Origin of the sequence: Massilia timonae CCUG 45783 (assembly GCF_000315425.1) — a bacterium.
Taxonomy (GTDB): Bacteria; Pseudomonadota; Gammaproteobacteria; order Burkholderiales; family Burkholderiaceae_D; genus Telluria; species Telluria timonae.
In genome coordinates this window covers 703,540-761,210 of the sequence record NZ_JH992923.1, presented here as the reverse complement: position 1 = coordinate 761,210, position 57,671 = coordinate 703,540, and the positions used below count along the sequence as shown (strand labels likewise).

General features: G+C 67.7%; 36 protein-coding genes (1 of these 36 running past the window's edge). 12 read left to right on the top strand and 24 right to left on the bottom strand.

Features of this window, described 5'->3' with window-relative positions; all coding sequences use genetic code 11:
• Together HMPREF9710_RS13355 and HMPREF9710_RS13350 are read right to left on the bottom strand one after the other, a co-directional pair.
• Positions 1 to 790 carry the 5' portion of a glycerate kinase gene (locus tag HMPREF9710_RS13355; RefSeq protein ID WP_005667128.1) on the bottom strand. Its footprint begins 356 nt before the window's first position, so the window shows 790 of its 1,146 coding nt (coding positions 1–790); it begins with the start codon at positions 788 to 790; its stop codon lies off the left edge, out of view.
• An 11-nt stretch (positions 791 to 801) separates the two neighbouring features.
• On the bottom strand, positions 802 to 2,136 hold the full coding sequence (locus HMPREF9710_RS13350; protein ID WP_005667127.1) for an MFS transporter: 1,335 nt from the start codon (positions 2,134 to 2,136) through the stop codon (positions 802 to 804).
• Between the two features lie 214 nt (positions 2,137 to 2,350).
• On the opposite strand from HMPREF9710_RS13350, the gene HMPREF9710_RS13345 reads away from it, so the two are divergent.
• Positions 2,351 to 3,505, top strand: a complete 1,155-nt coding sequence (locus HMPREF9710_RS13345) for a sugar diacid recognition domain-containing protein (RefSeq protein ID WP_005667125.1) — start codon at positions 2,351 to 2,353, stop codon at positions 3,503 to 3,505.
• Positions 3,506 to 3,516: 11 nt separating this feature from the next.
• On the opposite strand, the gene HMPREF9710_RS13340 is transcribed toward HMPREF9710_RS13345, so the two are convergent.
• The 5 genes from HMPREF9710_RS13340 to HMPREF9710_RS13320 all read right to left on the bottom strand — a co-directional run bounded on the left by HMPREF9710_RS13340 (position 3,517) and on the right by HMPREF9710_RS13320 (position 8,439).
• Positions 3,517 to 4,851, bottom strand: coding sequence for an MFS transporter (locus HMPREF9710_RS13340; RefSeq protein WP_005667124.1), 1,335 nt, complete (start codon positions 4,849 to 4,851; stop codon positions 3,517 to 3,519).
• Positions 4,852 to 5,099: 248 nt separating this feature from the next.
• Positions 5,100 to 5,999 (bottom strand): LysR family transcriptional regulator, encoded by a 900-nt coding sequence (locus HMPREF9710_RS13335; RefSeq protein WP_005667123.1) that lies wholly within the window; start codon positions 5,997 to 5,999, stop codon positions 5,100 to 5,102.
• A gap of 46 nt (positions 6,000 to 6,045) precedes the next feature.
• Complete coding sequence (locus HMPREF9710_RS13330; RefSeq protein WP_005667122.1) at positions 6,046 to 6,525, bottom strand: nuclear transport factor 2 family protein; 480 nt, start codon at positions 6,523 to 6,525, stop codon at positions 6,046 to 6,048.
• A 36-nt stretch (positions 6,526 to 6,561) separates the two neighbouring features.
• On the bottom strand, positions 6,562 to 7,509 hold the full coding sequence (locus HMPREF9710_RS13325; RefSeq protein ID WP_005667120.1) for a PDR/VanB family oxidoreductase: 948 nt from the start codon (positions 7,507 to 7,509) through the stop codon (positions 6,562 to 6,564).
• A 3-nt stretch (positions 7,510 to 7,512) separates the two neighbouring features.
• The gene (locus HMPREF9710_RS13320) at positions 7,513 to 8,439 is read right to left on the bottom strand and encodes a pyridoxamine 5'-phosphate oxidase family protein (protein WP_005667118.1); all 927 of its coding nucleotides are present in this window, start codon (positions 8,437 to 8,439) and stop codon (positions 7,513 to 7,515) included.
• A 249-nt stretch (positions 8,440 to 8,688) separates the two neighbouring features.
• Between HMPREF9710_RS13320 and HMPREF9710_RS13315 the strand changes: the two genes are divergently transcribed.
• Both HMPREF9710_RS13315 and HMPREF9710_RS13310 read left to right on the top strand, forming a co-directional pair.
• Positions 8,689 to 11,457 (top strand): TonB-dependent receptor, encoded by a 2,769-nt coding sequence (locus tag HMPREF9710_RS13315; RefSeq protein ID WP_005667117.1) that lies wholly within the window; start codon positions 8,689 to 8,691, stop codon positions 11,455 to 11,457.
• A gap of 19 nt (positions 11,458 to 11,476) precedes the next feature.
• A complete protein-coding gene (locus HMPREF9710_RS13310) occupies positions 11,477 to 11,839 on the top strand; it encodes a hypothetical protein (RefSeq protein WP_005667116.1) in 363 nt (120 codons plus the stop codon).
• Between the two features lie 27 nt (positions 11,840 to 11,866).
• On the opposite strand, the gene HMPREF9710_RS13305 is transcribed toward HMPREF9710_RS13310, so the two are convergent.
• From HMPREF9710_RS13305 to HMPREF9710_RS13270, 8 genes are all read right to left on the bottom strand, one after another.
• The gene (locus HMPREF9710_RS13305; protein ID WP_218918206.1) at positions 11,867 to 13,132 is read right to left on the bottom strand and encodes a sugar MFS transporter; all 1,266 of its coding nucleotides are present in this window, start codon (positions 13,130 to 13,132) and stop codon (positions 11,867 to 11,869) included.
• Positions 13,133 to 13,174: 42 nt separating this feature from the next.
• On the bottom strand, positions 13,175 to 15,646 hold the full coding sequence (locus HMPREF9710_RS13300; protein WP_005667112.1) for a GH92 family glycosyl hydrolase: 2,472 nt from the start codon (positions 15,644 to 15,646) through the stop codon (positions 13,175 to 13,177).
• Positions 15,643 to 16,551: a carbohydrate kinase family protein gene (locus tag HMPREF9710_RS13295; protein ID WP_005667110.1), complete on the bottom strand. Its 909-nt coding sequence runs from the start codon at positions 16,549 to 16,551 to the stop codon at positions 15,643 to 15,645. The genes HMPREF9710_RS13300 and HMPREF9710_RS13295 overlap by 4 nt, the downstream gene beginning before the upstream one ends.
• A gap of 10 nt (positions 16,552 to 16,561) precedes the next feature.
• A complete protein-coding gene (locus HMPREF9710_RS13290) occupies positions 16,562 to 17,779 on the bottom strand; it encodes an AGE family epimerase/isomerase (RefSeq protein ID WP_005667108.1) in 1,218 nt (405 codons plus the stop codon).
• A 21-nt stretch (positions 17,780 to 17,800) separates the two neighbouring features.
• A complete protein-coding gene (locus tag HMPREF9710_RS13285) occupies positions 17,801 to 18,787 on the bottom strand; it encodes a LacI family DNA-binding transcriptional regulator (protein ID WP_040776233.1) in 987 nt (328 codons plus the stop codon).
• Positions 18,788 to 19,017: 230 nt separating this feature from the next.
• Complete coding sequence (locus HMPREF9710_RS13280) at positions 19,018 to 22,377, bottom strand: GH92 family glycosyl hydrolase (RefSeq protein WP_005667104.1); 3,360 nt, start codon at positions 22,375 to 22,377, stop codon at positions 19,018 to 19,020.
• Between the two features lie 14 nt (positions 22,378 to 22,391).
• Complete coding sequence (locus tag HMPREF9710_RS13275) at positions 22,392 to 25,025, bottom strand: beta-mannosidase (protein WP_040776230.1); 2,634 nt, start codon at positions 25,023 to 25,025, stop codon at positions 22,392 to 22,394.
• 125 nt (positions 25,026 to 25,150) lie between these two features.
• Positions 25,151 to 28,336, bottom strand: coding sequence for a TonB-dependent receptor (locus HMPREF9710_RS13270; protein WP_005667100.1), 3,186 nt, complete (start codon positions 28,334 to 28,336; stop codon positions 25,151 to 25,153).
• Between the two features lie 343 nt (positions 28,337 to 28,679).
• Between HMPREF9710_RS13270 and HMPREF9710_RS13265 the strand changes: the two genes are divergently transcribed.
• Entirely contained in the window at positions 28,680 to 29,807 is a 1,128-nt protein-coding gene (locus tag HMPREF9710_RS13265; protein WP_005667098.1) for a metallophosphoesterase, read from the top strand.
• Between the two features lie 3 nt (positions 29,808 to 29,810).
• Here HMPREF9710_RS13265 and HMPREF9710_RS13260 read toward each other — a convergent pair whose 3' ends face one another.
• Both HMPREF9710_RS13260 and HMPREF9710_RS27920 read right to left on the bottom strand, forming a co-directional pair.
• Positions 29,811 to 31,169 carry an FG-GAP repeat domain-containing protein gene (locus tag HMPREF9710_RS13260; protein ID WP_005667097.1) on the bottom strand — a complete coding sequence of 453 codons (1,359 nt, stop codon included), beginning with the start codon at positions 31,167 to 31,169 and terminating at the stop codon, positions 29,811 to 29,813.
• A gap of 151 nt (positions 31,170 to 31,320) precedes the next feature.
• A complete protein-coding gene (locus HMPREF9710_RS27920; RefSeq protein ID WP_229409791.1) occupies positions 31,321 to 31,560 on the bottom strand; it encodes a hypothetical protein in 240 nt (79 codons plus the stop codon).
• A gap of 228 nt (positions 31,561 to 31,788) precedes the next feature.
• Here HMPREF9710_RS27920 and HMPREF9710_RS13250 point away from each other — a divergent pair, with 228 nt between their 5' ends.
• Both HMPREF9710_RS13250 and HMPREF9710_RS13245 read left to right on the top strand, forming a co-directional pair.
• Entirely contained in the window at positions 31,789 to 33,276 is a 1,488-nt protein-coding gene (locus tag HMPREF9710_RS13250; protein ID WP_051205081.1) for an ATPase domain-containing protein, read from the top strand.
• A gap of 16 nt (positions 33,277 to 33,292) precedes the next feature.
• Positions 33,293 to 34,960, top strand: a complete 1,668-nt coding sequence (locus HMPREF9710_RS13245) for a response regulator (protein WP_051205080.1) — start codon at positions 33,293 to 33,295, stop codon at positions 34,958 to 34,960.
• 13 nt (positions 34,961 to 34,973) lie between these two features.
• Here the strand turns inward: HMPREF9710_RS13245 and HMPREF9710_RS13240 are convergent, their stop codons facing one another.
• Both HMPREF9710_RS13240 and HMPREF9710_RS13235 read right to left on the bottom strand, forming a co-directional pair.
• On the bottom strand, positions 34,974 to 37,166 hold the full coding sequence (locus HMPREF9710_RS13240) for a TonB-dependent receptor (RefSeq protein WP_005667090.1): 2,193 nt from the start codon (positions 37,164 to 37,166) through the stop codon (positions 34,974 to 34,976).
• Between the two features lie 114 nt (positions 37,167 to 37,280).
• A complete protein-coding gene (locus HMPREF9710_RS13235) occupies positions 37,281 to 38,585 on the bottom strand; it encodes a hypothetical protein (RefSeq protein ID WP_005667089.1) in 1,305 nt (434 codons plus the stop codon).
• Between the two features lie 674 nt (positions 38,586 to 39,259).
• Here HMPREF9710_RS13235 and HMPREF9710_RS13230 point away from each other — a divergent pair.
• From HMPREF9710_RS13230 to HMPREF9710_RS13220, 3 genes are all read left to right on the top strand, one after another.
• A complete protein-coding gene (locus HMPREF9710_RS13230) occupies positions 39,260 to 41,737 on the top strand; it encodes a sensor domain-containing protein (RefSeq protein ID WP_005667088.1) in 2,478 nt (825 codons plus the stop codon).
• Positions 41,738 to 42,108: 371 nt separating this feature from the next.
• Positions 42,109 to 44,955: a TonB-dependent receptor gene (locus HMPREF9710_RS13225; protein WP_005667087.1), complete on the top strand. Its 2,847-nt coding sequence runs from the start codon at positions 42,109 to 42,111 to the stop codon at positions 44,953 to 44,955.
• An 89-nt stretch (positions 44,956 to 45,044) separates the two neighbouring features.
• Positions 45,045 to 46,997, top strand: a complete 1,953-nt coding sequence (locus tag HMPREF9710_RS13220; protein ID WP_051205078.1) for an NPCBM/NEW2 domain-containing protein — start codon at positions 45,045 to 45,047, stop codon at positions 46,995 to 46,997.
• On the opposite strand, the gene HMPREF9710_RS13215 is transcribed toward HMPREF9710_RS13220, so the two are convergent.
• On the bottom strand, positions 46,978 to 47,223 hold the full coding sequence (locus HMPREF9710_RS13215) for a hypothetical protein (protein ID WP_005667085.1): 246 nt from the start codon (positions 47,221 to 47,223) through the stop codon (positions 46,978 to 46,980). The two genes, HMPREF9710_RS13220 and HMPREF9710_RS13215, sit on opposite strands and share 20 nt — an antisense overlap.
• A gap of 292 nt (positions 47,224 to 47,515) precedes the next feature.
• Between HMPREF9710_RS13215 and HMPREF9710_RS13210 the strand changes: the two genes are divergently transcribed.
• From HMPREF9710_RS13210 to HMPREF9710_RS13200, 3 genes are all read left to right on the top strand, one after another.
• Positions 47,516 to 49,654, top strand: coding sequence for a TonB-dependent receptor (locus HMPREF9710_RS13210; RefSeq protein WP_005667084.1), 2,139 nt, complete (start codon positions 47,516 to 47,518; stop codon positions 49,652 to 49,654).
• A gap of 95 nt (positions 49,655 to 49,749) precedes the next feature.
• Entirely contained in the window at positions 49,750 to 53,121 is a 3,372-nt protein-coding gene (locus HMPREF9710_RS13205; RefSeq protein ID WP_005667083.1) for an ATP-binding protein, read from the top strand.
• Entirely contained in the window at positions 53,105 to 54,064 is a 960-nt protein-coding gene (locus HMPREF9710_RS13200) for a response regulator transcription factor (RefSeq protein ID WP_005667082.1), read from the top strand. The genes HMPREF9710_RS13205 and HMPREF9710_RS13200 overlap by 17 nt, the downstream gene beginning before the upstream one ends.
• On the opposite strand, the gene urtE is transcribed toward HMPREF9710_RS13200, so the two are convergent.
• From urtE to urtB, 4 genes are all read right to left on the bottom strand, one after another.
• Complete coding sequence (urtE, locus tag HMPREF9710_RS13195) at positions 54,042 to 54,740, bottom strand: urea ABC transporter ATP-binding subunit UrtE (RefSeq protein WP_040776624.1); 699 nt, start codon at positions 54,738 to 54,740, stop codon at positions 54,042 to 54,044. The two genes, HMPREF9710_RS13200 and urtE, sit on opposite strands and share 23 nt — an antisense overlap.
• 5 nt (positions 54,741 to 54,745) lie before the next feature.
• Positions 54,746 to 55,525 (bottom strand): urea ABC transporter ATP-binding protein UrtD, encoded by a 780-nt coding sequence (gene urtD / locus HMPREF9710_RS13190; RefSeq protein ID WP_005667080.1) that lies wholly within the window; start codon positions 55,523 to 55,525, stop codon positions 54,746 to 54,748.
• Entirely contained in the window at positions 55,522 to 56,631 is a 1,110-nt protein-coding gene (gene urtC, locus HMPREF9710_RS13185; protein ID WP_005667079.1) for an urea ABC transporter permease subunit UrtC, read from the bottom strand. Before urtC ends, urtD begins: the two co-directional genes overlap by 4 nt.
• On the bottom strand, positions 56,628 to 57,671 hold a 1,044-nt coding region (urtB, locus tag HMPREF9710_RS13180; RefSeq protein WP_005667078.1), incomplete at its 5' end, for an urea ABC transporter permease subunit UrtB. The genes urtC and urtB, both read right to left, overlap by 4 nt.

Here is a 57,671-nt window from a genome sequence, read left to right as displayed (position 1 = left end):
GCCCCTTCAGGAACACCAGCATCGCCGCGGCGATGCCGCCGCCGGCGCCGGCGCCGGGAATATCGGCCACGTCCTGGCCCAGGTCGCGCGCGATCACGCCCGCGTAGTGGCGCAGGCTGGCGTCGAGCCGCTCGACCATCTCGGGCGTGGCGCCCTTCTGCGGTCCGAAGATCGCCGACGCGCCCCTGGGCCCCACCAGCGGATTGCTGACGTCGCAGGCCACCTCGAACACGCATTCTTCGATGCGCGGGTCGAGCCTTGACACGTCGATGCGCGAAAGGAGGGCCAGCGCGGCGCCGCCCGGCGCCAGCTGGGCGCCCTGCGCGTCGAGCAGTTCGACGCCGAGCGCCTGCAGCATGCCGGCGCCGCCATCGTTGGTGGCGCTGCCGCCTACGCCGAGGATGAAGCGGCGTGCGCCGCGATCGAGCGCGGCGCGGATCAGTTCACCGGTGCCGCGGCTGGTCGCCACCAGCGGATCGCGCTCGGCGGGCGCGACCAGCTCGAGGCCGCTGGCGGCGGCCATCTCGATCACGGCGGTCGACTCGTCGCCGCTCAAGCCATAGAAAGCCTCGACCGGCCGGCCCAGCGGGCCGGTGGCCTGCAACACGACCTGGCGGCCGCCGGTGGCGGCGACCATGGCCTCGACCGTGCCTTCGCCGCCGTCGGCCACCGGCACCTTCACGTAGGCGGCGTCGGGAAAGATCTCCCGGAAGCCGGCCTCGATGGCGCTGGCGGCTTCTAGGGCCGACAGGCTTTCCTTGAACGAATCTGGAGCGATGACGATTTTCATGGACCTCTCCTTTAGCGATTGACCAGACGGGCAGGCACGACCAGCACCAGCATGGCGCCGATGAACAGGACGGTGGACAGGATGTACAGCGCGACGTCGGTGCTGCCGGTGGCGTCCTTGATCCAGCCGACCAGGAAGGGGCTGACGAAGCCGGCCACCTGCCCCATCGAATTGATCAGGGCCAGGCCGCCGGCCGCCGCCGCGCTGCCGAGGAAGGCCGCCGGCAGGGGCCAGAACATCGGCAGGCCGGTCAGCGCGCCCATCGTGGCCAGCGAGAGGCCGACCAGCACGATCACCGCGTTGTCCGAGAAGTTGGCGGCCATGAGCAGGCCCACCAGCGCCATCAGCAATGGCGCCGACAGGTGCCAGCGGCGCTCGCGCCGGCGGTCGGCCGAGCGGCCCACCAGCACCATGAACACGCCGGCGAACAGGTAGGGGATGGCGCTCAGCCAGCCGACCGTGGTCGCGTTCTCGAAGCCCAGCGACTTGATGATCGAAGGCAGCCAGAAGTTGATCGCGTAGACGCCCATCTGGATGCTGAAGTAGATGAAGCCCAGCATCCACACATGCCAGTCGCGCAGCACGGCGCCGAAGGAATGCACCGCGTGCACGCCCTTCGCGCGCTGCTGCTCGTCCTGGTCCAGCGCCTCCTGCATCGCGGCCTTTTCGGCGTCGCTCAGCCAGCCGGCCTGCCTGATGCCGTCGTTCAGGTAGAAGAACACGGCTACGCCCAGGAACACGGTCGGAAGGCCTTGCAGCAGGAACAGCCACTGCCAGCCGTCCATGCCGCCCTGGCCGTGCGCGAAGTGGCTCAGCATCCAGCCCGACAGCGGGCCGCCGATCAGGCCCGAGACGGGGATCGCCGACATGAACAGCGCCATCACCTGGCCACGCTTGTGCGACGGGAACCACTTGGTGAAGTACAGCACCATGCCGGGGAAGAAGCCGGCTTCGGCCACGCCGGTGAAGAAGCGCAGCACATAGAATTCCATCGGCGTGGTCACGAACAGCATGCAGGCCGACAGCGAGCCCCAGGCCATCATCATGATGGCGATCCAGCGCCGCGCGCCCAGCCGGTGCAGGATCAAATTGCTCGGCACGCCGAACGTCACGTAGCCGATGAAGAAGATGCCGGCGCCCAGGCCATACACGGTTTCGCTGAGCTGGAGCGCGTCGAGCATCTCGAGCTTGGCGAAGCCGACGTTGACGCGGTCCAGGTAGTTGAACAGGTAGCAGACGAAGATGAAGGGAATCAGGCGCCAGGTGGCCTTGCGGTAGGCGCCGTCCAACAGGGCCGCGCCGGCGGCGCCGCCCTGGACGCCGGATGTGCTTGCGGTGGTGCTCATGCTGTCTCCGAATTTCTAATAGGGTGATCTGCAAGATTATCGGCCAAACAAGGGATATCCAGCGTCGGCGACACGCACAAACCAGAGCGGTAAATAGCCGGCATTTTTCGTGCAACCTCACAATATTTACCATCATCGGCCGGATTCGGCCTCCTCGGCGCGGGAAGTTTTGTGCATAATCACAAGGTTCGCTCCACCTTCCAGGCCCTACCCCATGCATATCCTCGACACCCGGCTCGCCCAGGAAATCGTCACCCGCACCATGCGGATCATCCCGTTCAACGTGAATGTGATGGACGCCAACGGCGTGATCCTCGCCAGCGGCAACCTCGAGCGGGTCGGCGAGCTGCATGCGGGCGCCCTGCTGGCGCTGGCCAAGAAGCTGACCGTGGAGATCGACGCGGCGGCCGCGCGCAAGCTGCATGGCGCCCAGCCGGGCACCAATCTGCCTCTCTCCGTAGGCGGCCAGCTGTGCGGCGCGGTGGGCCTCTCCGGCGCGCCGGACGAGGTGCGCCAGTTCGGCGAACTGGTGCGCCTGACGGCCGAGATGATCCTGGAACAGGCGGCGCTGGCGAACGAATTGCAGAACAACTCGCGCTACCGCGAAGCCTTCGTGCTGAACCTGATCCGCTTCGAGGCCGCGCAGCGGCCCGAGCTCGAAGGCTGGGCGCGGCGCCTGGGCCTGGACCTCGAGCGCATGCAACTGGCGTTCCTGCTCGAGCTGCAGCCGGACGGCGCCGACGCCGGGGCCGCCCTGCACGATATCCAGCGCCTGCAGATGCGCCTGCTGGCGCGGCGCGAGGATGCGCTGACCGCCACCGTCGGCCCGTCCGAGATGGTGCTGCTCGATTCCTGGGACCCGGCGCGCAAGGGCTACGAGACGCCGCCGCAGCGGCGCCTGGACTTGCTGGCCCAGCTGGTGCGCGAGGAATGCGAGCTGCCTTTCACGCTGGCGATGGGCATCGCCCTGCCCGGCCTGGAAGGCGCCGCCGTCTCGTACCAGAGCGCGCGCAGCGCCAGCCGGCTGGGGCGCCTGCGCATGCCGCAGCAGCAGGTGTTCAGCTATTACGACCTGGCGCTGCCGGTGCTGCTGTCAGGACTCGACAGCGGCTGGCAGGCGCACCAGCTGCGCATGCCGATCGCGCGCCTGGCGGGCGACAAGAGCCGCGCCATGCTGCGCGCCACGCTCGACACCTGGTTCGCCCAGGACGAGAACTCGGCCGCCACCGCGGCCAGTCTCGGCATCCACCGCAACACGCTCGACTACCGCCTGCGCCGCATCGGCGAACTGACGGGACTGGACCTGGCGCGCAGCGAGGACAAGCTGCTGCTGTACGTGTCGGCGCTGCTCAGCCCCGCAAGCACCTGATCTCGTGGCGGTCAGCGATTGACCAGCCGCGCCGGCACGGTCAGCACCAGCAAGGCGCCGACCAGCATCACGCTCGACAGGATGTACAGCGCGACGTCGGTGCTGCCGGTGAGGTCCTTGATCCAGCCGACCAGGAAGGGGCTGGCGAAGCCGGCCACCTGCCCCATCGAATTGATCAGGGCCAGGCCGCCGGCGGCGGCGGCGCTGCTGAGGAAGGCCGCCGGCAGTGGCCAGAACATCGGCAGGCCGGCGAGCGCGCCCATCGTCGCCAGGCACAGGCCGATCATGGCGACGACGGCGTTGTCCGAGAAGTGCGCAGCCATCGCCAGGCCCGCCAGCGCCATCAGGAGCGGCGCCGACAGGTGCCAGCGGCGCTCGCGCCGGCGGTCGGCCGAACGGCCCACGATGACCATGAACACGCAGGCGAACAGGTAGGGAATCGCGCTCAGCCAGCCGACCGTGCCGAGGTCCTCGAAGCCGAGCTCCCGGATGATCGACGGCAGCCAGAAGTTGATCGCGTACGCCCCCATCTTGATGCTGAAATAGATAAAGCCGAGCATCCACACATGGCGGTCGAGCAGCAGCGCGCGCAGCGAGTGCACGGCGCTCGCGCCGGGCGGGCGTTCGCGCTCGTCGCGCGCGAGCTCCTCCTGCAAGGCGGCCTTCTCGTGGGCGCCGAGCCAGCTGGCCTGGGCCACGCCGTCGTTCAGGTAGAACAGCGCCGCCAGGCCCAGGAACACGGTGGGCAGGCCCTGCAGCAGGAACAGCCACTGCCAGGCGGCCATGCCGCCCTGGCCGTCGGCGAAGTGGCTCAGCATCCAGCCCGAGAGCGGGCCGCCGACCAGGCCAGAGACGGGGATCGCCGCCATGAACAAGGCCATCACCTGGCCGCGCTTGTGCGACGGGAACCACTTGGTGAAATACAGGACCATGCCGGGGAAGAAGCCGGCTTCGGCCACGCCGGTGAAGAAGCGCAGCAGGTAGAACTCCAGCGGCGTGGTCACGAACAGCATGCAGGCCGACAGCGAGCCCCAGGCCATCATCATGACAGCGATCCAGCGCCGCGCGCCCAGCCGGTGCAGGATCAGGTTGCTCGGCACGCCGAAGCTGACGTAGCCGATGAAGAAGATGCCGGCGCCCAGGCCATAGATGGTTTCGCTGAACTGCAGGGCGTCGAGCATCTCGAGCTTGGCGAAGCCGACGTTGACCCGGTCCAGGTAGTTGAACAGGTAGCAGACGAAGATGAACGGGATCAGGCGCCAGATGGCCTTGCGGTATGCCCCTTCCAAAATGGCCGGGCCGGTCCCTGCCGCGAACGCGCCGGGCCGGCTTGCGGTGTCGAACATGCTGTCTCCGAATTTTTCTTGAATAACCCTGACATTATCGTCTGAACCGGAGACAACAGGGGGGCGACGTGCACGGCGCGCCCCGTCGCCCGTTCAGAAGGTGAACACGGTATGGCCGTCGGCCGCGATCTGCGCGGTGGTGTTCGCCGCGCCGGGCAGCGAATGACCCCATTCCAGGAAGCTCGACCGCCAAGAAACATCATGCCGAAGACAATTCATTATTGCGTCAAACGAAACGCAGGGTTTTCTCAGTGGAGATGAGGATTCGCGCGCAGCTGGTCAGCCAGCAGGTCGATGAAGTTGCGCACCTTGGACGAGCCGAACTTGTTCTCGCGGTGCACCAGGTGCACCGGCCATGGCGCTTCCTCATGCTCGGACAGGACGATCTTGAGGCGGCCGTCGGTCAGCTGGTCGGCGATCTGGTAGGACAGCAGCCGGCAGATGCCCAGCCCGGCGCAGGCGGCCTCGATGGCGGCGTCGTTGCTGGTCACCGTCAGGCGCGGCCGCAGGCGCACCATGGCCGGATCGTCGACCGCGCCGAACTTCCACTCGACCCGCGGCGAGACGCCGGTGGCGGCGATGATCGTATGGCGCAGCAGGTCGGCCGGATGCTGCGGCAAGGGGTGCCTGGCCAGATAGTCGGGCGCGGCGCACAGCACGCGCCGCACCTGGCCAACGCGCAGCGCCCTGAGGCTTGAATCGGGCAGGTGGCCGATGCGCACGGCGACGTCGACGCCTTCGTCGACCAGGTTCACGATGCGGTCGAGGAACAGCGCCGACACCTCGACTTCGGGATACTCGTTCAGGAACTGCACGATGCAGGGCATGACGAAGGTCTTGCCGAACAGGACCGGGGCCGTCACCGACAGGTTGCCCTTCGGCGCCGCGTTGACGCCGGCCGCCGCCTCGTTGGCTTCATCGATGCTGGCCAGGATGGCACGCGTGTCGTCCAGGTAGCGCCGCCCCGCTTCCGTCAGGCGCACGTTGCGCGTGGTGCGCAGCAGCAGCTTGACGCCCAGCCGCTCCTCGAGACCGGCAATGGCGCGCGTGACGGCGACCGGCGACAGGTCCAGGCGCCGCGCCGCCGCGGCGAAGCCCTCTTCTTCGCCGACCGCCACGAAGACGTGCATCAAATGGATCTGGTCCACCCGGTACTCCCTGCGAAATGATGACTTGCGTTGCGCGCCGTCGCGCTCACAGCCCCAGGTCGGACAGCCCCGGATGGTCGTCGGGGCGGCGTCCCAGCGGCCAGCGGAACTTGCGCTCTTCTTCCTTGATCGGCATGTCGTTGATGCTGGCGTAGCGGTTGACCATCAGGCCGTCCGGGCCGAATTCCCAGTTCTCGTTGCCATAGGAGCGGTACCAGTTGCCCGAGTCGTCGCGGCTCTCGTAGGCATAGCGCACCGCGATGCGGTTGTCGGTGAAGGCCCACAGCTCCTTGATCAGGCGGTACTCGAGCTCCTTCTTCCATTTGCGCTCGAGGAAGGCGCGCGCCTCGTCACGGCCGTTGACGAATTCGGCGCGGTTGCGCCAGCGCGTGTCCAGGCTGTAGGCCAGCGCCACCTTGGCGGCGTCGCGCGTGTTCCAGCCGTCTTCGGCCAGGCGCACTTTTTCGATCGCGGATTCGCGGGTGAATGGCGGCAGCGGCGGACGCACTGCGGTGGGCGTTGTCATCGTGAGACCTTTCGATTGGTGGTGGTGGAAGACAGCTTACAGATCGAGTTCCAGCAGCGGGCCCCTGGCCCAGGAGACGCAGGGCGTCATGCCGATGGTCCGCTGCCGGGCGTTCAGGCACACGTCGCGATGCAGCGGCTCGCCCGACACCACGCCAGCATAGCAGTTGCCGCATTCACCACGCTTGCACTCGTAGGAAACGAACACGTCGGCCTCGATCATCGCCTCGAGGATCGACTTGCCCGGCGCGACGTCGAGCGTCATGCCGCTTTGCCGCAAGACCACCCGCAGCGGCCGGTCCTCGTCGTGGGCGCGCGCGCCGAAGCTTTCGACGCGCACGTGCCGCTGCGGCCAGCCCTGCGCCGTCGCGGCGGCGCGGATTGCCTCGAGCAGGACCGAAGGGCCGCAGGCATGCAGCTCGCAGCCCGGCTGCCACGGGCCGATCATCCGGCCCAGGTCGGGGCGCCCTTCGCTTGCGGTGGCATAGGTGCGCACGCGGTCCTCGCCGAGGGCCTGCCAATCGGCGGCCAGCACCAGCCGCGCGCTATCGCGCGCCAGGTAGTGCAATTGGTAGCTGGCGCCGGCCGTCTCGAGCGCGCGCGCCATCGGCAGCATCGGCGTGATGCCGATGCCGCCCGCGATCAGCACGGTGCGGGTGCTCCCCGGGTGCAGCGTGAATCCGTTCAGCGGCAGGCTGACCTCGAGCGCCATGCCCGGCTCGAATTCGTCATGCAGCACGCGCGAGCCGCCACGCCCGCCTTCCTCGCGCTGGACCGCGATGCGCAGCATTCCGCCCTCCTCGCCCACCACCGAATAGGCGTTGCGGTGGCGGGCGCCGGCGCGCGAAGTGAATGCGAGTTCGACGTGGGCTCCGGGCTGCCACGGCGGCAGCGGCGCGCCGCCTTCCGGCGCCAGGCGGAATTCCCTGACCACGGGGCCGTGGCGGATGATGGCGTCGATCAGATACATCATGAAGTCAGCCATGACTCAGGCCTCTACCGCCGGATTGAACGGGGAGGCGTCCAGGTATTCCCAGTCCAGGTGCTGCGGCGCGCGGCGCAGCAGCCAGCGCTCGATCGCGATTTCGCAGAAGCGTCCGGTGCCGCCGCTCAGGCCGTGCGGATCGTCCTGGCCATGCAGGATGCATGCGCGGCCGCTCAGCTGCAACAGGCGCTGGCCGTCGAAGTCGGGAATGCACAGGCCCACGCGCGGGTCGACCGTCAGGTTGCCGAAGGTGTTGAACAGGCTGTTGCCGGCGTAGTCGGGAATGCGCAGCAGCGTGTCGTCCACCACCTGGACGAAGCCGGGGCTGCCGCCGCGGTGCGAGGCGTCGGCGCCGCGCTCCTGGTGGTTGCTGGCCACGAAGACGGTGTCGGCGCGGCGCACGATGGCGCGCGCGGCCTGGTCGAGCGCGCGCCCTTCGCCCAGCAGGGCCGGCGCCGACCCGCCATCGATGCGGCGCAGCTGGCGGCGCTGGATGTATTTGGGGCAGTTCGGGTAGGCCTCGCGCACCGCCAGGTCGAAGCCCCCGTCGTCCAGGCGCGCCAGGGCGCCATTGATGCGGTAGCGGCGGCGCGAGCCGAGCTCGATGAACAGGCTGCCGATCGCCGGATTGGCGGCGACGTTGCGCCAGAATGGCTCGTCAGGATCGCGCAGCGCCGCCGGCAGGTCGACGGTGACCTGCGTCGCGCTGTCGGCATGGGCGAAGCCGGGCTGCCCGAACAGGACCGTGGACCAGGGCGCCCCCTCCGGGTCGACGCTCGCCAGCACCACCATCGACTGCTTGCCGATGAAGGGCCGGGCGCCGCCCAGGATGGAGTCGGCGATGACCACGCCGTTGCGCTCGGCGATGGCGGCCTCGCCGGCGCGGTGCTGCACGGCGCGTTCGCCGTCGTGGTAAACCGAAGTCGTCATGCTGCGTTCCTCCCGGGCTGGCGGCGCGCTGGCCGCGTTCATCGTGGCACCATTCTCATGAATTATGCAAAGGCAGGGAATCGGCGCAATCCGCAATTCATTATTTCTCCAAAAGGAATGCCGGGCCGGATTGCCATCGTCCGCGTATCAGATTCGCAACATCCCTCGTTTCCCGCGCCAATAGTTGTCATTACTGCTCGCCGCGCGATTACACTCCTCGATATTTACGTGGTTTCATAGGGACAATTGATGAATATGAAGTTGAAGGCGGCGGCGCGCGCCGTGCGCGGCGCGCTGCTGGCGGGCGCCTGGATGGCGGCAGGGGTGGCGGGCAGCGCGCTGGCGCAGGAAACGCCGCCGGTGACGACCGACGTTGCGCCGGCAGCCGCACCGGCGCCGGCCGCGATGCCGAAGGTCGAAGTCACCGGCTCGGCCATCCGCCGGGTGCAGTCCGAGACCGCCCTGCCGGTGCAGATCGTCTCGCGCGCCGAGATCGAAAAGGCCGGCGTGACCACCGCCTCCGAGCTGCTGGCCCGGGTATCGAGCAACGTCAACGGCCTGACCGACGGCGCCAGCATCAATGTCGGCGGCGACCAGCGCGGCTTCAACAGCGCCAACCTGCGCGGCATCGGCACCTCGTCGACCCTGGTCCTGCTCAATGGCCGGCGCATGGCCAACTTCGCCTCGCCCGGCGACGACAGCGGCGTCGACCTGAACAACATCCCGGCCGCCGCGCTGGAGCGGGTCGAGGTGCTGCTGGATGGCGCCTCGGCGCTGTACGGCACCGACGCGATCGGCGGCGTCATCAACTTCATCACCCGCAAGGACTTCCAGGGCCTGGAACTGAACGCCTACGGCAGCACCACCGACGAAGGCGGCGCCGGCAAGCGCACCGCCAGCATCAGCGCCGGCAAGGGCGACCTCGAACGCGACGGCTACAATGTGTTCGCGGTGGCCGACTTCCAGCGCACCAATGCGCTCAATACCTCGCAGCGCAGCTTCATCCCCGGCCTGCGGGTCGAGGAGCGCCTGGGCCACCTGCTGTCGGGCTATACCGGCCCGGCGAATATCCGCCTGACCTCGAACCAGCGCGACCACCTGCAGGAACTCGGCTTCACCATCAACGGCCGCCCGATCACCAACCGCCTGATCAACCTGTCGGCGCCCGATTGCGCGCCGCCGGCCAACGTCTACCTGCCCGACGGCACCGGCGGCGTCGATGCCTGCACCTATAACTACATGGGCGACACCGAGCTCTATCCGAAGACCGAGAAAGCCAGCCTGCTCAGCCGCGGCGTGTTGAAGCTCGGCGGCGGCCACCAGGCCTATGCCGAAGTCGCGCTCAGCCGCTCGAAGTCGTACTACACCGGCTCGTCGGCGCGCGTCACCGGCTATATCGACTACCGACTGGTGCCGCAACTGGTGGGCACCGGCCTGGAAGAACTGGACGACGACTATCCGGGCGAGCTGGAACTGCGCATGCGCCTGTCCGAGGCCGGCCAGCGCACCAGCGAACTGACCAGCGAAGGCATGCGCTTCGTGGTCGGCGTGAGCGGCACCGTGGGCGGCTGGGACTACGACACCGCGTATAACCACAGCGTCAACACGGTCAAGGACCGCGACACCAACGGCTACGTGCTGTACAACGAGCTGATGGAAGGGATCCTGGACGGCCGCATCAACCCGTTCGGTCCGTCCAGCCCGGAGGGTCTTGCCCTGCTCGACAGCATCCAGGTCGACGACGTCGTGCGCCGCGCGCGCGGCACGCTCGACTCGCTCGACTTCAAGTTCTCGCGCGCGCTCATGCCGCTGGCGGGCGGCGAGCTGGCCGTCGCCATCGGCGGCGAGGTGCGGCGCGAGAAGAACAATTTCACGCCTTCCGCCCTGCTCCTCTCCGACAACATCAACAACGACGCGGCGCCGGAAGGCGGCCGCGCCACCAGCGACAAGCGCGACGTCGCCGGCCTGTACGGCGAACTGCTGGTGCCGTTCGCGCAGCAGTGGGAGGCGCAGGTGTCGGCCCGCTACGACCATTACGAGCAGGTCGGCGGCGCGGCCAGCCCCAAGATCGGCCTCTCCTACCGTCCGACGGATGCGCTGCTGCTGCGCGCCTCGGCCGGCCGCGGCTTCCGCGCGCCGACCATGACGGAGCTGTTCCGCCCCACCGTCTACAGCAGCACCGCGACCCTGCCCGATCCGGTGTATTGCGCCACGGTCGAGAACAACTACGCCGACTGCGCCGACAACTGGGATACGCGCCGCTACAGCAATGCCGACCTGCAGCCGGAGCGCAGCCGCCAGTTCTCGTTCGGCGCCGTGTTCGCGGCCGGCCGCAACGTGAGCGCCTCGCTCGACTACTGGAACATCAAGCGCACCGACTTGATCAGCGAGATCGGCGACGACATCATCCTGGGCAACCTGGCCAAGTACGGCGACCTGGTGCACCGCGATGAAGACGACGTGATCGACTACATCGAGCTGCGCAAGGAAAACCGCGGCGCCCAGGTAGCCAAGGGCCTGGACCTGGCGGTCACGGTGCGCGGCGTCGACACCGCCATCGGTCGCTTTGGCGGACGCCTGAACGGCACCTATGTGCTGTCGTCGGAAATCCAGAACGCGCCGGGCGATGCTTTTGTGAGCAACCTGAACAAGTTCGTGACCGACGGCGTGGTGCAGCGCTGGCGCCATACGGTGAGCTTCGACTGGGAGCGCGGGCCGGTCTCGGCCAGCCTGCAGAACACCTGGTCGAGCGGCTACGACGACCAGAACACGGCGATCAATATCGACGACGGTTCGGTGGTGGCGGCCAACAAGGTCAAGTCGTACTCGCTGTGGGACCTGTCGGCGGCGTATCAGGCGACGCCGCGCCTGAAGCTGCGCGCCGGCATGCAGAACCTGTTCGACGAGAGCCCGCCGTATTCGAACCAGGCCTATTTCTTCCTGTCCGGGTACGATCCGAGCTATACCGATCCGCGCGGGCGGCGGTTCTATGCCAGCGTGAACTATTCGTTCAACTAGACCGCCTGATGGAGGACGCATGAAACAGCTGGGATTGCTCATATTGTTCATGTCGTCCCTGGCCCAGGCCTCCGACCCGCCGGTCTCGGGGACGTTCAGCAGCGCCCGCAGCGCGTCGCCGGACGGCATGTTCAACCTGATCGTGACGGCGACGGCGGAGGGTCAGCAATTCTTCTTTCAGTGCTTCACCGACGGCAAGCCGGAATTCGGCACGCTCACGGGTGTCAAGGGCCGCAAGACCGAGGCCGTCCTGAATGCCGGAGCGGGTTGCCCCGGCAGCAAGGTCCGGATACGGCTGGACTACGAAGAAGCCTGGATCGAGATCAAGGGCAAATGGGTCGCCATCCCGAGGAACGACATCGTCGTGCCGATCGTCGACTAGCAGTCGGCAACCGGCACGGCTGAATGTTTATTTAGCCGTGTACATCGACGCGTACCTCGCGCCGAAATACAGGACGAAGCCATAGCATGCCGCCGGCAGCAGGAACGACACCTGCACATTGAAGGCATCCGCCAGCGCTCCTTGCGCGAACGGCACCAGCGCGCCACCCACGATCGCCATGCACAGGATCCCCGACGCCTGCCCCGTGTGCCGGCCCAGCCCATGCAGCGCCATGCTGAAGATGGTCGGGAACATGATGGAATTGCACAGGCCGACGGCCAGGATCGCCCACATCGCCAGGCCGCCCTGGGCAAACGTCCCTACCAGCACCAGCGCGATCGCCGCCAGCGAGTTGAAGGCCAGCGTCTTGCCGGGGCTGACGACGCGCATCACGGCGAAGCCGATGAAGCGCCCCACCATCGCCCCGCCCCAGTAGATGCTGACGTAGTGGGCGGCGTCGGCATGCGACAGGCCGGCGATGTGCGGCTCGCCGATGAAGTTGATCAGGAAGCTGCCGATGCTCACTTCCGCCCCCACGTACAGGAAGATGCCGATCGCGCCCAGCACCAGGTGGCGGTACGCCAGCGCCGATCCTTGGCTTTCTCCCGCCAGCGGCGCGTCGTCGCTGTCGGCGATCGCCGGCAGGCGCGCCAGCCGGAACAGCACCGCCAGCGCGACCAGCACGCCGGCCAGCACCAGGTAGGGGCCGCGCACCGATGCCGCTTCGGCCGCGGCATCGGTTCCCGCCACTGCGACCGCCCCCGCGGCCGACAGGATCAAGAGGCCGCCGACGGCCGGCCCGATCGTGGTGCCGAGCGAATTGAAGGCCTGGGTCAGGGTCAGGCGGCTCGAGGCCGTGCGCGCCGGGCCGAGCACCGCGACGTAGGGATTGGCCGCCACCTGCAGCACCGTGATGCCCGAGGCCAGCACGAACAGCGCCAGCAGGAACAGGCCATAACCGCCGAACGAGGCCGGATAGAACAGCGTGCAGCCGGCGGCGGCCACCAGCAGGCCGGCCACCGCCCCCTTCTGGTAGCCGATGCGGCGGATCAACGCGCCGGCCGGCAGCGACACGATGGCATACGCCCCGAAGAAGCAGAACTGCACCAGCATGGCCTGCACATAGGTCAGGGTATACACCGCCTTCAGGTGCGGGATCAGGACGTCGTTGAGCGACGTGATCAGGCCCCACATGAAGAACAGGATCGTCACGATGACGAGCGCGCTCGTATTGCTGTCGAGCTGCGTCGCCGCGCCCCCGTTGTGGGCGGCAGGCGCCGCCTTGTATGGCATATTGGCCATGCTGTCTCCTGATATCGTTTTTTTATGCGGCGCTTAGTGCGCCAGGCCGGCCGGCGGGCGCGGCAGGTCACGCCCGCGCGTGCCCCAGCCTTGCGTGTCCGGCTGGGTCGTCAGCTGGTACTTCAGGGCGCCGCCCGACTGCAGCTGTTCCCAGTCCAGCCACACGCGCTCGACCGCGCGGCCGCCATGGTTCACCGACTTGACGAAGCGGCGCTCGCCCGGCCTGGCGCCCGGCGCCTCGATGCGCAGGATGCGGCCTTGCGGCAGGTCGATCTCGGCCCTGGCGAAGCGCGGCGCATGCAGCAGGAAGCGGCCGCTGCCCGGCATGTCCGGGTAGATGCCCAGCGCGCTGAACAGGTACCAGGACGACATCGTGCCCAGGTCGTCGTTGCCGGTCACGCCGCCGGGACCGTTGGTGAACAGCGTCTCGGCCGCGCGCACCACGGTGGTGGTCTTCCACGGCTGGCCCATCAGGGTGTACATCCATGGCGCGTGCAGGTCGGGCTCGTTGTTCGGGTTGTAGCGGAACTGGGCGTAGTAGCTGTACGGCCCCACCACCCACGACTTGCGCACCGCGTTCGGGTCCGCCAGCACGGCCGGATAGTCGAAGAACTGGTCCAGGCGACCCAGCGCCGGCGCTACGCCGCCCATCGCGGCGGCCAGGCCCGGCACGTCCTGTGGCACCAGCCACTGGTATTGCCACGCCGTGCCTTCATGGAAGCCGTGGTCGCCGCGCGGATCGTAGCCGCTGCCGACGTCGCCGAACCAGCTGCCGTCCAGCAGGCGCGGACGCGGGAAACCTTTCTGGCCGGTCTCGGCGTCGACCACGCTCGGGTCCCAGATCGCCTTCCAGTTCAGGGCGCGCTGCGCCAGCGCCTTCGCATCATCTAGATGGCCGAGCGCCTGGGCCATGCCGGCCAGCGCGCCGTCGGCCGCCGCGTATTCGAGCGTCGCCGACGCGCCGTGGTGCGGGTCGGTGTCCATGCCCTTCGAGACGAAGCTGCGGTCGTACTGCACAAAGCCTTGCTTGAGGTAGCTCGGGTTGCCCGAACGGCCTTGCGGACGGATGCCGTGGGCCGGCACGCCGAAGGCGTTCTCGCGCAGCGCGGCATAGGCCTCGGCCTCGCGCCCCTTCAATGCGCCGAAGCGCCACAGGTCGACCAGGAACGGCGTCACCGGGTCGCCGGTCATGATGTTGGTCTCGAAGTTGGCATAGCCCCAGCGCGGCAGCCAGCCGCCCTGTTCGCGGATCCTGAGCACCGAGGTCGCGATGTCGCTCGCGCGTTCCGGGCGCAGCAGCGCCAGCATCTGGTTCTGGGCGCGGTAGGTGTCCCACAGCGAGAAGAATTCGTAATAGGTCCAGTCCTTCGCCGTGTGGATCGCGTCGTCGTAGCCGCGGTAGCGGCCATCGGCGTCGTTGCCGGTCAGCGGCTGCAGCAGGGTGTGGTAGAGCGCGGTATAGAACACGGTACGGTCGTCCTTGTTGCCGCCCTCGATGCGCACGCTGGCCAGCTCGCGCTGCCAGTTCGCTTGCGCTTTGGCCTTCATGGCGTCGAAGCTCATTGGCTTGCCGCCTTCCATGCCCTCGGCCTTCAGGTTGATGCGGGCCCCTTCGGCGTCGACGTGCGAGATCGCGCTGACCGCGGTCACCGCCTGGCCAGCCTCGAGGTCAAAGCTCAGCCACACGCCGTGCGGCTTGGCCTCGCCCTGCTGGCTCGGGCCGTCGACGTCCGGCCAGCCGGCGCGGTCGTCCCAGATGCCGCGCCTGGCGAAGGGCTGGTCGAACTCCATGCGGAACCAGGTCGTGTACTTGGCGCCGCCGCAGAAGCTGCGGGTGACGATCCGGCCCTCGACGCTGCGGTCGCCCACGATCTTCACTTCGCTGCCGATGACGGAATGGCGCTCGTTGGCCTGGCCGAGGTTGAGCAGCACGTGGCCGGTCTTGGTCCCCGGCGCGTAGGTATAGCGCTCGGCGGCGGCGCGCGTCAGCGCGGTGGCCTCGGCCGTGATGCCGCCATAGCTGGTCAGCTTGACCTTGTAGTAGCCGGCCTCGCCGACTTCGCCGTCATGCGTGTAGTCGGCGGCGTATTTCTTGTGGTCGAACGCGCCCTTCTTGCTGGTGTCGAAGTCGCCGCCGGGGCCGATGGCGCCCGTCACCGGCAGCACCGACAGCTGTCCGCCCTGCTCCCAGCAGCCGGCGCCGGAAATGAAGGAGTGGCCGAAGCCGCGGATCTTCTTGTCGGTGTAGCGGTAGCCGGCGTAGTGGTCGGCGATCGGGCTGACCTGGATCATGCCGAAGGGGGCCGAGGCGCCGGGGAAGGTATTGCCTTCGTCCTGGGTGCCGATGAAGGTGTTGACCGGCATGGCGCCGGCCGCGATCGTCGCCTTGGCTGCTGCGCCCGCCGCGGTCGCGTCAAGCGCGGACAGCGGCAGCAGGCAGGCGGCCAGTGCGAAGCAGATTCCTCGGATCGCGGGCTGGAACGGGTTGGTGCGGGCTTGATTCATCGCGCTGCGTCTCCTTCGAGCTGTTCGAATAGTTGTTGCATGGCCGCGGGCGGCGGCGGCGTGGCGCCGGCCTGCAGGCAGGCGGCGGAACCGGCGGCCAGCGCCGCGTGCAGGTGCGATTGCAGGCGGCGCTGCGGGTGGCGCGTCAGGCTGGTCAAGAGGCCGGCGGCGCTGGCGTCGCCGGCGCCGACCGTGTCCACCACCGTGACTTTCGGCGCCCGCGCATCGCAGCGCTCGGCGCCGTGAAACAGGCTCGCGCCCTCACCGCCGCGCGTCAGCAGGCAATACGCCGCCGGATTGAAGGCGCGCAGGCGCGCCAGCGCTTCGTCCAGCGCGACGCCGGGGAACAGGCCGCGCAAGTCGTCGTCCGACACTTTCACCAGGTCGGCGATCGAGGCCATCGCCGCCAGGGTCGGCGCATAGCGCTCGTCCATCAGGTTGCGGTAGTTGGGGTCGTAGCTGATCGCCACGCCCTGCGCCTTGAGCTCACGCGCCAGCGCGGTCAGCTTGGAGGCAAGCGGCTCGCGCGCCAGGCTGATGCCGCCGAAGTGGGCCCAGCGCAGGCCCTCGGCCCAGCCGGCCGGGAACAGCGCCGGCTCGAAGTGCAGGTCGGCGGAGTCGTCACCGATGAAGAAGTAGCGCGGCGGCTCGCCCTGTTCCACCACGGCCAGCAGCGGCGAACGGTCGACCCGCTGCAGCAGCCGCGTGTCCAGGCCGACGGCTTCGCTCGCGCTCCACAGCGCGTCGCCGAAGCTGTCCAGGCTGATGGCGCCGGCGAAGGCGGTCGGTTCGCCCAGCGCCGCCAGCGCGCGCGCCACGTTCCAGGTCGAGCCGCCCACGCGGCTCACCCACTGTTCGTCGCCCTGGTGGATCATGTCGGTCAGCGCCTCGCCGGCGCACAGCATGCGGGGAGGATTAAGCACGCGCGCCGCCCTTCAGCACCGCCACGATGTCGTAGACGGCGCCCATGGTGTGGTAGTCGACCTTGCCGGCCGGGCTCTTCTCGTCGCTGAGCTTGCGGTTCTCGCGGTCGAGGATGCGGTACCAGGCGCCGTGCTCGTGGTCGACGAAATGGGTCCAGCTGTATTGCCACAGGCGGTCGTACCAGGTCCAGTAGTCGGCATTGCCGGTGCGCGCGGCCAGCATGGCCGCCGCCGCGGCGCTCTCGGCCTGGACCCAGAAATACTTGTGGAAGTCGCACACGCTCAGGTCCGGCGCCAGCGAGTAGCACAGGCCGCCATGTTCCGGATCCCAGCCCTTCTGCACCGCCACCTTGAACAGCATTTCGGCGGTCGGCAGCAGCCAGCCCAGGTCGTGCTCCAGCACGTCCTTGCCGCGCGCTTCCAGCTGCAACAGCAGCTTGGCCCACTCCGTGAAATGGCCCGGCTGGTAGCCCCAGGGACGGAACAGGTTTTCCGGGTCGTCGATATTGAACTTCCAGTCGGGTTGCCAGTGCGTGTCGTAGTGTTCCCAGATCAGGCCACCGCAGCGCTCGGCCTGGCGCTGGGTGACGTTGTAGGCCACCGTGTACGCGCGCTCGATGTAGCGCCGCTCGCCGGTCGCGGCATGCGCCGCCAGCAGCGCCTCGCAGGCGTGCATGTTCGCGTTCTGGCCGCGGTAGGTCGACAGCTCCCTCCAGTCCTGGCTCGCCTCGTCGGCATACAGCCCATCCGCCGCGTTCCAGAAGCGCTTTTCCATCAGGTCGAAGGCTTCGCCGATCCAGGGCCGCGCTTCCTCCATGCCGGCCATCGTCGCATGCGCATAGGCCAGCAGCACGAAGGCCTCGCCATACGCGTGCTGGGTGCCGTCCTCGATCGCGCGGCCGTCCAGCATCCAGGCATAGCCGTCGCCATCCGGCGCGCGGTGCGCCTCGCGCAGGAAGCGCACCGCGTGCTCCAGGCCTTCGCGATAGGCCGGATCCTCGAAGTGGCGGTAAGCCATGGCATAGGTGAACACGAAGCGAGTGCTGCTGACCAGGTGACGGTGGCTTGCGTCGTAGACCTCGCCATCGTCCTTGAAATAGTGGTACATGCCGCCGGCGGGATCGATCGCGCGCGGGTGGTAGAAGCGCATCGTGTGGCGCGCGTGGTCGAGCAGCACGTCCGGGCTGCGAAAGTTCGGGAAAGTGGTCATGGTGGCTAGGGGTGGTGTGCGCTAGTCGTCGTAGCTGCTCTCGCGCACGATCATCTCGACTGGCAGGGTTATCTGGGATGGGTTTTCGTCGGGTTTGTGCAGCAGGGAGTCGACTCCGGTCCGCCCCAGCGCTTCCTTGTCCACATGGACGGTGGACAGCGGTGGGATGGCGGCGGCCGAGGCGGCGATATCGTCGAAACCGACGATCGCGAGGTCGTAGGGGATCTTGAGCCCTTCGGCCAGGCAGGTCTTCATGGCGACCAGGGCGGTGCTGTCGTTGTAGCAGAACAGCGCGTCCGGGCGTTTCGGCAGGGCCAGCAGGCTGCGCATCGCCTCGATCACGCCCTCCTCGCCCTCGCCCATGGTGGGCACGATGACTTCCAGGCTGGGATCGGCATGCACCTTGGCGTCGAACAGCGCCTGCCGGAAGCCCCGGTTGCGCTGCTGGATGCTGTAGTGGGCCAGGGAGCCGGACAGCATGGCGATGCGCTTGCGGCCGCAGCGCAGCAGGTGCTGGGTGGCGAGGTAGCCGCCGCTCATATTGTCCGGATTGATCGAGGTGAAGCCGCGCCGGTGCATGTCCACCAGCACCATCGGCTTGCCGGTCTGCCGCAGCGCGCTCAGGACTTCGGGCTCGAAGAAGCCGGCGCACAGGATCGCGTCGGGCTGGTGCAGGCGGATCTGTTCCAGCACCGGCTCGGCCGGGCCGACCACGATCAGCGACAGCGCGATGCCCTCGCGCCGGCAGGCTTCCTCGGCGCCGTGCAGCACCGGCGTGAAGAACGGACTGGAGGTGAGCGTGTTGTGCTGGCTGTGCAGCAGGAAGGCGATGCGGCGGATGCGGCCCTTCTTCAGCAGGGAGAAATCGTAGCCCAGGCGGATGGCGGCCTCGCGCACCACGCCGCGGGTCGCCTCGGTCATGCCGCCCTGGTTCTTGAGCGCGCGCGAGACGGTGCCGATCGACAGCCCGGTCTCGCTCGCGATGTCGCGCAGCGTGACCTGGCTCACGGCGCAGCCCTCCGTCCCGCCATCGGACTCATCTGCGTGACCATATACATGATCGTCTCCATTGATTGGTTTAATAAACGCTTGTTGTCGCGTCTTGTACTTGAATTTATAGCAGCCGCGTTTCGGCAGCGTCAACAAAGGCAGGTAGCACACGGTGTGTTTTAGCTTTTTTTAGTAAACAACGGTTGCTCACTGTAAACACGGGTATTTACCTGCCTCGTCGCGCATCCTTATTTCGGCGCCGCCACCGCGCCGGCCTGCAGCAGCTCCAGCTCGGCCAGCTCGAACGTCGCGCCCTGGGCGAAGCGCAGGCGATACTCGCGGTAGGCGCCCGGCTTGGCGATGCCGAACGGCCGCAGCTGGCGCTCCCAGGCAAACACCTCGTCCTCGCGTGCGTCCAGCGCCACCCACGCGCCCTTGCCGTCGCGCCCTTCGAGCGTCCACGTCACCTTGCCCAGCGCCGCCTTGCCGCCGGTGATGGTGTAGTGGCTGATCGTCGTCGGCTTGGCGAAAGCGAAGCCGATGGCGGCCCTGGCCGGGACTTCCGTGGCCGTCATCGCATCGTCGTCGACCAGCGCGGCGTCGACACGCTTGCCATCCAGCGTGACAGTGGCGCCCTTGCCGCGGTCGACCAGGCCGGCGGGACGCTGCCCGGCGGCGGTCATCGATGCCGGCAAGGTGTCCGGATCGCTGCCCCAGGTCGAGGGCTTGCTGCCCCAGGTCGAGGGCTTGCTGCCCATCGCGAACTCCAGCGTAGCGCCGGCGGCGATGTCGGCGTGGCGGATCCAGGGCTGGTTCCACGGCTTGCCGTTGACCTTCAGCGACTGCACGTAGACGTTGTCCTGGCTGTTGCCATGGGCGATCACGGTGAGCGTGCGGCCGTTCTCGAGCGTGACCTCGCTGCGCGCGAAGGCCGGCGAGCCGATCACGTACTCGGGAGAGCCCATCCGCAGCGGATACAGGCCCAGCATGGCGAAGGTGTACCAGGCCGACATCTCGCCATTGTCCTCGTCGCCCGCATAGCCCTGGCCGATCTCGCTGCCGAGGTACAGGCGGCGCATGATCTCGCGCGTGATCTGCTGCGTCTTCCACGGCTGGCCGGCGGCGACGTACATCCAGGGGATGTGGTGGGCAGGCTGGTTACTGTGGGCGTACATGCCCATGCGGACGTCGCGCGCCTCGGTCATCTCGTGGATCACCTGGCGGTAGCTGCCGGAATACTTCGCTTCCGCCGTCTCTTGCGTGGCGAAGAATTCGTCGAGACGGCTGGCCAGCACCTGGCGGCCGCCCATCAGGCTCGCCAGCCCTTCCGCGTCGTGCGGCGCGGTGAAGGCGAAGGTCCAGGCGTTGGCCTCGGTGTAATCGCCGCCCCAGCGGCGCGGATCGAAGTCCTTCGCCGGCACGCGCCACCCGCCCTTGGCGTCGCGGCCGCGGAAGAACCTGGTCGCCGGGTCGTAGACATGGGCATAATCGGCGGCCCGGGCGCGGAAGTAGGCGGCCTCCTCGCGGTAGCGGCGGCCGCGCGCGCTGTCGTTGCCACCCTCGCCTTCTTCAGCGCCCAGGGCGGCGGCCAGCTGCGCCAGGCCGAAATCGTTCAGCGCGCCTTCCAGCGTCCACGACATGCCTTCGTGGACCGAGGTGTCGGCATAGCCGCGGTACATCGACTGCGCCAGGCCCTTGCGGCCGACGTTCGAGACCGGCGGGACGGCGGTCGCGTTCTTCAGCGCCGCCTCGTAGGCCTGGTGCGCGTCGAAGCCGCGCACGCCCTTGAGCCAGGCGTCGGTGAAGGCCACGTCGGAGCTGGTGCCGACCATCAGGTCGGCGTAGCCCGGCGACGACCAGCGCGCCACCCAGCCGCCGTCGCGGTACTGCTGCAGGAAGCCGTCGACCATCTCGCCGGCGCGCTTCGGCGCAAACAGCGCATACGCCGGCCAGGTGGTGCGGAAGGTGTCCCAGAAGCCGTTGTTGACATAGACCTGGCCGGGAACCACCGGCGCCGACGTGCGCAGCGCATCGCCGCCGGTCTTGTCCTTCGACCAGCCGCTCTGGTCGGCGTGGCGCCAGTCGGGCTTGGCGGCGGTGCCGACGTTCTCGTGGGCGACGTTCGGATACAGGAACAGGCGATACAGGTTCGAATAGACGGTGGTCAGCTGGTCTTCGCTGGCGCCATCGACCTTGACCCGGCCCAGTTCCGCATCCCACGCCGCCTGCGCGCGTTCGCGCACGGCATCGAAGCCGGCGTCGCCGATCTCCAGGTCCAGGTTGCGCTGCGCCTGCTCGACCGAGATCAGCGAGGTGGCGATGCGCATCCGCACCTCGCCCTTGTCCGCCGCGAACTTGATGAAACCGGTCGGACGGCCGGTCTCGATCGCGCCGCTGTCCTGCCAGCGCTGGTCGAAGCGCGCGAACACGAACATGCGCGTGGCGCCGTTCGACAGGCCGCTGCGGGTGTCGGTATAGCCGCGCAGGGTCTGGGTCGCCGCGTCCAGGGTTAAGCCGCCGCGGTCGTCGACGTTATCGAACAGCAGGTTGGCGTCGCCGTTCTCCGGGAAGCGGAAACGGAAGATCGCGGCGCGCGAGGTCGGCGCCAGCTCGGCGCGGATGCCGTTGTCGAAATCGACGCGGTAGGTGTAGGGACGCGCGAGTTCCCCGTCGTGCGCGAACGGCAGCGCGCGGCGCTGGCGGTCGGCGTCGGGACGGCCCTGTGCGGCCGAGGGCATGATCTGGAAGGTCTGGCGGTCGGCCATCCACGGGCTGGGCTGGTGGCTGAGCGACAACGCCTGCAGGCGCGGGCGATTATTCGCGTCGTTCTGCTCGTTCCAGCGATACAGCCAGCTCAGGGTGCCGGCGTCGGTGGCCGGGGTCCAGAAATTGAAGCCGTGCGGCACGGCGGCGGCCGGGATGTTGTTACCGCGCGAGAAAGTGCCGTTGGCCTGGGTGCCGCGCGTGGTCAGCACGTGGTCGGACAGGCGCGCGACCTGCGCGATTGCCTGTTCGCCCACCGCGACGTCGTCGATCCAGCCGCTGGCGCCGCCCTTGGCGGTGGGGCGCAGCTCCAGTTCGATCGCCTTGATGCGGCGTCCTTTCAGGCTGCCCAGCCGTACCGCCTTGTGCGCCCATTGCTGCGGATACAAGGTCTTCGACTGGCCCTGGGCGCTGGCGCCCAGGCGCACGCCATGGTGATCGCGCAAGTCGAGGCTCGACACGCGGCGGCCGTCATCCAGCACCAGGTCGAGCGAGACGTGGGTCGACGTGTCGATGTCGCCGTCGACGATCTCGGGCAAGACCATCCACGACAGCACGGTATCGGGCTTGACCTCGATATCGATCGCGTACAGCTGCAGGCGGCCGCCCTGGCCTTCGGCATGGTAGTGCAAGGCCTGGGCGCCGGTATAGCCGGCCTTCTTCCTGGCGGCGTACGGGCGTTCCGGGCCGGCGCCCAGCGCCACCTTCACGCCCTCGCCCGTCAACGTGGCCGGCGCCGGCTGGCCGGATTCGAAGGAAGTCGAGAAGCGGGGCTCGGCGGCGCCGGCAGCGCTGGCCGCCAGCAGCAGAGTCACAGCAGCGGATATGGTGTGCGTCTTCTTCATGTAAAGACGGTCTCCTATGGTGTTGTTGTAATGGCCCGCACGGCGTCAGACAGCGAGCGGATGTTCATGGCGGCGCGCAGGGCATCTTCATTGGCGGTGGAGTTCAAGCGCAGCTGGACGCGCTCGCCCGGCAGCACCGTCAGGGCGTTGTCCGACAGCTCGGCGTCCAGCGCGCCGAAATCGATCCAGACGGCGCGTGCGAGCCGGGCCGCTTCGATCTCGACGACGTAGCCATCGCCGTCGCGGCGCAAGGCGGCGCGCAGGTTGGCATCAACCCATGCGATTTCCTTCGCCGGCGCAAAGTAGACGACGCCGCGCGACGCCGGTTCGCCCTCGGCCCGCAGGTCGAACACGGCGAAGGTGGACGCCGGATCCGCGCCGCCGAGCAGGTCGGCGTCGACGTAGCCAGCTGCCTCGAACGCCGACAGCGGCGCGATCTCGACCGCCTTGCGCTCGTCGCGCAGCAGCTTGCCGTCCAATGTCATGACGCGTGTGCGCAGTTCGCCTTGCACGGCGTGCGTGCGGTCGTTGAGCAGGCTGACTTTCGTATTGCCGGCGGCGTCGCGCAGCGCCGCCAGCGCGACCGGCGCGAAGAAGCGCCGCGCATGGAACTGCAGCGCCTTGGGCCGGCCGAACCAGTCGATGCCCGACCATGACGCCCCCGGCCACACGTCGTTGAGTTGCCAGTACAGCGAACCCATCGTGTTCGGACGGCTGCGCCGGTGGTGCAGCGCGGCCAGTTCGATGCCCTCGGCCTGCATCGCCTGGCTCAGGTAGGCGAAGCCCGCAAAATCGGCCGGTTCGCCGAATTCGTCGCGCACGTATTTCAGCAGGCGCGCATTGCCCTTGCCGGCCATGAACTTCTGGTGCGCCTCGATCACCGGATGGTCGATGCGCTGCTGGTCACGGCGGGCAAAAGCGTCGATGGTGCGCTGGTCCGGCCAGGCCTGCAGGCCGTACTCGGACATGAAGCGCGGCGTGACGTCCAAGTAGGTCGACACCGGATGGGCCGGATTGCCCCACACTTCCCAGTAGTGCATGTCGCCGGCGGCCGGGGTGTTGGCGACTTCCTGCAGGTCGTTGCCGGGAGAGCTGGACCAGTAGCCGATGCCGCCGCCCTCTTGCTCCACCACCTTGCGCAGGTCGACGCCGAACAGCTGCACATAGCCCTTCCACACCCGGTCGGCGAACGCCGGGTCGGCCTTTTCCAGGGTCTTGCGGTGGCCCCAGTACTTCCACGCGATCTCTTCCTCGTTATTGCCGCACCAGAGGACGACGCTGGGGCGGTTGCGCAGGCGCCGCACCTGGTCGCGCGCCTCGTGCACCACGCTGGCGCGGAAGGCCTCGTCGTAGGCCGGCTGCATGCCGCCGCCGAACATGAAGTCCTGCCACACCATCAATCCCAGCTCGTCGGCCAGGTCGTAGTAATCCTCGCCCTCGTAATAACCGCCGCCCCAGCTGCGCAGCATGTTCATATTGGCGTTCCTGGCCGACTCAAGCACGCGGCGCAGCTGTTCGCGGCTCACGCGCGGCTGGAACATGTCGAAGGGGATGGAGTTGGCGCCCTTGGCGAACACCGGGATGCCGTTGACGACGAAGTGGAAGCTGCTGCCGCGCGCATCCGGGTCGCGCCGCAGCTCGACGCTGCGCAGGCCGGTGCGCGCGGCATGCGTGGCCAGGGTCTCCCTGCCGTCGCGGACCTCGAGCTCGTAGCGGTACAGCGGCTGCGCGCCATACCCATTGGGGAACCAGCGCTGCGGATAATCGACCCGCACCGGCAGCGCGATCCGGTTGGCGCCGGCGGCCAGGTCGACGCGCCTGGAAGCGGCCAGTGTGCGCTTGCCGTCGGGGGCCGTCTGCCACAGGCGCAACTCGGCGCGTTTGGCGCGCACGACGTCGAGCGCGGCGATCGCGCTGACCTCGGCGCGCGCGGCATCCACGCGGTCCTGCCGCAGCTGCAGGTCGTCGATGCGCACCACATCCCAGCTTTGCAGCACCACCGGTTTCGTGATCCCGGCGCTGACGTAGCGCGGACCCCAGTCCCAGCCGTAGTAGTAGCCTGGCTTGCGCACGAAGTTTCCGGTCATGGCGTCCTGCGGCTCGTCGCCGTACGGAGACGGATAGTTGCCGGCGATCTTGTGCGGCATCGCGGCCACCTGCGGCAGCATCTTCGCGATCGGCGAGCGCAGCACGACGCGCAGGATGTTGCCCTCCGCGCGCAGCCGGCCCTCGACCGGCACGCGCCAGGTGCGGAAGGCATTGTCGGCCTCGAACAACCTGACGCCGTTGAGCCAGACCTCGGCGAAGGTGTCGAGGCCCGCGAACACCAGGTCGCTGCGCGCGGCGCGCAGGGTGGCGGCCGGGACGTCGAAGCTGGTGCGGTATTCCCAGTCGGCCAGGCCGATCCACTGCAGGCCGCCTTCGGGCGCGCCGACATAAGGGTCCGGGATCACGCCGTGCGCGAGCAGGTCGGTATGCACGGTGCCCGGGACGGTCGCGGCGCGCGACGGCAGCGCTTCCACATGGGTGTTGCCCTGGGCATGGCCGGGCAGCAAACGGAAGGTCCAATCCTTGTCGATCACGAGCCGGGAGGCCGCAGCCGGCGTCGCCGCCATGCCCGCGGCCAGGGCCAGGATCAATCCCGACACAAAGCGCGCGCTCCACCGCCCCGGCCAAGGCCCGGCAGCGCGGGCATGTTCGTGCATGTTCATGGCTTGTCCAGAATGAGAAAATCCTCCCCGGGCCGAGCGGCGCGGGGAGGACGGAACGGGGCTCAGAACTTGTAGTTCAGGCCCATGTACGCGACACGGCCGGCGTAGTTGTTGGAGTAGAAGCGCTGCTTGGTGTCGTTACCCAGGTGCGAGCGCGACTCTTCCTCGGTCAGGTTCAGCACCGACGCCGTCAGGCTCAGCTCCGGCGTGAAGTTGTAGGAAGCGTTCAGGTCGACCTGGCTGTACGGTTCCTCGTACACGTTCAAGCCGTTCATCAGGCCGTTGACCACTTCGCCGCGGCGGTTGTACGAGGCGCGCAGCATCAGCTTGTCGTTCGAGTAGAACACCGTCAGGTTGGCCTGGTTCTTCGCGCTGCCGACCAGCGGCGAGGTGCCGATCTCGGTGCCGTCCGCCAGCGTGATCGCGGCCTGGTTGGTCTTGTTGTACGTGTAGTTGGCCTGGATGCCGAAACCGTTGTCGAAGGTGTGCTGGCCATACAGCTCGATCCCCTTCGACACCGCATCGCGTCCGCCGGCGCTGGTCGCGTAGTTCTGGACCGCGATCGCGTCGCCGCCGATGTTCAGGGTCACGTCGCGCACCACCGGCACCGCGAAGTTCTGCACATTCTTGCGGAACAGGCCCATGCCGAGCACCGAGCCACGGTGGAAGTACCACTCCAGGCCGACGTCGTACTGGGTCGCCTGGTACGGTTCCAGGTCCTTGTTGCTGCCCGAACCATACCAGCCCTGGCGGTCGCCGCCGCCGATCAGGCGGCGGTCCTCGACGTATTCCTGGCTGTAGTAGTTCAGTGCGCCCGGCGCGCCGATGTCGTTGTAGCTTGGACGCGCCACCACCTTCGAGGCCGCCGCGCGCAGCAGCAGGGTGTCGGTCAGGTCATACGCGATGTTCAGGCTCGGCAGCACGTCGGTGTACTTGCGGTCGAGCGAGCTGACCACATAGGTCGACACGTGGCCGGTGGCCGGATTGGTCTGGCTGTCCGGCACCACGGTGAAGCCGCTGGTGCAGCCCGAACCCGCGGGCGCGCCGGCCGCCGGCAGGCCGCCGGCCTGGCATGGCGCCGGCGTGCCGTCAGGACCGTCGAAGAAGTAGTCGTTGTAGTAGTCGACCTTGTCGGTCGAATCGGCATGCTGCCTGGTGCGCACCACGCGCACGCCGAAGTTGCCGCGCAGGCGGTCGGTCTTGATGTTGGCCTGCAGGTACATCGAGGTGATCTTCTCGTCCACGTTGTAGATGAAGTTGTCCTCGTTACGGGTCTGCATGTCGCCGTAGGTCTGGTTCAGGTACGCGATGTAGGCCGGATAGTTAATGCCGGGGAAGGCGCTGGCCTTGAGGCCGTTGGTCAGGTTGCCCAGCGATTCGTTGTACAGGAACTCAGGGCGGAACTTGTTGGCGTTGGCGTCGCAGCCGTTCTGGTAGCGGTTGTCGTAGTCGCCCGGGTCGGTGCCCTGGCACACCCAGTAGTTGTTGCCGGTGCTGCGGCTGGTGCCGCCGTCGCGGTACTTGGCGCCGAACTGGATCGAATCGAGCCAGCTGCTGTCGGCGTGCCAGGTCAGGTCGGTCTGGGCGTAATTCTGCTCGGTGCTGTTGCGGGTCCACGAGGACGAGGTCGAGCCGAGGTCGATCTCGCCGATGCCATTGCGCAGGTTCTGCATCAGTTCCGGCGCGAAGGTCATGGTCGGCGTGCCCGACACGTCCCACGAGGTCGCGGTGTTGCCGAGGGTCCAGCTGCCGTCGGCGTTCTGCACGCGCGGCTTGATCGGCATCCCGAACTGCAGCTCGGGACCGCCCTTGGCCCAGGTGCGGCCGGCCTTGAAGCTGGCGTCGACCGCATCGCCCTTCCATTCGACTTCGAAGTCGGCGGTCTGCGACAGCGCCTTCTCGCGGCTGTAGCTGCCGGTGATCTGCGGGGTCGGGATGGTGCAGTCGTCCGGACCGAAGCCGCCGGTGTTGGCCAGGCCGCCCGCGCCGGCCTGGGCGCTGTTGCAGTAATAGGCCTTGCCAGGATGCGCGCTGTACTGGGCGCCGGTGACGACCGTGCCGCTCGGGTCGAAGGTGAGGCCGTCGAGCAGGCGTCCGCCCGGCCAGTTGCCGTCGCCGTCATAGCGCGCGATATTCCATTCCGGGACCTTCAGCTGGTTCAGCTGGGAGTTCTGCTGCAGGTCGAAGCGGAAGTAGTTGGCCGTCATGTTCAGGTTGCGCAGCGGCTTGAACTGCAGGGTGATCTGGCCGCCCTTGCGTTCGCGCTCGGTCTCGCGCACGTCCATATTGACCGAGGTCGGCATCGCGAACTTGCTGTAGTACTTGCCCGACTGGTCGTAGAAACCCGACTCGCCCCACCAGAACGAATTCAGGCCCGATGGATTGCCGTTAACGTCGACCGGCGGCTGCGCGTCGTAGTCGTCGGCATACCACTGCCAGTTCTCGGTGCTGGCGCCCATGGTGCGGGTGGTGCGCTTCTGCTTGGTGAAGCCGACCAGGACGCCGAAGCGGTTGCTCTCGTCGTGCCAGGCGTACTGGCCCGAATATTGCGGGTCGGTCTTCTTGGTGGTGTCGGCCCAGGTGCCTTCGACGTTGACGAAGCCGGAACCCGACTTGACGTCCAGCGGACGGCGGGTGCGCAGGATCACGGTGCCGCCGATGCCGCCCTCGTCGAAGCGCGCCTCGGACGTCTTGTACAGCTCCGCGCTGGCCAGCATATTCGACGGCATCAGCATGTAGTTGAACGAGCGGGTCGGATCGCCGTTCGATTCGGCGGTGGCGACGTAGTTGCCGTTCAGCTGGGTCAGGGTCAGGTCGGACGACAGGCCGCGCACGCTGACGTTCTTGCCCTCGCCGCCGCTGCGGGTGACGACCACGCCCGGCACGCGCTGCAGCGCGTCGGCCACGTTCTTGTCCGGGAACTTGCCGACGTCTTCGGCGGTGACCACCTCGACGATCGAGTTGGCGTCGCGTTTCTGGTCGAGGCTTTTCTCGATCGCGTAGCGGAAGCCGGTCACCTTGACCGTTGCCGCCGGGCTGGCGGCGTTTTGCTGGGCCGGCGTCGGCAGCGCCGAGCCTGCCGGCGACTGCGCCGCGGGCTGGACCGGCTGGTCGGCCGATGGCGCCGGCGCGGCCTCGCTCTGCGCATAGGCGTTGGAAAGGGACAGCAGCGCAATCCCGACCGCCGTGGCGATGGGCGTGACGCGGCAGCGCAGCTGCCGGGAAGCGGCTTGGGTTCTTGAAGTCATCGTGTGTCTCCTGGTCGTGCCCTGTGGCGGGCTTTCTTTTAGGCGGAACCTTGCGGGCTCCATCGAGCGGCGTGCCGTGCTCTCCCCGGGGTTCGGAACGCGGGAATGATAGCGTTCACAGGGATTTACTAAACGACAGTGATGCCGCGTGCATAGCAGAGGTCTTCGTGTAACAACAAGCGAATTTATACAAAGGAAAGAACTTGCACTCAACAGTCTTTCGCCGAAAGGGCGAAGTTTAGCGAAGTTTAGTAAACGCCGATAAACCGTGCGCAGCCCCGTTTCCTGGCGCCGGGTGCGATATGATCGCGACAACTTAACCAGAGACAAGAGTGTTGCCGCTGTGTTTTTCCCCTATGTGTATCTAGCCTATCTGTACCTCGTACTGCGCCTGATCGTTCCCCTCCCCCTGCACCGCTTCACCCGGATCGGCCTGGGCCTGGCCCTGCTGCTGGTCTGCCAGCACCACATGATCCAGAAATGGGTGTTCGGCACGATGTTCTCGCCCGAGATCCCGCGCGTCTTCATCGTCCTGCTGGGCTGGCTGTACTGCAGCTTCCTGCTGGTGCTCCTGCTGCAGTTGCTGGCTGACCTGGCCCTGCTGGCCGCCTGGGCGCTGCGCCGCGGGCGCGCCATCGATGCGCGCGTCACAAAGCGCCTGCGCTATGCCGTCGTCACGGTCGGCACGCTGCTGTCGGCCGTCGGCGTGGGCCAGGCGATCCAGGCGCCCGAAGTGCGCCGGGTCGAGCTGGCGATCCGCGACCTGCCCCCGGCCCTGGATGGCTTCCGGATGGTGCAGCTGACCGACCTGCACATCAGCCGCCTGATGCACGGCGACTGGGTGCGCGAGGTGGTCGAGCGCAGCAATGCGCTGCGCCCCGACCTGGTCGTCATCACCGGTGACCTGATCGACGGTTCGCCGCAGGCGCGCGCGGGCGACGTGCGGCCGCTGGCCGACCTGGCGGCCCGGCACGGCGTGATCGCCAGCCTCGGTAACCACGAATATTATTTCGGCGCCGAGCGCTGGACGCGCACCTTCGAAGGGCTGGGGATGCGCGTGCTGGTCAACCGCCACGCCACGATCGACCATGAGGGCGGCCGCCTGACGATCGCCGGGGTCACCGACCGGGTGGCGCCGCGCTTCGGCATGGAGGGACCAAGCACGCGCCGCGCGCTCGAAGGCGCGGCGCCGGACGCGCCGGTCGTGCTGCTCAGCCACCAGCCGATCGGCGTCGCCGCCAATGCCGAATCGGGAATCGACGTCCAGTTGTCGGGTCACACCCATGGCGGCATGATCCGGGGCGTCGACCAGGTCGTGAAACGCGCGAATGGCGGCTACGTCTCGGGCAGTTACCGCGTCAAGGGCATGCAGCTGTACGTCAGCAACGGCACCGGCCTGTGGAACGGCTTCCCGATCCGGCTCGGGGTGCCGGCCGAGATCACGGAGTTCGTCCTGAGGCCGGCGCGCTGACCCTCAGCGCGCCTTCTTCTCGAGCTTCGGCACCGGCGGCAGCGACGCCCGGTGCTTCTCGATGTCGCTCAGCAGCAGTCGCGCCTGGGTGCCCCAGCCGCCGATGAAGACGTCGATCTTGCCGTCGCCATCGAGGTCGCCCTTGCCCATGCTCCAGCTGCGGCCGACGGTCACGCCCGGCAGCACCGCCAGGGTCACGTCCTTGAAATGGCCCTTGCCGTCGTTCTGCCAGGCGCGCGGCTGCAGCGGCACGAAGCCCGGCACCTGGATCGCGCCCACCAGCAGGTCCGGCGCGCCGTCGCCGTTGAAATCGACCACCGTGCCGGCCCAGCTCGAGAAGGTGTGGGCCGGCAGGCGCTTTGCAGTCTCGTCGCGGTAGCGTCCCTTGCCGTCGTTGACCAGCAAGCGGGTTTGCGGATCCTTGTCCCAGCCGGCGTTGTTGCTGGTGATGTTGAAGAACACGATGTCGAGCTTGCCGTCGCCGTTCGCGTCCAGCACCTGCACTTCGCGCGTTTCCATCGGCGCCTTCAGCTCGAGCCGGTGCGACTCGTCCTTGAACCGGCCCTTGCCGTCGTTGATCAGGAGCCGGTTCGGCTGGCTGGGACTGGCCAGCAGCAGGTCGAGGTCACCGTCGCCATCCATGTCGGCCAGCGCCGCGCCCTCGGTCTGGTCGTTCCCCTGCGGCAGGTGGGTGGCGGAGGCATCGACGAAGTAGCCGGGCCGCTTGGGGTCACCGAGGAACAGCAGGTTCTTCGCCGCCACCTCCTTGCCGCCGCCCGCCTCGCCGGTGCTGCCGATGAAGATGTCGGGCAGGCCGTCGCCATCGACGTCGCCGAGCGCCAGAGCATTGCCCTGGCTGTGGGCCGGCAGGCGCGCGCTGGCGTCGACGAAGCCGCCCTTGCCGTCGCCCAGGTAGAGCTGGTGAACTTCGTCGGCCTCGGCCACGAACACCACGTCCATATGGCCGTCGCGGTTGAAGTCGGCGGCGCGCACGTGTTCGCTGTCGTGCATGCGGAGGCCAAAGGCGTCCGGGACGTAGGTCAGCTTGCCGCCGCCGTCGTTACGGTACAGGCGGTTGACGCCATGTTCCACCGAGACGACGATGTCGAGGTCGCCGTCGTGGTCGACGTCGATGAACACGGAGTCGGTCGCGTGCAGGGCCGGCGCGACCGGGACCTTGGGCAGGGTCGCGTCGATCCAGGCGGAACCCGGCGCCTCGGGGATCAACGCAAAGGCGTCATAGGCGGGGTCGCGGACGGATTGGGCGGCGCTGCCGCCCACCGTCCCGAGGGCCAGCGCGACGGCCGTGGCGAGCCGGATCGAACAGGCGCTGCGCGGCTTGGCGCAAGGGTCAAACGTCATCGATGTGTTCTCCATGAGCTGCAAATGAGCGGCGATTGAGCAACAATTGAGCAGCAATTAAGCAGCAACTGAGCAGCAATTGAGCGGCGATTGAGCGCCAAGCGCGCAGCATAGCAGACCTGGCAATCCAGCCGGACGCCGGCCGAGAGCCTCAGAAGAACGGCCAGGCGAGACGCCCCTTGAGGTGCAGGGCGATGCGCAGCGCCGGGTAGCCGAGCGCGACACCGAAAGCCAGCAGGCAGCAAGGCTGGCCCATGAAGGCCAGCCAGAACCCGGCGACCATGCTGGCCGCCACCAGCACCATCAGCCACAGCTCGATGCTGAGCAGGAATCCGGACGCCGCGCGCCACACTTGCCGCAGTTCGGCCGCGACTTCCCTGACGGATTTCATGTCATGCACCATGGCAGTGTCACCTCCTCGATGGACCGGCGCGCGGCGTGCTGGCCGCTGCTCCATGGTATTCCCGCCACCAATCAGAGATATTGCATCAAGCCAATAAATGCCCGAGAGTTCCAATCTCGCGCCGCGGCCTGGTCAAGATTGTTATCATATTTTCATCATAATTCAGGCCCCACACGCGACGTGGCAGGCCTCCTTCGAGCCATACACGACACCGATATGACCCATTGTCCGCAACGCATTGTTACTGGAATCCCGGAACTCGATGCAGTGCTGCACGGCGGCCTGCTGCGCAACCGCATCCACCTGATCGAAGGCCGGCCGGGCACCGGCAAGACCACGCTCGGCCTGCGCTACCTGATCGAGGGCGTGGCCAGCGACGACGCCGGCCTGTATCTGAGCCTGTCCGAGGCGGAGGACGAACTGCGCGCCACCGCGGCCAACCACGGCTGGAACCTGGACGGGGTCGAGATCGTCGACATGATCCCGCTGCCGCCGCAGCCGGCGCCGCAGAGCATCCTGCTGCCGACCGACAGCGAGCTGGTCGAGCTGGTCAACCGTATCGCCGACCGCGTCGAGCAAACCCGTCCCGCGCGCGTGGTGATCGATTCGATGGTCGAGATCCGGCTGCTGGCGCGCGACAGCGCCCACTACCGGCGCCAGATCATCGCCCTGCGCGAGCGCCTCAGCCGCATCGGTGCGACTGTGCTGCTGCTCGACGACATCACTTCGGATGGCCGCGAGTACGAGCTGCAAAGCGCCGTGCATGGCGTGATTTCGCTGGAATACGTCGAACGCAGCTTCGGCGCCGCCCGCCGTCGCCTGCACGTCGTCAAGATGCGCGGCGGCAGTTTCCAGAGCGGCTGGCACGACTACAAGATCCTTCCCGGCGAGATCCTGGTCTTTCCGAGCCTGATCGCGCAGGAACATCACCGGCCGCCGCAGCGCAACGACATCGTGAGCGGCATCGCGACCCTCGACGAACTGGCCGGCGGCCCGCTGGTCGCCGGCAGCTCGACGATGGTGCTGGGGCCGTCCGGCGTGGGCAAGACCACGCTGGCGCTGCAGTATGCGCGGTCGGCGGTCAGGTCGGGCCTGCGGGTCGCCTACTTCAATTTCGACGAATCCGAATCGACGCTGCGTTCGCGCCTGGTCGCGGACATGGGCGAAGGGCCGGTGCGCGACCTCGACACCGGCGACGCCGGCGCCGGCGATGCCGCGGATCCGGACGACAACCGCCGCTTCTTCCTGCGCCGCGTCAATCCATCGCGCATCTCGCCCGGTGAATTCATCTGGAACGTGCGGCGCCTGGTCGAAGACCACGACGTCAAGCTGGTGATCATCGACAGCATCAACTCTTACCTGGACGTGATCCGGCAAGAGAAGTCGCTGCTGCCGCAGATGAACGAGCTGTTCTCTTACCTGAGCAATATGAGCGTGTCGTCGATCGTCGTCGGCGCCCATTCGCAGCGGCTGGACACCTCGAAGGAGCCGGACGCTGTCAGCATCATCACCGACAACATCATCTCGCTGCGCTACTACGAGCGCGACCACGTGGTGTGCAAGGCGCTGTGCGTGCTCAAGAAGCGCCAGGGACCGCACGTGCACGAGATCCGCGAGCTCGAGCTGACCGACGACGGCATCCGCATCGGTGATCGGGTGCAGAGCAAGGACGACGACATCGGGGTGGCGGCCCTTGGCGCCTGAGGCGACACAAGCGGTCGTGGTGTTCGCCCCGCTGGCGGGCGACGCCGCCGCCCTGCGCGCGATCGTCGAGCACGAGGGCGTGGCGGCCAGGACCTGCGCCGACGCTCTTGAATTCTACGCCGCGCTGGGCGACGGCGCGCTCGCCGTCGTCATCACCGAAGAAGGCCTGGCGCGCTGCGCGCTGCAGGACCTCGCGGACCGGCTGCGCCGCCAGCCGGCGTGGTCCGACCTGCCGATCCTGGTGCTGGCCGACGCCGACAGCCGCGAGGTCGACGACGGCCGCTTCCGGCGCCTCGGCGAACTCGGCAACGTGACCTTGCTCATCCGTCCTACCGCGCGCCTGGCGCTGGCGATGGCGCTGCGTTCGGCGCTGCGCACGCGGCGCCTGCAGTTCGCCGTGCGCGACCAGCTGGCGCAGCTGGCCGGCCATGCCGGCGAACTCGAGGCGACGGTGGCGCGGCGCACCGCTTCGCTAGAGCGCGAGGTGCTCGAGCGGCGCCGGGTCGAACAGGCGCTGGCCGAGGCGCGCCGGCTGGAATCGCTCGGCAAGCTCACGGGCGGCATCGCCCATGACTTCAACAACATCCTGCAGGTGGTGGCCGGCAGTGAGACCCTGCTGCGCATGCTGCTGGCGAACAGCCTTGACGCGCGCGTGACGCGCGCGCTGGACGGCATCCGGCGCGCCGCCGGCCACGGCTCGTCGCTGACCCAGCAGCTGCTGGCCTATGCCCGCCGCCAGCCGCTGGCCAGCGTCGCGGTCGACCTGCGCGCGCAGCTGCGCGCGACCTCGGACATGATCCTGCGCACGCTGGGCCCTGGCATCGAGCTGCGCAGCGACGTCGCGCCCGGCCTGTGGCGCGTGGTGGTCGATCCGGCCCAACTCGACGCGGCGGTGCTGAACGTCGCCGGCAATGCGCGCGACGCCATGCCGGACGGCGGCGTGCTGACGCTGGCGGCGCGCAACTGGACCCTGCCCGACCCCGCGCTGCCGGAAGGCGGCCACCTGGCCGGCGACTTCGTCGGCCTGCTCGTCAGCGACGACGGCCACGGCATGAGCGAGGAGACGGCGCGCCAGGCCTTCGAGCCCTTCTTCACCACCAAGCCGATGGGCAAGGGCACCGGGCTCGGACTGTCGCAGGTCTACGGCTTCGCCATCCAGAGCCAGGGCCTGGCCTTCATCCGGCGCGATCCGGTCGGCACCACGATCGGCATCCTGCTGCCGCGCAGCGAGGAGCAGGCCGCGCCCCCCGGCATCGATCCATCCGCCCTGCGCGCCGACGGCCTGAGCGGCCTGCGCGTGCTGTACGTCGAGGATGACCCCGACGTGGCCGACGCGACCGGCGCGCTGCTGCAGTCGCTGGGCGTCGAAGTGCGCCTGGTCACGGGCGCCGCTGCCGCGATCGCTTGCGACCTGGCGGAGGTCGACCTGGTGTTCTCGGACGTGATGATGCCGGGAGAGATGGACGGCATCGAGCTGGCGCGCTGGCTGGCCGAGCGCCATCCGGCGCTGCCGGTGGTGCTCACCAGCGGCTACATGCTGTCGCCCGAACGGCTGCAGGACCTGAAGGTGCAGTTCGTGCGCAAGCCTTCTTCGCTCGGCGCCATCAACGACGCCTTCGTCACCGCGCTGCGCAAGCGCAATTTCAGCGACGACGGCCGCCGCGGGGAGCGCCAGCGGCGCTGACCCGCTGACGCGCCTAGAAATCGAACTGCGCCGACACCAGCGCCGTGCGCGCCGCGGCCGCAGTGGCGAAGGTGCCGTTGGCCAGCCAATACGCCTTGTCGGCGACGTTCTCGACGCTGGCGCGCAGGATGACCGGCCGGCCCATCACGCTGGTGCGGTAGCGGGCGCCGATATCGAGCCGGGTCCACGACGGCAGGTGCAGCGTGTTGGCGGCATTGAACGGGATGTCCGAGGTATGGATGGCGCGCGCGTTGAAGCTCAGGCCTGGCACCGCGTCCAGATCCCAGTCGAGGCCGGCACTCAGGGCGCGCTTCGGCACGCCGTTGGCGTCGTTGCCCTCGTTCACGCCGCCCGCGGTTTTCTGCAGTTCGGCGTCATAGAAGGTCGCGCTGGCCATCAGGCGCAGGTTGCGCACGACCTCGCCCATGACCGACAGTTCCAGGCCGCGGTTACGCTGGTTGCCGTCCATGCTGTAGATCGTGGTGACCGGATCGGTGACGGCGTTCGGACGATCGATCTGGAACACGGAGATGCCGCTCAGGAGCTTGCCCTGCTCGAGCTTCACGCCGGCCTCGTACTGCTTCGATTTATACGGAGCGAACACCTCGCCCACGTTCGCCGTGCCGAGCGGCGCCGTGCTGCCGCGGGTCAGCCCCGAGGTGAAGTTGCCGTACACCGACACGTTGGCCATGGGCTTGACGACGATGCCGACCAGCGGCGAGGTCGCGCTCTCGTCGTACGAGGTGGTGCCGACGCCGGCCGGCGTGAAGTTCCTGGCGACCACCTTCTGCTTGCGCACGCCGCCGGTCACGAGCAGGCGGTCGTCGAGGAAGGACAAGGTATCGGTGAGCGCGACGCTGGACAGCTCGGTGCCCGAGGTCTTGGTGGGCGACTGGCGTTCGCCGCTCATGACCGGCAGCGCAACCGGATGATAGATGTTCGAATTCACCGCCGTGGCGGCCGGCGCCGACAAGTAGAAGCTGCCGGTTTCCTGCTCCAGGCGCGAGGCCGAGACGGTGAACAGGTGCTTCACGCCCAGCCCTTCGACGGTGGCGCGGGCGCCCACCTCGGCGGTCTTGTTGCGGGTGGCGGCATCGTACCAGGCGTTGCTGATGCGCAGATTGCCCGCCATGTCGATCGCATCCTGGCCGCGCGCGGATGGAAAGTCCTGCTCGCTGGCGCCGTAGTGGTAGCCGGCGGCGGCGTACAGCATCAGGTTCGGGGCGAGGTCGTATTCGATCCGCGACGAGACGGTCGAATCGCGCATCGTGAGTTCGACGCCCGGATACATCGCGCGCCGGCCCGACGGCGCGGCCGGAATGCGCGTCACGTTGGGCCGGAAGCTGGACTGGCCGCGAAAGCCGTCGGTGTCCTCGCGCTGGGCATAGGCGTCGACCACCCAGCGCAGCGTCGAGGAACGGTAGTCGAGCGCCAGCGCGGCCAGGCCGAATTCGGTCTGGCTGGCGTCGAGCGTGTTGTCGCCCTTGCGGTAGACGCCATTGAAGCGCACGCCCCATTCGCCGGCGTCGCCGAAGCGGCGGCCGACGTCCACGTGGGCGCCGAAGATCGACTTGCTCTCGAAAGTGCCGGTGACGCGGGTCAGCGGCTCGTCGCCCGCGCGCTTGGTGACGATATTGATGTTGCCGCCGATGCTGCCGCCAGGGCTGATGCCATACATGAGCGTGCCCGGGCCTTTCAGCACTTCGACGCGTTCCATCATCGCGGCCGGCATGCGGTTGCCGGAACTGAGCCCGTACAGGCCGTTCACGCCGACGTCGCCGCTGCCCACATTGAAACCGCGGATCTGGAAGTCATCGCTGAAACCCGAGGTCGAGGTCTGCACGCGCACCGAGGCTTCGTTGACGACCGCGTCGGCCAGCGTGCGCGCCTGCTGGTCTTCCAGCAGCTGCGAGGTGTAGTTGGTGGTGCTGAACGGCGAGTCCATGATGTCGCCCGCGCCCAGCACGCCGAGGCCGCCGCGACGCGCCACCCCGCCGTTCATGTAGGGCGCCTCGTCGAGCGTGCGGGCGCCGGTCACCAGCACCTGCTCGATCTGCGGCGCCCCGCTTTCCTGGGCGTGCGCGGCGCCGGCCAGCAGGGCGACGGGCGCGGCGACGAACACGGTGCTCCATGCGCGGCCGACCAGCAGCGACAGGGGTGATTGGCGGGTGGTACGGATGGAGGGCGAGCGGCGAAGCTTGGTCATGAGCGGGTCCAGTCAGTGATGTCAATGCAAATGAGAATTATACTCATTTGCATTAATGGTTACAACGACTGGATGCACCGCGGGTTGCGGCGAGGACGACCCCGACCGACAGCGTCAGAAGTAATAGCCGGCCTGAAGATTGATCCGGCGCGTGAACCCCTGATGTTCGGACGAGGTCGCGGCGAGGCCGCCGAGATCGGGCGAGATATAGGGGTGGTGCTTGCCGATCATCAGGTCGGCATAGAACGACCACTTCCCGGCCGCGAAGCTCATCCCGGTCACGTTCTGCACCGAGTCGCGGTAGGCGCCGCTGCGCTTTTTCAGCACGCTGTAGTCGTTGTAAACCTTGAACTGGCTGAACGGGCCGATCCTGCCGGGGATGTCGTAGCTGACGTTGGCGATATGGATGTCGCCCGCGGAGGCGACGGGGAATGGATAACCGAAGCCGCCGACCAGGACGAAGCTGTTCGGGTCCAGTCCGCCATAGGTCTGTTCGGGGCCGTGCGCGGTGCGGTAGCGGTAGCGCATCGATTGCAGCATCACGTTGACGCGACCATAGTTGCCGCGATAGTGGACCGCCCCGGCGTACCGGTGGGTGTCGGTTCCGCGGCCATTGTCGATCTCGCCGGTCAGGCCGGAAAAGCCGAACTCGTGGCGGCGCTCCGTCCCCAGGTTCCATACCACGCGTCCGACCAGGGTGTTGCGCTCGCTGTCGGTCTGGCCGGTGCCGTAGCCCTGCTCGTCGTCATCCTTGACGATATTGTAGGAATACCGGTTCGAGGCGCCGGCCGTATTGCTGCCGCCGCCGTAGGATCCGCCATCGCGCGGGAAGAAGGCCAGCTGCCATTCGACCGGACCGGGACGGCTGATGTACTTCACGCCGAGGTCGTACTTGTCTTCGAAACCGGCGTAGAAGGCGATCGACTCGTAGAAGTTGTTCGAGGCGAACGGCAGGAGGCCGAAGGGATTGCTGTCCAGGCCGACGTGCAGTTCGCTCTTGTCGTCGAAGCGCACGCCGCCCCAGGCATGGCGCAGGAAATGCTGCCAGTAGTCGCCCTGCCCCTTGGGGTAGCGGTTGTAGCGGTACTGGGCCGAGCCGATCATCCGGCCGTCATCGTAGTTGACGTCCAGGCGCGCCGTGTCGAGGCCGACAAAACCGCTGCGGCGCTCGTCGTCCCAGCTCTTGTGGCCGTAATTGAAGCGGATCGCGCCGCCGATCGTCAGCGGCGACTTCGCCGTTTCCTGTGCGCTCGCGATTTCCGCGTCGCCCTCCTGGGCATGCGCATGGCCGGACGCGAGCACCGCGATGCCGGCCAGGGCGGCGCACAGGCCGGTCGCCGTCGTCGTTTTCATGCGCGCGGCCAATGCCGCCATTGGCGAATCGAGGTCTTGCGGGGTAATGGTGTAGTACTTGTTCACGTAGATTTCCTGAGTGATGATCGGCGCCCAACGGCCGGCGTCGGGCCGGCGGTGGCGCAATGGACGAGGAATCCCGGGCCTACGGCCTATTGACGGCGCAGCAGAGCTTGATATCGGCGACATGTGACGCGCGACGTAAGTTCCCGAGGTCGAAGCGGCCTGCGATTACCCCCGATGCGTGACACGGCCAGGCCGATGACGTCATCGTTCAGAGAATACAGGACCAGGGTCGCCTTTCACGGCGACGACGCCGCACAGGGCGCCCTGCCTGGCGCATGGGGTCGATCCGGACAAGACAGCGATCTCGAACGCTGCTCAACGCGCCCCATGCCTGCACGCGCGCCCGGCGCCGCATCGATTGGGGGGAAACATTGATGAATGCCTGGCCATGACTGGCGGCAGAAAAGCGTATTGTAACCCAGCAATGAAGATTCGTACAAATGTACATGCAAATCTTACAACACGCGGCACTGGCGACCGTGCGCGCGGGGCCTCGCCGTTCCGGCGCCCGGGAATCGGAGCGTCGCTTGCACGGCATGGCCGGGGATGATACAAGGAGGTGTCTTTTCGACTGCCGCACGCGCACGCGCCGCCTTCGACGCCGCGCCCGATCTTGCCCTCGATATCGCCAGGCTTTCCGCAGTCGCGTTCGCAACGCCCCGGACTGCTGCGCCATGCCTCCTCCGACAACCAGACCCGCCCTGGCACCACGTTCGACGCTGGGAGACCGGTTCGACTTTCTCCAGCGCGTGGCCCAGGTCGGCCTGTGGGAGATGCGCGTGCGGGACCGGCGCCTGTATGTCTCGGATGAAATGCGCACCCTGTTCGGCATCTGCGCCGACGCGCCCGATCCCGACTTCGCGACACTGTTCACGCGCGTGCATCCCGACGACCAGCACAGCGTCGAGGCCCAGATCGCGCACGCCCTGCAGTACGGCACGCCGCTCGACATGGAACACCGCGTGGTATGGCCGGACGGCGCGGTGCGCCATGTGCATGCGCGCGGCGACCTGATGCACGGAAGAGACGGCGAACCGGCCTACTACGGCTCGGTGCAGGACGTGACCGAACGGCACACGGCCGAGCAGGCCAACGTGCGCCTGGCGCGGCGCCTGTGCGCCACGCTCGAGAGCATCACCGATGTCTTCTACACGGTCGACCGCGAATGGCGCTTCACCTACCTCAACAGCGAAGCCGAGCAGCTGTTCGGGCGGCCGCGCGCCGGGTTGCTGGGCAAGGTATTGTGGGATGAGTTTCCCGAACTGGGCGCGCCGCCGGCGCGGGAAGAACTGCGGCGCGCCATGCGCGAGCGCTGCACGGTCGCCTTCGACGACTTCCACGCCGCGCTCCAGCTGTATTGCGAAGTGCGCGCCTATCCGTCCGAGACCGGGCTGGCAGTCTATATGCGCGACATCACGCTGCAGAAGCTGACCGAGGATGCGCTGCGCCAGAGCGAGGAACGGCTGCGCATCGTCGCCCGCGTCACCAGCGACGCGATCTGGGATCTCGACGTGCGCACCGACACCCTGTGGTTCGGCGCCAGCCTGCATGAGCTGTTCGGCTACGCGCCGGATGAATTCCAGGCTTCGCTCTCCCTGTGGATGGACCGCATCCATCCTGACGACCGCCAGCGCGTGATCGCGCGCTTCGACCATGCGCTCCATGGCGGCAGCGACGTCCACTGGAGCGACGATTACCGCTTCATCCGCAAGGACGGCAGCGTGGCCCACGTGCACGACCGGGCGCAGATCCTGCGCGACGGCGACGGCACGGCCTTGCGCGTGGTGGGCGCCGTGATCGACGTATCCGAACGGCATGCGGCCGACCTCCACATCCGCTACCTTGCCTTCCACGATACGCTCACTCGACTGCCCAACCGCGCGTTCCTGACCGAGCGCCTGGAGGCTGCCTTGGCCGCCGCGCGCAGCGACACAGGGGGCGATGCGCGGCGCAAGGCGCTGCTGTTGATCGACCTCGACAATTTCAAGACGCTCAACGAGACGCTCGGCCACGCCGTCGGCGACCGCTTGCTGCAGCAGATGGCGATACGGCTGGTCGCCGGCCTTCCCAGCGACGTCGTCGCCGCCCGCTTCGGCGGCGACGAGTTCGGCGTGCTGCTGGAAAATCTGCCCGCCGACAAGGAGCAGGCGTGCGCCCAGGCGAAGCATGAAGGCGAACGCATCAACTACCTGCTGAACCAGCCAGTCCAGCTGGACGGCTATTGGCTGCAGCTCGGCGCCAGCATCGGCATCACCGTTTTTTCTGACGACGCCGTCGATGCCGGCGACCTGCTCAGGCGCGCCGACCTGGCGATGTACCGTGCCAAGGCGGCCGGACGCGGCACCGTCCGCTTCTTCGATCCTTCCCTGCAAGCCGCCGCCGCGGCGCGCCTGACGCTCGAAAACGACCTGCGCGCGGGATTGCGCGACCATGCGTTCTTCCTGCACTACCAGCCGCAGGTCGAGCGCGACGGCCGCATCGTTGGCGTCGAAGCCCTGGTGCGCTGGCGTCACCCCAAGCGGGGCACGGTCTCGCCGGTGGAATTCATCCCGCTCGCCGAAGAGACCGGGCTGGCCCTTCCACTCGGCCATTGGGTGCTCGAACGCGCCTGCCGCCAATTGTCCGACTGGGCCGGGCAGGCGGAAACGGCGCACCTGGAAATCTCCGTCAACGTCAGCGCGCGCCAGCTGCACCATCCGGCCTTCGTGGCCCAGGTGCTCGGCTGCCTCGGCCCGAGCGGCGCCGATCCGCGCAAGCTCAAGCTCGAGATCACCGAAGGCTCGCTGCTGGACGACATCGAAGACGCGATCGGCAAGATCAATGCCCTCAAGGCCCACGGCCTGACCTTTGCGATCGACGATTTCGGCACCGGCTATTCGTCGCTGGCCTACCTCAAGCGGCTGCCGCTCGACATGCTCAAGATCGACCGTTCCTTCGTGCTCGACCTGACCACGAATCCGAACGACGCGGTGATCGCGCGCACCATCATCGCCCTGGGGGCCAGCCTTGGCCTGAAGGTGCTGGCCGAAGGCGTGGAAACCGAGGACCAGCGCGACTTCCTGTTCGCGAACGGCTGCCAGGCCTACCAGGGCTACCTGTGCGCGCGACCGCTGGAAGCACAGGCGCTGGCGGGAATGCTGCGCAAGCGCTGACCCGCGCACCATCGCGCACCGGCGACCGCCCCGGACCACCCGCTTTCGAATCGAAAGCCAAATACCGATTTAACACCGATACAACAAGCAATTCGAAAAAGATCGAAAGATACTTTGTCATGCCCGGAATTTCGCTATAGACTAAATAACGTCATACGGATTGCGCACCGTGGCGCGCTTTCGATGTGTCCAGAAGCGAAACCCGTATCGCAAAGCGAAAACCATACGAAACCAAACGAAAGAACGAATCAACCCACGATAACTCGTCCGCACGCCGGCCGAGACAGGTAGTGACCGCAACCGGACAGCCTTCCCGTGTGCCCGGCATCGCCCGTGCTGCTCCAACAAACCTATAAAAAAGGAAGCGTTTAATGAGTTCTCATCTGCAATTCCGTTCTCACGCCGCCAGCCATGCCCGCTTTGCGCTGAATCCGCTCACTTCTGCCTGCCTGCTCGCCCTGGCCACCCTCGCGGCGCCCGCCCGCGCCCAGTCGGATGCCGCCCCGCTCGAATCCGACAAGGTCGAGCAGGTCGTCGTGACCGGCACCCGCGCCAGCCTGCAACAGTCGCTGGCGCTCAAGCGCAACTCGGCTGTCGTGCAGGACAGCATCAGCGCGACCGAGCTCGGACGCTTCCCCGACAACAACGTGGCCGACTCGCTCAGCCACATCACCGGCGTGTCGATCTCGCGCACGGCCGGCGGCGAAGGCCAGAAGGTCAGCATCCGCGGCCTCGGCCCCGACTACACGATCACCACCTTCAACGGCCGCCTGCTGGGCACCGACAGCGCGGGCCGCTACTTCGCCTACGACGTGCTGCCGGCCGACGTCATCAGCGGCGCCGACGTCGTCAAGTCGACCCAGGCGCAGCTGATCGAAGGCGCCATCGGCGGCCTCGTCAACCTGCGCTCGGCCAGCCCGTTCGACCAGAAAGGCCAGCGCGGCCTGCTGCGCCTGGAGGGCGACCACAACGATATGAGCAGCCTGAACGGCAAGAAGCTGTCGGGCACCTACAGCAACACCTTCGACAACAAGGTCGGCGTGCTGCTCGGCCTCGTGTATGCCAAACGCGACGTGCGCACCGACACGGCCGGCAACGATGGCGGCTGGACGCGCAACGCCATCCCGAGCGACCCGAGCCAGTTCTGGGAGGGAGGCAACGCCTGGGGCGGCGCCATCGACCCCAACGGCAACGGCATGCTCGACCCCGACGAGGAAGGCCTGGTCGGGCCGGGCCAGTTCCGCTTCGGTTCCATCATGGAGAAGAAAGAACGCCTGGCGCTGTCGGGCAAGGTGGAGTGGCGGCCCACCAATGACGTGAAAGTCATCTTCGACGGCTTCAAGACCCGGCTCGACTCGCCGCAGGTCGGCTACCAGCTGTCGTACTATCCGCTCTACGCGCCGGGCCGCTGGTCCGACATGAAGGTCTCCAACGGCGTGGTGACCGACCTGACCCTGGACAGCACCGACCCCGAGCTGCGCCTCAACCCGGAGGTCCTGAACAAGACCGAGTACCGGGTGGTGGACACCGCGATGGTCGGCACCAGGGCGGAATGGAAGGTGTCGCCGACCTTGAAGGTGGCCGGCGACGTCTACCTGTCGACGTCGAAGCGCGACTCCGGCGGCAACGACAGCTATGTCGTGCTGCGCATGAACCAGCCCAACGCCACGCGCATCCGGCTCACCGGCGCCGCCGTGCCCGACGTGACGACCACCCTGGCCGATGGCCGCGACCTGCAGACCGGCCTGGCCCAGGGCCTGTTCAGCGCCAGCGATTTCAACACCCACTTCTACAGCCGCACGGGCGACAACATCGACGACCGCATCGGCGGCGCGACGCTGGACGCCGACTGGAAGGTGGACCGTTTTAACATCGACAACCTGAAGTTCGGCCTGAGCCAGACCAACCGCAAGAAGTCGCGCGACATGATCAACAACGCCTTCAATGCGGGCCAGGATCACTACTCCGGCGAGAACGCGGTCAACGTGGGGTCCCTCGGCGGCAACGTCATCAACCAGACCTTGAGCCCTGGCGGCTTCCTGTCTGGCGTGAGCGGCAACTTCCCGCGCAGCTTCCTCGGTTTCGACGTCAACAGCTATGCGCAGGCGCTGGCCGGCCTCGACGGCCAGCCGCGTCCGGGCGGCGGCGTCTACAGCTCGACCCTGTCGGCGCCCGCCTTCAACCCGCTGGAAAGCTACCGCGTGGAAGAAAAGACCTCGACCGCCTTCGTGCAGGCGGACATGTCCGGCGAACGCTGGTTCGCGGACGTCGGCGTGCGCCTCGTGCGCACCAGGACCGGCGCCCAGGCCTGGGACGCGAAGATCAACGACATCATCCAGAACGGCGCGTTCAACTTCACCGCCGTCTACGCCGATCCGTCGGTCGTGCGCCAGGACGCCAGCTATACCTTCGCCCTGCCGTCGGGTAACTTCACCTATTCGCTCACCGACAATCTGCAGCTGCGCCTCGGCGCCGCCAAGACGATGGCGCGTCCTTCGGTCGACAAGCTGGCGCCGTCCAGCACCACCGCCAGCATCTCCTGGGGCGACTTCACGCAGATCTACGGCGGCAATGCCGACCTGAAGCCGTACACCGCGCGCCAAGCCGACGTGTCGCTGGAATGGTATTACGCCAGGAGCTCCGCGCTGACCTTCGCCGTCTACCAGAAGAACATCAAGAACCAGATCACCAACCTCTGGCTGACGGGCCAGGACATCGGCGCGCCCGGCGGGCGCCTGTTCAACGTGCAGCGCCCCATCAACGGTGACAGCGCCAAGGCGCGCGGCATGGAGATCGGCCTGCAGCACCTGTTCGACAACGGCTTCGGCGTGCGTGCGCAATACACGCGCAACCTGTCGAAGAGCTGGGTAGGCGGCGTCGAACGCCCGCTCGAGGGCATCGCACCGGCGACCGCCTCGTTCGGCATCCTGTACGAGCGCGGCCCATGGAGCATGAGCACCACGGCCGACTACACCGATTCCTTCGTCACCGCCACCAATGTGATCGGCTCCGGCTTCAACGAGATGGCCAACTCGATGACGTGGGTGACCGCCCAGATCGCCTACGAGGTGAACAAGTCGCTACGCATCAGCATCGAAGGCAACAACCTCACCGATGCGGAGCAGGCGCCCAAGCTGACCAACGGCATCGTCAGCCTGCCAAACGGCTATTACCGCTACGGTCGCTCCATCACCCTGGGCGCGAGCCTGAAATTCTGATGCGGCACGGGGCAGGATGTGCCCTGCCCCGCCTTCGACACGAGCAGGAGATGTGCATGCAAAAACGCTGGACCGGAGCAGGCCAACCCATGGCATGGAAAATCGTTTGTGGTAGCCTGGCTGCCACGCTCACCTTGTTGTTCACGCCGGCGCATGCCAGCTCCCCCGGCGATCCATTGGCCCCGGCGGGCCGCTGGGAAGGCGCCACCAGCGGCAGCGCCAGCACGCCGCCGATGGGCTGGAGCAGCTGGAACGCGTTCCGCACCGAAGTCGACGAAGGCAAGGTGCTCGGCGCCGCGCAGACGCTGGTCGACAGCGGCCTCGCCAGGCTCGGCTACCAGCACGTCAACATCGACGACGGCTGGTGGCTGAAGCGCCGCACCGGCGATGGCCGGCTGCAGATCCGCACCAATATCTTTCCCTCGGCAGCCACCGGTGGACCTGCCGGCACCAGCTTCAAGCCATTCACCGACAAGCTGCATGCGATGGGACTGAAGGCCGGCATCTACACCGACATCGGCCGCAACGCCTGTTCGCAAGCCTATGACCTGCATTCGCCCAACCTGCCGCAGGGCACGACCGCCGAGCGCGAGGTGGGACTGGAAGGCCACGTCACCCAGGACATCAACCTGTACTTCAAGGAATGGGGCTTCGACTACATCAAGATCGACGCCTGCGGGCTGGCCGACTTCTTGCCGGATTCTGACCTGGTAAAGAAACAGGACTACCGCGCGGCGCCGCCCCTGATCGAACGCGGCTCGATCAACCGCACCGACGTCAAGGCCGTGCGCGCCCGCTACGAAGACGTCGCAGCGGCGCTCAAGGAGGCGCGGCCGAACAACGACTATGTGCTGTCGATCTGCGCCTGGGGCATGGCGAACGTGCGCACCTGGGGCAAGGATGTCGGCAACCTGTGGCGCACCAGCGCCGACATCACGCCGAGCTGGACCAGCATGCTGCACAACTTCGACAGCGCGGCCAAGCGCGCGCTGTACGCCGGCCCCGGCCACTGGAACGATCCCGACATCCTGCACATCGGCCACGGCGCATTCGATGCCGCCAACCCGGTCGAAGTGCGTTCGCATTTCTCGTTGTGGGCGATGATCAATGCGCCGCTCCTGATCAGCTATGACCTGCGCAATGGCCCCGCATCCTTCCTCGGAGTGCTGGGCAACGCGGACGTGGTCGCCTTGAACCAGGACAAGGCGGGCCACCAGGGCGTAATCGCCTATGATTCCGACGATGCGCAGATCATCGTCAAGACGCTGGGCATTGGTGAGCGCAAGGCAGTGGCGCTGTTCAACCGCGGCGCCTCGCCGGCGCCGGTGACCCTGCTGGCAAGTCACCTGAAACTGTCCGACAGCGCACCGGTCCTGCTGCGCGACCTGTGGTCGAAGGAGAGCACGACCTTCACCGGCGAGAAGGCGTTCACGCTCGCGCCGCACGAGACGCTCGTGTTCGAGGCGACCGGCAAGCGGCAACTGGAAAACGGCGTCTATCTGTCGGAAATCCCCGGCTCGGTCAACGTCGCCGTCGACGGCGCCCGTCAACCGCAACTCGATCCGACCGTCCACCGCATGATCGACCCATGGTCGAGCACCCGCTCCGGCGGCTCGCGTCCCCAGTACGCGGGCTGGGGCGGCGCGCAGGCGGATACGACGCCGTATGGCCAGAGCCTGCAGGTGGCGGGACAGGTATTCGAGTCGGGGCTCGGCGTACTGTCGAATTCGCGGCTCCAGGTGAAGAACGATGGCAGCCATGCGCAGTTGACGGCTTCTGTCGGCGTGGACGATTCGACCGAAGACACCCGGCAGCCCGTGCGCTTCTACGTGTATGGCGATGGAAAGCTGTTGGCCGAAAGCGCGCCGGTGGCGTTTGGCGCCAGGGCGCCGCTGTTGAAGGCGGACGTGCGCGGCGTCAAGCTCATTGAACTCGTGGTGCGAGGATCACAGGCAGCCGATGCATCGCCTGTGGTGGCGACCTGGGGGGATGCCCGGTTGACGCATGCCGCCGGATCCCCGGCTACTGTCCAACGCAGATGATCCTGGTGTCGTATTCGTGGGCGTTGCCTTTCTTCCTGGCGGCCCAGTCGATGACTTCCTGAGCGTCGGCCACCGTCATGACGGTGGCCTTTTCTTTGTTTCTGATAAAGGACACGCCTTCGAACTTGCCCTCTTTGCTGCGCATTACCTTGGCGAATACGGGCGGCTTTCCTTCCTCGGTGCGTTTTTTTTGCTGGACGAGGTAACGCTGGTCGATGGTTTCCATGTGATGTTTTATACGTGGTGGATCAAGACCGCATTTTACGGCGTGTGGTTGGCGAGCGGCTGAAAGACCGGCGCCGTTAACGTCGATACTCCAGCGGTCACATCATGACGGACCATCGTTGCAACGTGTTCCGATGGCCCTGCCCTCCCCTCGCCCGTCCGCGACGGAGCAGCACATTTACACATTTTTGATAATGAGATATCATTCTCATTAAGGAGGCACATCGTCCTGACGGCCCTTGTGCGTCTCCGATTCCCGCATCCCGGCGCCCCGCCTTCACCATCACACCCCTATGATCAGAATCGACCACCTGACCAAACGCTACGGCGAGCGCACCGTCGTCAACGACCTCAATCTGCACGTGCGCGCGATTCCGCATGCCGTCATGCTCACCTGCGCGCTGGCCGCGCCGGCGCTGGCGGAAGACATTGCCGCCGCCGCGTCCGCCGACCCGGCCCAGGTCGTCGAAGTGAAGGGGCAGCGCAGCGAGGACGAGCGCCTGGCGCCCGGCACCGGCGCCAGGTCGCTGCCCGGCGGCGTCACCACGGTGACGTCGGAAGACCTCGCCACGCTGGACATCGGACGCGATATTTCGAACGTGTTCCGGCGCGTGCCAGGCGTGGTCGCCAACAATATCGACCAGGGCGACACCGGCAACGGCTTTCGCATGCGCGGCTTCGCCACCCAGGGCACGCACGGCGCCGACACCTCGATCTACATCGACGGCGTGCCGCAGAACATCCCGTCCAGCCAGGGCGGCGCCGGCCACGGCCCGGCATTTCTCGAGTGGATGACCGGCGACATGATCGACACGATCGACGTCATCAAGGGACCGGTCTCGGCGCTGTTTGGCGACCAGAACCGCGCCGGCGCGGTGGCGATCCGCACCCGCGAAGGCGGCGCCGCCACGCCCTCGAGCGCCACGGTGACCGTGGAAAGCTATGGCGGGCGGCGTGGCTCGCTGGTGCTCTCGGGCGAGCATGGCAAGCTGCGCTCGCTGGTCGTGGCCGACCGCTACAGCCTCGATGGCTTCCGCCACGGCGCCTTTACCGATCGCAGCAACCTGTTCTGGAAACTGTCGACCACGATCGGCGACGGCGTCTACAGCCTGCGCGCCACGTACTACAAGTCCGACTCCGCCGGCGCCGGCTACCTGTCGCTGCCGGCCATGCAGGCCGGGCTCGATCCGCATTCGACGATGTACGACCTGCCCGGCTTCGGCGCCGCGCAGCGCAAGACCCTGGTGTTCAACCGCCGCCCGGCATCCGGGGAGGCCGGCTGGTTCGCCACCGCCTACGCCGAGGACTTCGAGCGCAGCCGCGCGATCCAGACCAGCACCACCCAGCACACCTACGGCTACGACGACCGCGGCATCTACGGCGCGCGCGGCGGCAACACCTGGGCCTTCGGCGACGCCGCCGTGCTGACGCTGGGCGCCGAGGCGCGCAAGGACAAGGGCGACGCGTATCGCCAGCAGTACCGCGAACGCCAGCCGACCGCCAACTACGTCAACAACCAGGACCTGGACCTGCTGACCTACGGCGTGTTCGTGCAGGGCCAGTACCGGGTACTGCCCACCGTCAAGCTGCATGGCGGCGCGCGTTACGACCGTTTCGACTACGACCTGGTCAACCTCAAGCTGCCGGCCGCGTCGACCGGCTACAAGGGTTCGGTGATCACGCCGAAGTACGGCGCGATCTGGATCGTCGCGCCCGACCTGGAACTGTACGCCAATATCGCGCAGGGCTTTCGCTCGCCGGCCGCCGAGCAGATCAGCACCAGCGGCAGCCTGGGACCGTTGGGCGCTGCGGGCGGACGCATCAACGCCGGCATCGATCCGAGCCGGGTCCGCTCGCACGATGTCGGGTTCAACGCCAGGCCGCTCGACGGCCTGAGCGTGTCCGGCGCGTTCTACACCATCCAGAACGACGACGAGATCGTCAACACCGCGCCCGACGTGTTCGTGGCCTCGGGCCAGACCACCCGCCGCGGCGTCGAACTCGACCTGCGCTACCAGTTCAGCAGCGCCTTCAGTACCTACCTGAACTATGGCCGCATCCTGCGCGCGCGCCTGGACAACCCGGCCCCCGGCGCCGGCGCCCGCCTGTCGGTGCCGGAGCATACCTGGAAGGCCGGCGTGCAGTACCGCAGCGCACTGGGACCGGGCCGCCTGACGCTGGCCGGCGACGTGTATGTCACGGCCGGCAATCCCTACTACATGGGCACGCCGCTATACGAACGCGATATGCCGACCTATGTGCGCTACGACGTCAAGGCGACCTACGACATCGGCAAGTTCCAGGGCGCGCTGTTCGCGACGCTGCAGCCGCACAGGTTCGCCAGCGACATCGCCTATGGCACGGCGGCCGGACTGGTGGTCACCACGGTGCCAGAGGCCAGCGGCGGTGCATCGCTGCGGTATTTCTTCTGACGCGGCGATAAAGAAGCGGGCGCGTGGCGGGCCGTAGCCCGGGTTCTGGCACATAAATTGCGTTCCGGGTTGGAGAACCCACCATTCCTCCGCCCATGAGCGCATCCGCCCCACACCCCGGCAAGCCGGGCGCCCAGCCGGTCCAGCGCATCGTCAAGATCCGGCGCGACTACAATACCTGGGTCGCCGACGAGACCATCGAGGATTATGCGTTGCGCTTTACCCCGCGCGCATTTCGCAAATGGTCGGTGTTCCGGGTCGCCAATACCGCCTTCGGCGCCATCTCCTTCCTGGTGCTCGAAGCGATCGGCGGCACCATCGCCCTGCAGTACGGTTTCATCAACGCCTTCTGGGCGATCCTGGCGGTGGGGCTGATCATCTTCCTGACCGGCCTGCCGATCAGCTACTATGCGGCGCGCCACGGCGTCGACATGGACCTGCTCACGCGCGGCGCCGGCTTCGGCTATATCGGCTCGACCGTCTCGTCCTTCGTCTACGCCTCGTTCACCTTCATCCTGTTCGCGCTGGAAGCGGCCATCATGGCCTATGCGCTCGAACTGTACTTCGGCCTGCCCCTGTGGCTCGGCTACCTGGCCAGCGCGCTGGTGGTGGTGCCGCTGGTGACGCATGGCGTGACCCTGATCAGCCGCATCCAGATGCTGACCCAGCCGCTCTGGCTCGGGCTGATGGCCCTGCCCTTCATCGCGATCCTGGTGAAGCGCCCGGAGTTGCCGGCCGAGCTGCTGCACTTCGGCGGTGCACAGGGCGGCCATGGCGGCTTCGACATGCTCGCTTTTGGTGCCGCGACCGCCGTCGGCGTGGCCTTGATCACCCAGATCGGCGAACAGGTCGACTTCCTGCGCTTCATGCCGCCTCAAAGCAAGCCCACACTCGGCTGGCACCTGGGCGTGCTGGTCGCCGGTCCCGGCTGGATCGTGCTCGGCATCCTCAAGATGCTGGCCGGAGCCCTGCTCGCCCTGCTGGCGATCGAGGGCGGCGCCAGCCTGGCCGATGCCGTCAATCCAACCCATATGTACCTGGCCGGATTCGGGGAGTTCTTCGACAGCCATGGCGCGGCGCTGCTGGCGACCGTGCTGTTCGTCGTGGTCTCGCAGATCAAGATCAACATGACCAACGCCTATGCCGGTTCGCTGGCCTGGTCGAACTTCTTCGCGCGCCTGACCCACAGCCATCCCGGGCGCGTGGTCTGGGCCTGCTTCAATGCCCTGATCGCGGTGCTGCTGATGGAGATGAACGTGTTCCAGGCGCTCGACCTGGTGCTGGCCCTGTTCTCGAACGTCGCCATCGCCTGGATCGCGGCGGTGGTGGCCGACCTGGTGATCAACAAGCCGCTCGGCGTGAGTCCGCCCGGCATCGAGTTCCGGCGCGCCTACCTGTACGACATCAATCCGGTCGGCGTCGGCGCCATGCTGCTGGCCTCCGTCCTGTCGATCGCCGCCTTCGGCGGCCTGTTCGGCGCCACCGCCCAGGCCTTCTCGGCCTTCATCGCCCTCGCCACCGCCTTCATCGCGGCACCTGTCATCGCCCACGCCACCCGCGGCCGCTACTACATGGCGCGCCAGCCGCACACCGACCCGCCGCGCAGCACCGTGTGCAGCATCTGCGAGAAGGAGTACGAACCGGAGGACATGGCGCAGTGCCCGGCCTACGGCGGCGCGATCTGCTCGCTGTGCTGCTGCCTCGATGCCCGCTGCGACGACGCCTGCAAGCCCCAGGCGCGCATCGCCGTGCAGTGGCAGGCGGCCATGCGCTGGCTGCTGCCGCGCGCCAGCTGGCCCTACCTGGGCGGCGGGCTCGGTCACTACCTGCTCTTGATGACGGTCACCGTGCTGTTCCTGGGCGCCCTCCTCGGCACGCTCTACCTGCACGAAGCCGCCGCCCTGACGAGGAGCGGCGACGTCCGCCTGCTGGCGCCGCTGCAGCTGGCGTTCGTGAAGCTGTTCGGCGCGCTGCTGCTGGTCAGCGCCATCATCGCCTGGTGGCTGGTGCTCAACAGCCAGAGCCGGCGCGTGGCGCAGGAAGAAGCGCAGCAGGCCAAGAAGCAGGCCGACCAGGCCAATCAGGCCAAGAGCCGCTACATCGCCGGCATCAGCCATGAGATCCGCACCCCGCTCAACAGCATCCTCGGCTACGCCCAGCTGCTCGACGACGACCCGTCCATTCCCGACCACCGCCGCCAGGCGATCCGGGTGATCCGCGGCAGCGGCGAACACCTGCTGTCGCTGATCGAGGGAACGCTCGATATCGCACGCATCGAGGGCGGCAAGCTCAGCATCGACATGCGCCCGCTCCGCTTCGACGCTTTCATCGGCCAACTGGTGCGCATGTTCGAGCAGCAGGCCGCCGGCAAGGGCCTGGCCTTCGTCCATGCATGCGACGGCGTGCTGCCGCCGCTGGTACGGGCCGACCGCAAGCGGCTCAGCCAGATCCTGATCAATCTCCTCGGTAACGCCGTCAAGTTCACGGCGCGCGGTGCGATCGTGTTCCGCCTGCGCTATGCGCGCGACATGGCGTACTTCGAGGTCGAGGATTCCGGGCCCGGCATCCTGCCCGAAGAGGTGGAAAGCATCTTCGAGCCGTTCACGCGCGGCAGCGCGGGCAATGCCGGCGACAGCGCCGGCACCGGACTGGGCCTGCCCATCAGCAAGCTGCTCACCGAGCTGATGGGCGGCGAACTGACGCTGCGCCCAAGCGCCGGCGGCGGCAGCGTGTTCGCGGTGCGCCTGCTCCTGCCGCGCGTGCATGGCGACGCGCACAGTCCTGCTACTGGTCAGACCGATGCGCCAGCGCGGCGCCACGGCTATGCCGGCGCCCGGCGCCGCATCCTGGTGGTGGACAACGAGCGCAACGATCGCGAATTCCTGGTCCAGTTGCTGGCGCCGCTGGGCTTCGTGGTCGGCCAGGCGGCATCGGGCGCCGAATGCCTGCAGCGCCAGGCCGGCTTCGCCCCCGACCTGATCCTGATGGACCTCGCCATGCCGGGCATCGACGGCTGGGAGACCAGCCACCTGCTGCGCACCGAGCACGGATGCCTGGCCCCGATCGCGATCGTCTCGGCCAACGCCTACGACAAGGGCTTGCCGAATCCGGCCGGCATCGGCGCCGACGATTTCTTCACCAAGCCGGTCCAGGTCGACGAGCTGCTCGACTGGATCGGACGGCGCCTGCGGCTCGACTGGCTCGGCGCCGCCCCTGCACCCGCACCCGCACCCGCGACCGCAAGCGCCCCGCCTCGCCCGCCTGCGCCTGGCGCACTGGCCGCGCTGCGCGCCCAGCTCGCGGCCGGCTACGTGCGCGGCGTGCGCGCCGAACTGGATCGCCTCGCCGCGCTCGGCGCGGCGCACCACGACTTCGTCGAGCTGATGCGCGGGCATGCGGCCCGCCTCGACCTCGACGCCATGACACGCCTGATCGACACCGGAGAATCCCATGCCGCAAACGATTGAACGACCACCGGGCCCGGTGGTGCTGGTGGTGGACGACGTCCCCGACAACCTCGCCGTGCTGCACGATGCGCTGGACGAATCGGGTTACGCGGTGGTGGTGGCCAACAACGGCGCCACCGCGCTGGAGCGGGCGCGCGCACTGCTGCCCGACATCGTGCTGCTCGACGCCGTGATGCCCGGCATGGATGGCTTCGAGGTCTGCCGCCAGCTCAAGGCCGACCTGCGCACGCGCGCCATTCCCGTGGTGTTCATGACCGGCCTCACCGAGGACGAACACATCCTCGCCGCATTCCAGGCCGGCGTCGCCGACTACGTGACCAAGCCGGTGCGCCAGAGCGAAGTGCTGGCCCGCATCGGCGCCCACATGCGCACCGCCAGCCTGGTCACCCAGGCGCGCAGTGCGCTCGACGCCTTCGGCCACGCGGTGCTGGTGGCCGGCCTGGACGGCCGCATCGCGTGGCAGACGCCGCTGGCGCGCCAGTGGCTGCAGGCCTGGTTCCCGGAGGGCGCCGGGGCCGGCATGCCGGCGCGCGTGGCGCTCTGGCTGCGCGAGGCCGTCGCCGCCCGCGAGCAGGGGCAGGAGCCGGCGCCGCTGGTGCTGGCGCAGGGCACGCGCCGCCTCGGCTTCGAACTGGCCGAAGCGCTCGAGGGCGGCTGCTACTCGATGGTGCTGCGCGAGGAGTCCGACGCCGCCCAGGTCCAGGGCCTGATGGCCGGATTCACGCTGACCCGGCGCGAAGCCGAGGTGCTGCACTGGGTCAGCAAGGGCAAGACCAACCGCGACATCGGCGACATCCTCGGCACCAGTCCGCGCACGGTCAACAAGCATCTCGAGCACGTATTCGCCAAGCTCGGCGTCGAGACGCGCACGGCGGCGGCCTCGCTCGCGATGTCGCGTCCGGCGGCGGCAGGACGGTCCGCTAGACCGCCAGGTGCCGCCTGACCTCGTCGCTGTCCATGGTCGCGCGCGCGCCGGCCGCGACCACCGCGCCGCGCGACAGCACCAGGTAGCGGTCGGCCAGCGCATGGGCGAAGTCGAAGTACTGCTCGCACAGCAGGATCGCCATGTCGCCGCGCGCGCGCAGCAGGCCTATCACGCGCTCGATGTCCTTGATGATCGACGGCTGGATGCCCTCGGTCGGCTCGTCGAGGATCAACAGGCGCGGGCGCTGCAGCAGCGCGCGCGCGATCGCCAGCTGCTGCTGCTGGCCGCCCGACAGGTCGCCCCCGCGCCGCCGCAGCATGTCCTTCAATACCGGAAACAGGACGTACACCTCGGGATCGATGTGGCGTGCCGCGCGGCCCGGCAGGCCGGCCATGCCCATGCGCAGGTTCTCTTCCACCGTCAGGCGCGCGAAGATCTCGCGGCCCTGCGGCACATAGGCGATGCCGGCGGCGGCGCGCGCATGCGGGCTGAGGCGCGTGATGTCGCGGCCGGCGAGCCGGACTCGTCCGGAGGCAACAGGCAGCACGCCCATCAGGCATTTGAGCAGCGTGGTCTTGCCCACGCCGTTGCGGCCCAGCAGGGCCAGGCACTGGCCCTGCGCGAGCGCCAGCGATACGCCGCGCAGGGTGTGCGAAGAGCCATAGTACTGGTTCAGGTCATCGGCTTGCAGCATCATGGTCAGCGTCCCAGGTAGACTTCGATCACACGTTCGTCGGCCTGCACTTCGTCCATGCGGCCCTCGGCCAGCACCGCGCCTTCGTGCAGCACCGTGACCTTGCCCTGGCGGGCGATCTCGGCGACGAAGCCCATGTCGTGCTCCACCACCATGATCGAGTGCCGTCCGCGCAGCTCGTCGAGCAGTTCGGCGGTGCGCGCGGTCTCGGCATCGGACATGCCGGCCACCGGCTCGTCGAGCAGTATCAACGCCGGCTCCTGGATCAGCAGCATGCCGATCTCGAGCCACTGCTTCTGGCCGTGCGACAGCAGGCCGGCCGCGCGCCAGGCGTGATCTTCGAGGCGGATCTGGCGCAGCACCGCGCCGATGCGGTCGCGCTGTTCGCCATCGAGGCGCGCGAACAGGCAGGCGCGCACCCGCTTGTCCATCCTGAGCGCCAGCTCCAGGTTCTCGAACACCGTATGCGATTCGAACACGGTCGGGCGCTGGAACTTGCGGCCGATGCCGGCGCGCGCGATCTGGTGTTCGCTGAGCAGGGCCAGGTCGTGGCGCTGGCCGAACCACACGCGCCCCGAACCCGGTCGCGTCTTGCCGGTGATGACGTCCATCATCGTCGTCTTGCCGGCGCCATTGGGACCGATGATGCAGCGCAGCTCGCCCACCGAGATGTCGAGCGTCAGCCGGTTCAGGGCGCGAAAGCCATCGAAGCTGACGCTCACATCCTCCAGGTACAGGATGGCGCCGTGGCTGGCATCTAATGTGTCGTCATGGGCGACTCTCATGCCGCTTCCTCCAGTGTTGGCGCCTCGTGCGCGGCCGGCGCCGGCCGCCGGCGCGGAAGGCGCAGTCCGAGCAGGCCCTTCGGCATCAGGAGCGTGACCAGGATGAACAGCAGGCCGAGCGCGAACAGCCACAGGTCGGGAAAGGCGGCGGTGAACCAGCTCTTGAGGCCATTCACGGTGAATGCGCCCAGGATCGCCCCCAGCAGCGTGCCGCGCCCGCCCACCGCCACCCAGATCACCATCTCGATCGAGTTCGCCGGCGACATCTCGGACGGATTGACGATGCCGACCTGCGGCACGTACAGCGCCCCGGCGATGCCGCACAATACCGCCGACAGGGTCCACACGAATAGCTTGAACCACAAGGGGTCGTAGCCCAGGAACATCAGGCGCGGCTCGGCGTCGCGCACGCCCTGCAGTATCCGGCCCAGGCGCGAGGCGACCAGCCACCGGCACAGGCACAGCGCGCCGACCAGGAAGACCAGCGTGGCCAGGTACAGCGCGGCGCGGGTGCCTGGCGCCGTGATATCGTAACCGAGGATGCGGCGAAAGTCGGTGAAGCCGTTGTTGCCGCCGAAGCCGGTATCGTTGCGGAAGAACAGCAGCATGCCGGCATACGCCAGGGCCTGGGTGATGATCGAGAAATACACGCCCTTGATGCGCGAGCGGAAGGCGAAGTAGCCGAACACGAAGGCCAGCACGCCCGGCGCCAGCACCACCAGCGCCATGCAGTACCAGAAGCTGTCGGTCATGGCCCAGAACCAGGGCAGTTCCTGCCAGTCGAGAAAGACCATGAAGTCGGGCAGCGCGCTGCCGTACACGCCGTCGCGGCCGATCGCGCGCATCAGGTACATGCCGTGGGCGTAGGCGCCCAGCGCGAAGAACAGCGCGTGGCCCAGCGACAGGATGCCGGTGTAGCCCCACACCAGGTCGAGCGCCAGCGCGGCCAGCGCGTAGCACATGAACTTGCCGACCAGCGCCAGCGTATAGCCGGAGACGTGCAGCGCATGCTCGGGCGGAAACGCCAGGTGCAGCAGCGGCAACAGCGCCGCCAGCAGCGCCAGCGCGGCGATCGATACGCCCGTGAAGGTCCTCGGCTTCGTCATTCCACGCTCCTTCCCTTGAGGGCGAACAGTCCCTGCGGCCGCAGCTGGATGAAGACGACGATGAACACCAGGATGCCGATCTTGGCCGGCACGGCGCCGGCGAGCGGCTCCAGCAGCTTGTTCAATTCGCCCAGGCCGAGCGCCGCGATCACGGTGCCGGCCAACTGGCCGACGCCGCCCAGCACCACCACCATGAACGAATCGATGATGTAGGCCTGGCCCAGGTCGGGACCGACGTTGCCCAGCTGCGACAGCGCCACGCCGCCCAGGCCGGCGATGCCGGAACCCAGGCCGAAGGTCAGCATGTCGATGCGCCCGGTGGGCACGCCGACGCAGTCGGCCATGCGCCGGTTCTGCATCACGGCGCGCACGAACAGCCCGAGCCGGGTGGCGTTGAGCAGCAGCCAGACGGCGGCCGTCACCAGGATCGCGAACACGATGATCGCGATGCGGTTGTAGGGCAGCACCAGCGAGCCGAGCACCGTCACCCCGCCCGACATCCAGGCCGGATTGGCCACCTCGACGTTCTGGGCCCCGAACAGCGTGCGCACACCCTGCATCAGCACCAGGCTGATGCCCCAGGTGGCGAGCAGGGTTTCCAGCGGACGGCCATACAGCCAGCGGATCACTGTGCGCTCGATCGCCATGCCGGCCAGGGCCGCCACCGCGAAAGCGGCCGGCAACGCCGCCAGCAGGTACAGATCGAGCGCGTCCGGCAGGTAGCGCCGGAACAGGGTCTGCACCAGCCAGGTCGTGTAGGCCCCGATCATCAGCAGTTCGCCATGCGCCATATTGATCACGCCCATCAGGCCGAAGGTGATGGCCAGCCCCAGCGCGGCCAGCAGCAGCACGCTGCCCAGCGACAGTCCCTGGAACAGGTGGCCGGCCAGGTCGGCGCGGCGCAGGCGGCCGTCGAGGACGGCCAGCGCCCGGGCCGCGGCGACCCGCACCGCATCAATCGGCTCGGCGCCCGGCTCCAGCAGCGCCTGCAGCAGCGGACGCTGGGCGGCGCCGCCCAGCTCTCCCAGCTGCTGCGCGGC

What these genes read in the sequence shown, in the direction of transcription:
- HMPREF9710_RS13215 (WP_005667085.1), bottom strand. Translation starts at nt 47,223, where the DNA reads ATGGAAACCATCGACCAGCGTTACCTCGTCCAGCAAAAAAAACGCACC.
- HMPREF9710_RS13290 (WP_005667108.1), bottom strand. Translation starts at nt 17,779, where the DNA reads ATGACCACTTTCCCGAACTTTCGCAGCCCGGACGTGCTGCTCGACCAC.
- HMPREF9710_RS13200 (WP_005667082.1), top strand. Translation starts at nt 53,105, where the DNA reads ATGCCGCAAACGATTGAACGACCACCGGGCCCGGTGGTGCTGGTGGTG.
- HMPREF9710_RS13330 (WP_005667122.1), bottom strand. Translation starts at nt 6,525, where the DNA reads ATGACAACGCCCACCGCAGTGCGTCCGCCGCTGCCGCCATTCACCCGC.
- HMPREF9710_RS13320 (WP_005667118.1), bottom strand. Translation starts at nt 8,439, where the DNA reads ATGACGACTTCGGTTTACCACGACGGCGAACGCGCCGTGCAGCACCGC.
- HMPREF9710_RS13350 (WP_005667127.1), bottom strand. Translation starts at nt 2,136, where the DNA reads ATGAGCACCACCGCAAGCACATCCGGCGTCCAGGGCGGCGCCGCCGGC.
- HMPREF9710_RS13210 (WP_005667084.1), top strand. Translation starts at nt 47,516, where the DNA reads ATGATCAGAATCGACCACCTGACCAAACGCTACGGCGAGCGCACCGTC.
- HMPREF9710_RS13225 (WP_005667087.1), top strand. Translation starts at nt 42,109, where the DNA reads ATGAGTTCTCATCTGCAATTCCGTTCTCACGCCGCCAGCCATGCCCGC.
- HMPREF9710_RS13220 (WP_051205078.1), top strand. Translation starts at nt 45,045, where the DNA reads ATGGCATGGAAAATCGTTTGTGGTAGCCTGGCTGCCACGCTCACCTTG.
- HMPREF9710_RS13230 (WP_005667088.1), top strand. Translation starts at nt 39,260, where the DNA reads ATGCCTCCTCCGACAACCAGACCCGCCCTGGCACCACGTTCGACGCTG.
- HMPREF9710_RS13270 (WP_005667100.1), bottom strand. Translation starts at nt 28,336, where the DNA reads ATGACTTCAAGAACCCAAGCCGCTTCCCGGCAGCTGCGCTGCCGCGTC.
- HMPREF9710_RS13250 (WP_051205081.1), top strand. Translation starts at nt 31,789, where the DNA reads ATGACCCATTGTCCGCAACGCATTGTTACTGGAATCCCGGAACTCGAT.
- HMPREF9710_RS13305 (WP_218918206.1), bottom strand. Translation starts at nt 13,132, where the DNA reads ATGCCATACAAGGCGGCGCCTGCCGCCCACAACGGGGGCGCGGCGACG.
- HMPREF9710_RS13310 (WP_005667116.1), top strand. Translation starts at nt 11,477, where the DNA reads ATGAAACAGCTGGGATTGCTCATATTGTTCATGTCGTCCCTGGCCCAG.
- HMPREF9710_RS13340 (WP_005667124.1), bottom strand. Translation starts at nt 4,851, where the DNA reads ATGTTCGACACCGCAAGCCGGCCCGGCGCGTTCGCGGCAGGGACCGGC.
- HMPREF9710_RS13300 (WP_005667112.1), bottom strand. Translation starts at nt 15,646, where the DNA reads ATGAATCAAGCCCGCACCAACCCGTTCCAGCCCGCGATCCGAGGAATC.
- HMPREF9710_RS13205 (WP_005667083.1), top strand. Translation starts at nt 49,750, where the DNA reads ATGAGCGCATCCGCCCCACACCCCGGCAAGCCGGGCGCCCAGCCGGTC.
- HMPREF9710_RS27920 (WP_229409791.1), bottom strand. Translation starts at nt 31,560, where the DNA reads ATGAAATCCGTCAGGGAAGTCGCGGCCGAACTGCGGCAAGTGTGGCGC.
- HMPREF9710_RS13325 (WP_005667120.1), bottom strand. Translation starts at nt 7,509, where the DNA reads ATGGCTGACTTCATGATGTATCTGATCGACGCCATCATCCGCCACGGC.
- HMPREF9710_RS13295 (WP_005667110.1), bottom strand. Translation starts at nt 16,551, where the DNA reads ATGCTGTGCGCCGGCGAGGCGCTGACCGACATGATCCACCAGGGCGAC.
- urtE (WP_040776624.1), bottom strand. Translation starts at nt 54,740, where the DNA reads ATGCTGCAAGCCGATGACCTGAACCAGTACTATGGCTCTTCGCACACC.
- urtC (WP_005667079.1), bottom strand. Translation starts at nt 56,631, where the DNA reads ATGACGAAGCCGAGGACCTTCACGGGCGTATCGATCGCCGCGCTGGCG.
- HMPREF9710_RS13260 (WP_005667097.1), bottom strand. Translation starts at nt 31,169, where the DNA reads ATGACGTTTGACCCTTGCGCCAAGCCGCGCAGCGCCTGTTCGATCCGG.
- HMPREF9710_RS13240 (WP_005667090.1), bottom strand. Translation starts at nt 37,166, where the DNA reads ATGACCAAGCTTCGCCGCTCGCCCTCCATCCGTACCACCCGCCAATCA.
- HMPREF9710_RS13345 (WP_005667125.1), top strand. Translation starts at nt 2,351, where the DNA reads ATGCATATCCTCGACACCCGGCTCGCCCAGGAAATCGTCACCCGCACC.
- urtD (WP_005667080.1), bottom strand. Translation starts at nt 55,525, where the DNA reads ATGAGAGTCGCCCATGACGACACATTAGATGCCAGCCACGGCGCCATC.
- HMPREF9710_RS13280 (WP_005667104.1), bottom strand. Translation starts at nt 22,377, where the DNA reads ATGAAGAAGACGCACACCATATCCGCTGCTGTGACTCTGCTGCTGGCG.
- HMPREF9710_RS13315 (WP_005667117.1), top strand. Translation starts at nt 8,689, where the DNA reads ATGAATATGAAGTTGAAGGCGGCGGCGCGCGCCGTGCGCGGCGCGCTG.